Below are 55,994 nucleotides of genomic sequence, written 5' to 3'. Positions count from 1 at the left end.
ACTGGATCAAACGCAATTCCCTCCCCGTCAGTTCCCTGGAAGAGGCGGATGTCTTGCGGCGAGCGCTGGACGCACTGTGTCGCAAGCTAGATGGCAAGCCGGCTTCGGCGAAGACCGCGCGGCGTAAGCGGGCAGCATCCAACGAGGCTTTGAACACGGCAGTGGAGAAAGGGTATTTCGCGGACAATCCCCTGAACGGGATCAGGTGGAACACGCCGACCGTCAACGACGAGGTGGACCCGGTCGCCGTGCCCAACCCCCTCCAGGTAGCACGGTTGCTGTCCGCAGTTGGGCAGCAGCGCGGGCGCGGCCCTCACCTCGAGGCGTTCTTCGGCTGCATGTACTACGCCGCCATGCGGCCGGCGGAGGTGATCCACCTCCGCATCGAGCAATGCCACCTACCCAAGACGGGATGGGGGTTGCTCAACTTGTCCGGCGGTGTCGTCGCGGCGGGCAAGGACTGGACGGACGACGGCGAAGTGTACGAAGTGCACTCGCTCAAGCGTCGTGCCGCTACGGCGACGCGCCCTGTGCCCATCCCGCCCCACTTCGTGAGCATGCTTCGCGCGCACATTGACCGCTTCGGCGTCGCCCGGGACGGGCGGCTGTTCCGGAATCGGGCTGGCAACTGCGTAGAGGCCGGGGCGTATGGCATCACTTGGTCGAGGGCAAGGAAGTACGTGCTGACACGGACGGAAATTGCCATGGGTCTGGCCAAGCGGCCCTACGACCTCCGGCACGCCGGGATCTCGTTCTGGCTGCACTCCGGGGTTGACCCCGCGGGGTGTGTGCGGCAAGCCGGACACAGCATCCATGTCCTGTTCAAGCACTACGCCAAGTTCCTGGACGGGGTTCAGGAGCAGGCCAACCGTCTCATCGAGCAGTCGATGGAGGAGTGGAACCGCGTCAGTCAGGGCGCGGGACCTACGAGGTGAGCTCGGTTTGGTCCGTGACTGGTCCGGAAGCACTGGTCAGAAGCGGGATAGGGGTGGGAGAAACTGGGAGGAACAGAGTAGATCGAATCTCGCTTCGAGCGAGTCGCGCCGAAGGCGCCTGCCGGGCAAAAGCCCAGGTCAGGTGCCCTTTCTCGTGCCTCTAGAAGAAGCCGAGACGCTTCGGCGAGTACGACACCAGGAGGTTCTTCGTCTGCTGGGGTGGGATGGGAAGTTCTGGGAGTGATCGGGAGCGGGCGGCTATCGGACGGGGTCACCATGCCTCACATGAGCGGCGTGTGGCCGTCGGACGTGCCCCGGCCCAGCTGCTGTTTCAACGTCCAAGCAGGGGCATACTGGGCACTGATGGTCAGGTAGGAAGCGCAGCGACGAAGGCTGTGCCCTCGTCAGGCGGTTGCCCTGGTGCCAGTGGGTACGAGGGCAGCCGTCGGGGGTGCACGAAGCGGCGTCGGCCGCCCGAAGCATCCGCTGCGCCGCCACAGGCGAACCGGTCTAGCCATGGCAGCGGCTCTGGTGTGGACGATGGCCCTGACGATCCTCGGATCTCTGGGCTTGCTCGTGCTGCGGGAATATCGACACAGGGCCGGCCGAAGAGATCCCGCTCAGCTGGCTGCCGACCGGTCGCGCCATCACGGCCGTACCGGCGCCCGCTCTGCACCCCCGCCGTCCGCCGCCTGCCCTTTCCAGCCCGTGCGCTTGTGAACGCCCCCCGCGCTCTGGCCAACAGCCGTCGGCTTGTGGCCTGGCCGACAATTCCATCGCTTCCTACGGGATGCAGACCGGCTACGTCGGCGGACGGGAGATGGGCGGAGCTCATCTGCAGACCTCCGGCACGTGGCGCATGTGCACGAAGGGCTCCGTCCGGCTGGACGTCACCAACAACGGTGGAGGCTCGTGGACCAAGTACGGCCCGTTCACGCAGTGGTTCGGCGGCAAGAGAATCACGATGGCGGCCTCCCAACCAGTTCCTCTTCCAGAAGGTTGGACCGGCCCTGTGACCCGCAGTGGGACGAGCTGGATTCCGCCGAGGACCTCCCCCGTCCGCCGAGCGCGGCCACCGGGTTCAGGCGTCCGGGCGGCGGCGCTGGGCAGGCCATTGAGGAAGTCGGTCGCTTCGTAGCCTTTGGGGTCAACGAGTCGCAGCGGAACTGTTCGGACACTGCGGAAGCGGCAGCGAGGAGCGGGAGACGACGCAGCACTTCGCAGGGGAGGAGCGGCCAGGGTCACTAGGCGTTGCTCCACCCGGCTGTGCTGGAAAACGAGTCAAGCAGGTCCACCACGAAAACCAGGGTCGAGCCCGCCGGGATCAACGGTGAGGGTGACTGATTGCCGTAGCCGAGACGCGGGGGAACGATGATCTCGCGCCGCCCGCCGACCTTCATCCCCCTCACTCCCCGGTCCCAGCCCTTGATGACCTTGCCACTGCCCAGGGCGAACTTGAACGGCTGGCCCCGGTCCCAGGAGGCATCGAACTCCTTCCCGGACTCGAAGGTCACCCCGACATAGTGGACCCTGACCACCATGCCCGGCTTCACCTCAGCCCCGTCCCCGACCACCAGGTCCCGGATGGTCAGCTCGGTAGGAGCGTCACCCTCCGGAACATCGACTTCGGGCTTCGTCAGTTCACTCATTGCCGCCTCATCACTCTCCGTCGGAAGCCCTCGCACGGACCAGCCGGACACATGGACACTCCATGCAGCAGATGGTCACGCTACCGAGAATGCCGATCCCCGGAGCACACCCTGGCCACACGAGATGATCTTTCGCGTAGCCGATGAATGCGACCCTGCCCGCGCAGGTCACGCAGCAATCGCCCGAACGCGACGGGGCACAGACGGCTGCCGGCACACTGCGAGATATCTCGGCCGAACGTCGGACTTCGCAGGAAGTCATGAGGCCCTCCGCCCATCAGGCAGCCCCTCCGCCGACCCCATTACACGCGGCATCCGAGGGCCGTCTTTGGTCGTCGCCGGTTACCAACGATCACGATCAATCATCTATGCGGCGAGCCGCGTACCTTTCGGTAGCCCCCACCGAATGCGCCCCCTCGGCTCGTGAACGCCGATCTCGAACACGCCACCCACCCGGTGATCCGTAGTTCGTCATCAAGACCGGGAAGAACGCGGGCAAGCACCTGTCGGTCGCCTCGCTCCACAGGGCCCTTCAGAACACCGAGGACGTTCCGAATTCACTTGATTACTTTTGGTGATGTCCGTGTGGTACTGCTCGGTGGGCATCCGGGATCTCCCGTGTGCCACCCCACGGCACCGGAGGGTAACGATGACCACGCAGACCAACGCCGCCGCACGGATGGGCTTCAAACCCGGCCAAACCGTCGTGGAGATCGGCTGGGGCGAGGACAGCGACGAGGAACTGCGTACGGGCGTCGAGCAACTCACCGGCCAGGAAATGGCTGATGAGGACTCGGCCAGCGCCGTCGACGCCGTCATCCTGTGGTTCCGCGACGAGGACGGCGAACTCACCGACGCCTTCGTCGACGCCATCGGAGGGCTCAAGAGCGACGGCGCGATCTGGCTTCTTACCCCCAAGGTCGGCCACGACGGCTACATCAAGTCGAGCGACGTAGCCGAAGTCGCCCAGGCCGTCGGCCTCTCCTCGGCTGTGTCCCTCAGTGCCGGCCAGGACTGGGCCGCCACCCGACTCGTTCCCGCCGCTCGCCGGTAGCCACCACACCCCGGCTCCCGCACCCCGCCAGGAAGGGACGGGAGGCTGGCGCGCGGGGTGATGGATGGCCACTGGCTCGGAGTCGGAACGCTTCCCGTTCTGAACGGTTGTCATCGGCCCGTGCCATTCCCGCCGCTGCACCCATCCCAGCCCGGCCGCTGGCCGGGCATGGTGATCCGGGGACCGGCCAGGGCGCGGCTGTGTGCCGGCGGCCGGCTCATCATTCGACGCCGAGGTGCGGGCGGCGACGTCGGCGGCGTAGGCCATCCAGTCGCCGCAGCTGGCGTGCTGCCATTGGATGGCGACTGAGATGTGGATCCCGAGCGTCCTGGCGAGGATCGCCGCCGGGATCTCGGCGGCACTCCTTGAGACAGGAGGAGTGGAGGGCATGAACTGGGCTCGCGTGGAGCTGATGGGATGTCAGAAAAGTCAGCAAGCGGTCAGCATGAGTCCTGAAAGACCTGGGGAAAGCTGACCGAACATGCGAATCGTTGTAGGCTCCGGAGACCGCCCTTGACCTGCTCGAAGCAGGCAGGGAGCAGACATTTCGGGAGTTTCTTCATGTTTCGGACAATGTTCAAGTCCAAGATCCACCGGGCGACCGTCACGCAGGCCGACCTGCATTACGTCGGCTCCGTGACCATCGATGCCGACCTGCTCGATGCGGCGGATCTGCTGCCCGGGGAGCTCGTCCACATCGTGGACATCACCAACGGGGCGCGGCTGGAGACGTACGTCATCGAGGGCGAGCGCGGTTCCGGGGTCATCGGGATCAACGGCGCCGCTGCGCACCTCGTGCACCCCGGGGACCTCGTCATCCTCATCAGCTACGCGCAGGTCGAGGACGCCGAGGCGCGGGTGTTGAAGCCCCGCGTCGTGCACGTCGATGCGGACAATCGGATCGTCGAGCTGGGCGCGGACCCGTCCGCCCCGGTGCCGGGCACGGACCAGGAGCGCAGCCCCCACGCGGTGGCTGTCTGAGGGGAGTCGGGGACCATGACGCAGACCGGTGCGATCGAGTTCAAGGACGAGCGCAAGGCCGGACGGCTGCTCGCGGTCGAAGGCGGGGAGGTGGTCGGCCTCATCGCGTACTTCGTGCTGGACGAGCTGCCCCACGCCTTGGTGGCGGTGCACACCATCGTCGAGCCCGGTCACGAAGGCCGGGGGATCGCCGGGGACCTGGTGAAGGCCTTCTACGTGATCGCCGCTGCCGAAGGGGTGCCCGTGGTGCCGCTGTGCCCGTACGCGGCCAGCTGGGCCTCCCGGCACCCCGACCAGGCGCCCGAGGCGCCGGCCGAGGTCGTGGCGGCGGCGAAGGCGCAGCTCGACGCCAACCCCGACCTCTGGTGACGACCCTCACCCTGCTGCACACCTCGCCGGTCCACGTGCCGGCCTTCGACGCCCTGCGGGACCGGGACCACCCCGGCGCCGTGCTCCGGCACCTGGTGGTGCCGGAGCTGCTCGACCGGGCCCGTACGCAGGGTCCGGACTCGGTGGCTGCGGCCCTCCGAGGCCTGTTGAGCGGCTCCGGCGGCCCGGTCCTCGTCACCTGCTCGACGATCGGCGGCGTCGCGGAATCCCTGGGCGCGGAGCTGGGCGTGCCCGTCCTGCGCCTCGACCGCCCGATGGCGGCCGCGGCCGTCCGCACGGGCCCGCGCATCGCGGTCCTGGCCACCGTGGAGTCGACGCTCGCTCCGACCGTGGAGCTCCTGGCCGAGGAGGCCGGGGACCGGCCGGTGTCGGTGCGCACGCACGTGGTCGCCGGTGCGTGGGCCCGCTTCGAGGACGGTGACAGTGCCGGCTACCTCGACCTCGTGGCCGAGGCGGCCGACGCCGTCACCGACGCGGACGTCATCGTGCTGGCCCAGGCCTCGATGGCCGATGCGGCGTCCCTGACCGAGACTCGCATTCCGGTTCTCGACAGCCCGGCCCTCGGTCTCGCCGCCGCGCTCTGCAGCGCCCCGTGACCCGCAGCGATCGGTGACGCGAGCGCGGCGGGCCCGGCGGCGGCTCGATGCCCGGCGGCCCGACTCCCGGCCCCGGCCGCCCGACCTCCGGGCCGTCCCGCCTCCCCACCGCCCGATCGCCCGATCGCCTTCGGCGGGCGTACGCATTCGAATCCGGGGAAGGTGGGACACATGGTGCGAAACAACGAGCAGACGCAGCCCCCCGTCCCCGGACCGGATCCCGTCCCACCCACCCCCGAGCCGCATCCGTTCCCGGATCCCGAGCCCATTCCGCGGCCCGTGCCGCCCGTGCCCGCGCCGGTACCCGAGCCCGATCCGGTACCCGCGCCGCCGGGGCCCGCGCCGATTCCGCAGCCCGGGCCCCTCAGCTGACGACGCCGTCGCGGGTCAGTCCGTACGGACCTCGGAGCGGTCGCCGCTCCAGAGGGTGTGGAACGAGCCCTCGCGGTCGGTGCGCCGGTAGGTGTGCGCCCCGAAGAAGTCCCGCTGGCCCTGGGTGAGCGCCGCCGGGAGTCGCTCCGCGCGCAGCGCGTCGTAGTACGCCAGCGAGGCCGAGAACGCCGGTACCGGGATGCCGTGGCGCACCGCCGCCACCAGGACGGCCCGCCAGTCCTCCTGGGCCGAGCCGATCTCCTGCGCGAAGCCGTTGTCTGCCAGCAGGCTGGGCAGGTTCGGCCGGGTGTCGTACGCCGCGCGGATCCGGTCCAGGAACGCGGCCCGGATGATGCAGCCGCCCCGCCACAGCGAGGCGATCGCCCCCAGGTCCACCCCCCAGCCGTACTCCTCGCTGCCCGCCTGGATCTGGTGGAAGCCCTGTGTGTACGAGACGATCTTCGAGGCGTACAGGGCCTGCTCCACCTGGGCGGCGAACGCGTCTGCAGCCTCCGCCGACAGCGGCGCGGCCGACGGGCCGGCGAGCCCCCGAGCAGCCGTACGCAGGTCCGCGTGGCCCGAAACCGCACGGGCGAAGACGGCCTCCGCGATCCCCGAGACCGGAACGCCCAGGTCCAGGGCGATCTGCACGGTCCAGCGGCCGGTGCCCTTCTGCTCGGCCGCGTCGGCCACGACATCGATGTAGGGACGCCCCGTCTCGGCGTCCGTGTGGGCGAGCACCTCCGCCGTGATCTCAATCAGGTACGAGTCCAGCCGGCCCCGGTTCCATGCCCTGAAGGTCTCGGCGATCTTCGCGGGGGAGTACCCGGCGACCTCGCGCAGCAGGTGGTAGGCCTCGGCGATGAGCTGCATGTCGGCGTACTCGATGCCGTTGTGCACCATCTTCACGAAGTGCCCGGCCCCGTCGGGGCCCACGTGCGAGGTGCACGGCGTGCCGTCGGCGGCCTTCGCCGCGATCTTCTCCAGCAGCGGGCCGAGGGAGGCGTACGACTCCTGCGACCCGCCCGGCATGATGCTCGGCCCGAGCAGCGCGCCCTCCTCGCCGCCCGAGATGCCCACGCCCACGAAGTGGATGCCCTGCTCGCGCAGCTCCTTCTCGCGCCGCCGGGTGTCCTCGAAGTGCGCGTTGCCCCCGTCGATGATGACGTCGCCCGGCTCCAGCAGCGGGGCGAACTCGCGGATCACCGCGTCGGTCGGTTCCCCGGCCTTCACCATGATGATCAGGCGGCGGGGTCGTTCCAGCGCGTCCACGAACTCCTTCGCGGACTCGGCGGGGACGAACGTGCCCTCGTGCCCGAACTCCTCCACCAGGGCGGTGGTCTTCGCGGCGGTGCGGTTGTGGACGGCGACGGTGAAGCCGTTGCGGGCGAAGTTGCGGGCGAGATTGCTGCCCATTACCGCAAGCCCGGTGACGCCGATCTGGGCCGTGCTGCTCATGCGTGCGCTCCTGAGTGCTTCGATGTGCGGGTGGAAGCGACGCTACATCGGCGCCGATGCCCGTAGATCTCCCGCCATGCGAATCAGTGTCAACTTGCCAATTCGTGCGCCCTGTTGCGCCCCTTGTCACGCTCTGGTCGCGCCGTTAGGTTGTGCGGTTCCTGATGTCTTCAATGGGGGCTCCCATGGGTGTACGGGGTCGGCACCGCCGGTACCAGCCGAGCAGCATCAACCGCGCCTCGCTCGCCGTCACCGCCGGTGGCGCGGGGCTCGCGCTCCCGCTCATCGGCGCCGGAACCGCCCACGCCGCGTCGGTGGACACCTGGAACAAGGTCGCCGACTGCGAATCCACCAACAACTGGCACGTCAACAGCGGCAACGGCTACTACGGCGGACTCCAGTTCAGCCAGAGCACGTGGCGCGCCTTCGGCGGCACCGCGTACGCCGCCCGCGCCGACCTGGCCACCAAGGACCAGCAGATCGCGGTCGCCGAGAAGGTCCTCAAGGGGCAGGGACCGCAGGCCTGGCCGGCGTGCGGGAAGGGGGCCGGGCTCTCCCGCGGCGGCCCGGCGCCCGCCGTTGCCCCGCAAGGCCAGAGCCAGAGCCAGAGCCAGAGCCAGGGCCAAGGCGTGAAGGTCCAGGTCCGGGTCCAGCAGGCGGAGGGCGCCGCCCCGCAGAGCACCGTGCCCCGACCGACCGGGATGTCGGTGCTGCCCAACCCGTACGTCGTCGCACCCGGCGACTCCCTCTCGGCGATCGCCACGAGCCAGCACGTCGAGGGCGGTTGGCAGGCCCTGTACGAGACCAACCGGGCCACCGTGGGAAGCAACCCGAACCTGATCTTCCCGGGGCAGCGGCTCACCCTGCGTATCACCGCCGCACCGCCGGCACCGGCCGCGCCGCCCGCCCAGAACCCCGAGAAGCCGCCGCGCACGGCCGACCCCGTCAAGCCCGTGGAGCCGAACGCACAGAAGCCGGCCGAGAAGCCCGCCGCTAGACCGGCCGAGAAACCCGCCGCCAAGCCGGCCGAGAAGCCCGCCCCCGCACCGGCCTCAGCGCAGCAGAAGCCGGCGTCGGGCGGCTTCGGCGCCCCTGTCGACGCCTCCCTCGGCACCGCGTACCGCGTCGCGGGTTCCTCCTGGTCCAGCGGATACCACACGGGCGTCGACTTCCCGGTGGCCACCGGGACCTCCGTCCAGGCCGTCGGCCCCGGTGAGGTCGTCTCCGCCGGTTGGGCCGGTGCGTACGGCTACCAGGTCGTCATCCGGCACGCCGACGGCAGGTACTCCCAGTACGCGCACCTGTCGGCGCTCGGGGTCAAGGACGGGCAGCAGGTCTCGGGCGGCCAGCGGATCGGGCGTTCCGGCTCCACGGGCAACACGACCGGGCCCCACCTCCACTTCGAGATGCGCACGTCTCCCGGCTACGGATCCGACATCGACCCGTTGAAATACCTCCGCGGCCACGGAGTCGACATCTGACCCCCGCACGTGCGGCGGTACGACCGTGAGCAGGATCAGCCCCGTGGCCGCCACCGCGCCGCTCGCCAGTGCCACCACCGCGCCCGCGGTCCCGTACCGGAAGCCCTCGTCGAACAGGGAGATGCCGACCGCCGCCGCGACCACCGGGTTGACCACGGTCACCGTGGCCAGCGGCGCGGTCAGCCCCGCGCCCCGGTAGGCGGCCTGGGAGAGCAGCAGTCCGGCGGAGGCCAGGACGGCGATCGCCACCAGATCCGGCCACAGCGAGCCGAGCGCGCCCGGGCCGAAGTCCTCCGCCACCGCTTTGGTGAACACCGAGGACATGCCGAAGGCCGTACCGGCCGCGGCGGCCAGCAGCACGCTGCGCAGCACCGCCCGGTGCATCCGGTGCGCCGCTACGAACAGGGCGGCCACCCCGGCCCCGGTGACCACCAGGAGTAGGTTCCGCTCGCCGTCCGCGAGGGGCTGCTCCGTGTCGCCGCTCCCGCCCGTCAGGGCCAGCAGCCCGGCGAGGCCCACCGTGGCCAGCACCGCGCCGCGCCAGGCCGCGGCGCCGGCCCGGCGGTGGACGAACACCGCCGCCATCGGTAGTGCGAAGACGATGGTGAGCGCGCCGAGCGGCTGCACCAGACTCAGCGGCCCGTACGCGAGGGCCAGCACGTGCAGTAGGGCGCCCAGGCAGTTCAGCCCTACAGCGAACCACCAGCCGGCCCGGCGCAGCGGCGCGTACGGGCGGTCCGGGGTGCTCGCTGCGACCCGTTCCTGGATGATCGCGCCGCCCGCGTACGCGACGGCGGAAACCAGGCAGAGCAGGACCGACAGCGCTAGGGCACTCATGGAATCCACAATGCCGGACTCGGGCGGGCTATTCCTCCCTCTACAGGAGGTCGCGAGTCATACCCAGGGCATACTCCGGAAGGAGGACGGAGCCGCCGGGCCCTCCCCATGGTGACGGCCCCGTCGCGATGCGTGAGATGCGCGGGAACGGGTTTGGTTCCGGGCGTGTCGAATCCGTACAGTTGCCGTTTTGGGGAGTTCCGCAGCAGGCGGACGCGGACGAGTGATCAAGGAACGGCAGCGGCCATGACGGTGACCGAAGACAACCACGCATACGGGCCGGGCATCGACCCCGACCGGCTGGCGCTCTGCCTCAGCGTGCTCGACGAGCTGGACAAGCTCGACGTCGACCACCCCGACGCCGTCACCGTACGCCGCGCCACCGCGGGTCTCTACCGTACGGTCAAGCAGCGCCGGCGCCAGGAGCGCCGCGCCGCCAAGACCGCCAACGACAAGGCCGTCACCGAGGCGACCGCGACCGGCTCGGCCGAGCGCATCGACGACGAGACCCAGGGCAACGCTCTGACGGCTGCCACCAAGGGGCCGATCGCCGGCATACTCCAGCGCCCGCGTTCCTGCTACGTCTGCAAGACGCGCTACGTCGAGGTTGACGCTTTCTACCACCAGCTCTGCCAGGACTGCGCCGCCTTCAACCGCGCGCGCCGCGACGCCCGCACCGACCTCAGCGGTCGCCGCGCCCTGCTCACCGGTGGCCGCGCCAAGATCGGCATGTACATCGCGCTGCGCCTGCTGCGCGACGGTGCGCACACCACCATCACCACGCGCTTCCCGAACGACGCGATCCGCCGCTTCAAGGCGATGCCCGACAGCTCCGAGTGGCTGCACCGGCTGAAGATCGTCGGCATCGACCTGCGCGACCCGGCCCAGGTCGTCGCGCTCGCCGACTCGGTCGCCGCCGAGGGCCCGCTCGACATCCTGATCAACAACGCGGCCCAGACCGTACGCCGCTCCCCGGGCGCCTACAGCGAGCTCGTCACCGCCGAGAGCGCCCCGCTCCCGGCCGGCGAGCTGCCCTCCGCCGAGGTCATCGGCACCTTCGGCAGCGGCACCGTCGACCGCGTCGCAGCCCTGCCCACGGGCCACGGCGAGAAGCTCACCGCCCAGGACGTCACCGAGCTCGCGCTGGTCTCCGGCTCGGCCTCCCTGGAGCGGATCGCGGCCGGCACCGCCATCGACGCGGGCGGCCTGGTCCCGGACCTGCACGACACCAACAGCTGGATCCAGACGGTGTCCGAGGTGGATCCGATCGAGCTGCTCGAAGTGCAGCTGTGCAACTCCACCGCCCCGTTCATCCTGATCAGCAAGCTGCGCCCGGCGATGGCCGCGGCGGCGGCCGATCGCCGTTACGTGGTCAACGTGTCCGCGATGGAGGGCGTGTTCAGCCGCGGCTACAAGGGCGCCGGCCACCCGCACACCAACATGGCCAAGGCCGCCCTGAACATGCTGACGCGCACCAGCGCGCAGGAGATGTTCCAGAAGGATCAGATCCTGATGACCGCCGTGGACACCGGCTGGATCACCGACGAGCGCCCGCACCCGGACAAGATCCGCCTCGCCGAGGAGGGCTTCCACGCTCCGCTGGACCTGGTCGACGGCGCGGCACGGGTCTACGACCCGATCGTGCGCGGCGAGGCCGGCGAGGACCTGTACGGCGTCTTCCTCAAGGACTACGCGCCCGCCAACTGGTAGGCCGCCCGGTCGGGACCGCGCCGGGCTGCCCGCCCGGAGTCCGCTGCCCGCCCCCGCCGCCGGCCGTGCCCCGGTCCTCCCGCAGGGAGGACCGGGGCACGGCGGTTTCACGGCGTGCGCGCGTACGCCCCTGCCGCCACCAGTTCCAGGACCGAACGCCAGTCCTCCAGCGCGCCCGCGTCCAGCCCGGCGACCTTGCCCGCGTCATCCGCTTGGCGCAACGTCAGCGCCGCCTCAGCGTCCGGATGGGCCGCGAAGGCCCGGGCCTCCGCCCCGTCCATCGCGCCGCCCTGGGCCCGTAGTGTCCGTACGCTCTGTGGGGACAGCGTCCGCCCGGGCTCCACGGCCATCAGGTAGCGTTTGGCCGGCACATGGAGCCGGACCAGCCGGGCCACCCGTTCGCCCAACAGCGGACGGATCGCCTCCGCGGCGTGGTCGGCGTGGCCGGCGTCGTCCCCCGGGAAGAGCAGATGGCCCAGGTCGTGTACGAGTCCGGCGACCTGGAGCTCCTTGTCGAACGGATGCGAGCGGCGCAGCAGTGCCGCAGTCTGTAGTCCGTGATCGAACAGATCGACCGGGTCCCCGCTGTGGTCGGGCGTGTCCCACGCCCCCCGGCAGGCGAGCAGCAACTCCATCAGCTCGTCGACGCTGTCGACCGCCGGCACCCTCGGCGCCCCCGGCACTCCGGACCTCGCCACAGTCGCTCCCTCCATCGCCCCCGCTGCTGTCGTGCTACCGCCGGCGAGCAGATCACCCGTCACGGGTACACAGGCGTACGACGTTCTGAACATATGACGAAATCGTGCAGGCGAGTGGATTTTGCCAATCCATCGAGCGGGGGCGCGCTCAAATGTGTACTCTGAGTGGCACACGACGGCCTCATCCGGGCCACGCTCCACCATGGCGCCACCGCGTCCGGAAACCCTTTATCCCTTGTGCCCGGCACGGCGGCTCGCCCTCCGGGTACGCGACACAAAGGAGTGCGCGGTGACAGACACGACGACTACGTCCGACGCGACGCAGCCGGAGCGGACGGGGTGGCGACGTCGCCCCCAGGCCGAAGAACTCGGGAGCCTCGAAGTCTGGGCCCGGTCCGCCCCGATCCGGCTCGCGGGCTACGAGGACGACCTGGCGGAGTCCCACATCCTGCCCGGCATCGACTAGCACCACCCCGAAGCGCCCCCTAGCCGGCCGGCGACGCCGTCGGCGCGACGGGGGCGCTGCACCGCGTCCGCCCAGAACCGCCCACCGGCCCCACCGGCCCGAGCCAGTCAGACTCGGCCCGTACGCGGAAGTTCCCGCCGCGAGTACGCCGTCGGCGTCATCGCTGTGAGCGATCAAGGCTTCCGGCCGCTCCGCGACCCCGGCACGCTGGCCCGCATGAAGCTACTGATGCTGGGCGGTACCGAGTTCGCCGGACGCGCGATCACCGAAGACGCCCTGGACCGGGGCTGGGAGGTCACCGTCTTCCACCGCGGGCACCACGCGCCGTCGCCCGGAGTCCGTGCCGTGCACGGCGACCGCACCGAGCCGGGAGGCCTCGACGGCCTCGCCACGGGGGAGTGGGACCTCGTCGTCGACACCTGGGGCGGAGCCCCCACCGCCGTGCGCGACAGCGCACGCCTGCTGCGCGGTCGGGCCGGCCGTTACGCGTACGTCTCCAGCCGCTCGGTGTACGCGTTCCCCGCCCCGGCGGACCAGGCGGAGGACGGCCCGCTGGTGGAGGGCTCGCCCGACGCCGCCTCCGTCGCGTACGCCGAGGACAAGCGCGGCGGCGAACTCGCCGCCCTGGACGCATTCGGCGAGCACGCCCTGCTGGTCCGGGCCGGCCTGATCCTCGGACCGTACGAGAACGTCGGACGGCTGCCCTGGTGGCTGAACCGGACCGCCCGCGGCGGCCCCACCCTCGCCCCCGGTCCGCGTGAGATGCCGTTGCAGTACATCGACGTGCGCGACCTCGCGCAGTGGACCCTGGATGCGGCCGGGGCCGGGCGCGGCGGGCCGTACAACGTCGTCTCCCCGGTCGGGCACGCCACGATGGGCAGCCTCCTGGAGGCCTGCGCGGCCGTCACCGGTGGCGGCGCCGAACTCCGCTGGACCGACCCGGTCCGGATCGAGGAGGCCGGCGTGCAGCCCTGGACCGAACTGCCGATCTGGATCCCGGCGGGCGAGTCGCACGACTACATGTTCGGCGGCGACGTCGGCAAGGCGCTGGCCGCCGGTCTGAAGTGCCGCCCCGTCGAGGAGACCGTGGCCGACACCTGGGCCTGGCTCACCTCCCTCGGCGGAGTGCCCCCGCAGCGCCCCGACCGGCCGGCGCCGGGCATCGACGCCGAGCGCGAGGCCGCGCTACTCGCGCTCTGACGGCGTGGCGTCCGCGGCAGGGTCCGGGGCCGGGTCCGGGACGGCGTCCCGTCCCGGGACCGGCTCCGCGAGGCGCGTCGGCGGGAGGTACTCGCCCACCAGGCGGCGGTGCCACCAGGCCCCGGTCTCGCGCAGTTCCCGCCACGTGGTGAACCGGTAGCGGTACAGCCGGGCCCGGACGTAGCGGGGCGGGGCGTCCGGGAAGGGGTTGTGGCGGATCAGGCGCAGCGTGTCCCGGTCACCCGCCAGCAGCCGCTCCACGAACGGCCCGAACCAGTCCCGCGCATAGCCCGGGGAGAGCGCCGCGAACCACATCAGCCAGTCCAGCCGCAGGTGGTACGGGGCGAACTGGCGCGGCATCCTGCGTGGATCGCCCGGTTTGCCCTTGAAGCCGTACTCCCGCCACGCCCCGTCCTCCCGCGGTACCCGGTCCGCGGTGCCCTCCACCACCACCTCGTCCCGGATCCGGCCCACCGTGCCGAAGGCCCCGTAGGTGTTGACCAGGTGGAGGGAGTCGAACGAGCGGTTCATCACCTGGCGGCGCGAGACCATGTTGAGCACCGGGTGCCGGCTCAGCACCAGCACCAGGACGGTCACGGCGCCCACCAGGACCGCGTACCAGAGGGCCGGCGGGCGCGAGGCGGCGGCCGGCGGCGGTCCCGCAAGCCCGGTGAAGTCGATCGCCGACAGGGCCGGCGTGATCGTCAGCCAGTTCAGCCAGGCGAAATTGCCCGACAGCACCAGCCACAACTGCGTGGCCACGATGACCCCGGCCGCGTACGAGGCCACCGGCTGCGGAGTGAACAGCAGGACCGGCACGAACAGTTGGGTGACGTGGTTGGCCGCACACTCCACCCGGTGCAGCGGCTTCGGCAGATGGTGGAAGAACCAGCTCAGCGGGCCCGGCATCGGCTGCGTCTCGTGGTGGTAGTAGAGACAGGTGAGCCGGCGCCAGCAGGGGTCGCCGCGCATCTTGATCAGCCCTGCGCCGAACTCCACCCGGAAGACCACCCAGCGCAGCAGCCACAGCACCAGCACCGGCGGCCCGACCTGCGCATTGCCGAGGAAGACCGCGAGGAAACCGATCTCCAGCAGCAGCGATTCCCAGCCGAACGAGTACCAGGTCTGCCCCACATTCACGATCGACAGGTACAGCAGCCACAGCAGGGCCCACATCGCCATGGCCGCGCCCAGCGGAACGAGGTCTCCCACCCCCGCTGCGAGGGCGGCGGCGATCACCACCCCCGACCAGGCGCAGCAGGCGAAGAGCCGGTCCGAGTAGCGCAGTTGGAACAGGCTCGGGGCGCGTTTGAACGGCCCGTACCGCACGAGGTGCGGCACGGGCAGCATGCCGTGCGCGCCGATCAGTGCCCGGAACTGTAGGGCCGCCGCGAGGAAGGCGAAGAGGTAGACGCCGGCGAGGGCCCGCTGGAAGACCAGCCGGCCCAGCCAGTAACCGGGCGCCGTGAACCAGTCCATCTCCTTCAGTATCCGGCTGATCGGGCCGCGGTGGCCAGCTTTCGCAGGGTGTGGCCCAGCAGGCGGGCGTAGCTCCGCTGGAGGACCGGGACCACCGGCCCGGCGAGCCGGGTGTACCAGGCGGCCGGGCGGCTGAAGGCCGTGATCTCGAACCACACCGTGCCGTCCGCGTCCAGGTACACCACGAAGGACTCTTCCCCGCACTCCGGGTGGCCGGCCAGCGTCCCGTACGCGAAGCCGATGCGCGTGGGCTCGTACGCCGTCCAGACCACCTGGCACGGCGCGGTGATCCGCAGCGGTCCGAAGCCGATGCCGACCTCGACCCGGCTCCCGGGCCGGACGGCGCCGTAGTCGGTCCGGATCCGCATGCCCGAGGTCCGGTGGGCGTGGAAGGTGGTGACGGCGGCACCGGCGGTCTCGAAGACGGCCTGCCCGCGGCCGATCCGGGTGCGGTGGTGCAGGTGGTGGTATCCGGCGGGCAGCGGACGGCGGTCCGTCGCTCCCCGGTCGGGGTAGTTGAAGGTGGGCCGGTCGGCGTTGACGAGTCGGGTCATGGGGTGGTCTGCTCCCGTCGGGTGGTGGCGTCCCCTGCGAGCCGCTGCCAGGCCAGCAGCGAGCACAGGGCGAAGCCGAGGGCGTTGCCGAGACCGTGGGTCGCGGCCATCCAGGTCACGGTGGGGTGCACGATGCCGGTGGCCTCGCCGAGCGCCCACCACAGGGCGAGCAGCATGGTGGCCACCAGGACCGCGGCCGAGGTCGCGAACAGCGCGCCGGTGGTGCGGTCCCGGCTGCCGGGCCGGATCTCCCGCCAGGTCAGCAGGGCCACGGCCCACATCCCGGCGGCCAGCACCACGGCGCCCACCAGCTCCGCCCAGTCGTCCACGAAGTATCCGAGGAGGACCAGCAGCGTCCCGGCCGGGACGCTGTACGCCGCCCAGCGCGCCGGCGTAGCGCCGGGTCCGGTCCTCGCGGTCCGGCACACCAGCCCGGCGACCAGGGCCGCCGTGAACCCGGCGAAGTGGAAGTGCGGCACGGTCAGGGTCAGCACATCCAGGTCAAAGCCGAACAGCGGGTACCCGGCACGCTCGGCGACGAGCGCGGCCCCGGCGATCGACGGCGAGGCCAGCGCGGTGAGCACGGCGATCTCGGCCGGGGCGTGGCTGCGGTCGTGGCTGCGCTCGGGATCGCGGTCGCAGTCGCGGTCGCGCCCTGGCATCCGCCCGGACGAGGTCCGGCGAAGGATCCGCAGCAGCCGGGCCGGGGCCCGGGCGGCGAGCGCCACGGTGGCCGTGGCGTAGAGGGCGGCGAGCACGGTGGCGGTGGTGCCGCGCGGCAGCCACAGGCACAGTGCTCCGGGGGCCGCGAGCAGGGGCCAGATCCGGGCGGTCCCGCGCAGCCCGACCGGGTCGATCAGGCGCAGGCCGGTGGGGACGACGTAGAGCATGCCCAGGGTGACGATCAGATGCACCAGTACCGTCACCGTGGACTCCCCTCCGCACACCACGAACGCTTTGAACGCGTTCAATTCATGGTCGCGACCCTACGGGGTTCCTTGAACATGTTCAAGACGTGCCCCGGATGCGTTCCGGCGCTCCGGTTGCGACCCTCCGGCGAATGCGGCAGATAGGAGGGAGTAACCGGGCGAAAGGGAGAATCACGTGCACGCACCGACACCTCGTCAGGCGCCGCGTCGTCACGCGCCGGCCCGCGCCGCCCTCTTCACACTCCTCGGGCTACTCGCCGCGGCCTGCGGCGCCTCCGAGGAGACCGAGGCAGCGGCCGGCCCTGAGAGTCGGGACGTCCACCTCCAGCCCGTGACCACCGCCGGCCCCGACCCCTTCACCCCCTCCTCCGCCACCGGCGAGTCCGCCCCCGCGCAGCCCCCGCTCCCCAACCCGACCGGCCGGGGCATCCGGACCGTCAACGCGGCCACCCCGGGCCTGTACGGCGGAACCCAGCGGCTGGGCAGCTGCGACGTGGAACAGCAGCTGCGCACCCTCACGGCCGAGGACGCCAAGGCCCGGGCCTTCGCCCTGGTCACCCCCATCGAGCAGTCGAAGATCCCCGAGTTCCTGCGCGGCCTTACGCCCGTCGTGCTCCGCGCCGATACCCGGGTCACGAGCCACGGCTTCCGCGACGGTCGCGCGAACGGCTTCCAGTCCGTCCTCCAGGCCGGCACCGCCGTCCTCGTCGACGACCACGGCATGCCCCGGGTCCGGTGTGCCGGCGGCAACCCGCTCCTCGCGCCGCGCGCCCCGCGGGACGCCCCGGTACTCAAGGGGGAGCAGTGGAGCGGCTACCAGCCCCACCAGGTCATCGTCATCGAACCGACCCCCCAGAAGATCAGCAGTCTGGTCATCGTCAACATCACCGACAACACCTGGCTCGAACGCAAGATCGGGGACGCCGGGGCCCAGGATCGAACCCCGCCCGTGGTCCCGCCGTACGACCCGGCCCACGGCATCACCACCGGCCCCGCGACCCCGCCCGGGGCGATGGCCGAGCCGTGCACCCCGTCGGCCGGCAACGGCCCGGCCCGCACCGCACCCCCGGCGCCGCCGGTCGGTTCCAGCGGGCTCCCGGCCCCCGGGGTCACGCCCTGCCCGCCGGCGCGGGGCGAGGACGCCCCGGCCGCGCCGTCCGCCCCACCGCGCGCGCCGCAGCAGCGGCCGGCCCGACCGCCCGTCCAACCGCCCGCGCCTCCGCAGTCCGACGTACCCCCGAACCTGCCGGGCGAGGTCCTCCCCGACGCCCCCGCGGACCTTGCCCCCGGGCTTCCCCCGCAGGATCCGTTCGACGCGATCGACCCGCTCGCGCCGATCGACCCGGGGACCGCGCCGGAGCCCGACGGCTCGGTGCCGCTGCCGCCCGACACGGGCGATCCGTACGACCCCTTCGCCGCTGCGGGCCAGCAGCCTCCGCAAGGGGATCCCGCTCCCTTCTTGGGGAGCGCTTGACCCGTCCGTGTGTCATGGTGGATCGGTGCCGACCACCGTATCGCTGCCGGACGACTGGCCCGCACACCCGGACCGGTCGCTCTCGCTGAACCGCATGGGAAGTTTCGACTGGGACCTGGTCACCGGTCTCATGCACATGGACGCAGCGGCCCTGGACGTGTTCGACACACCCCCCGAGCAGTACGACGGGCGGCCCGAATCCCTCTCCCCCCGTGTCCCGCCCACCGAGGCCACCCGGCTCGACGCCGTCGTCTCCACCGCCCTCAAGAGCGGGGACGACAGCTACGGCGCCTACTTCCGCATCCGCTGCCACGACGGCCGGCTGCAGTGGACCCACACCCAGGGCCGGGTCATGCGCGACGCCGACGGCCGCCCGTACCGGATCATCGGCATCGTCCGGGACGCCACCGAGGAGCTCAGCCACTCGGCGGAACGTCTCGGCCTGGACGAGGAGCGGCGGCGCCAGACCTCGGTGGTCGAGAGCACCACCGCGGCGCTCGCCCACGCCCGGACCGTACGGGACGTCATCGACGTCATCGGCGACGCCCACGGCCTGGAGCGGCTCGGCTCGATGGGCATGGTGATGGGCCTGGTCGAGGCCGGGCGGATCCACCTCGTGGCCGAGGGGCCCGAGGGCAGCTTCGTCCCCGGTACCCGCTACACCCGCATCGACGAGCAGTACCCCATGAGCGAGGTCGTCCGCTCCCTCCAGCCGCGCTTCCTCGACTCCGCGCGCGAGTTCGCCGAGGGCTATCCGGGACTCTGGGCGAAGATCCGGGGCATGGACGTCTCGGCAGCCGCGTACCTGCCGCTGATCGCCCAGGCCCGTCCGATCGGTGCGATCGGACTGCTCTACCAGGACAAGGACGGATTCACCCAGGACGAGCGGAACCTGCTGGTCGCACTGGGCAGCAGCATCGCGCAGAGCCTCCAGCGCGCGATGCTGCTGGAACAGGAACACGACCTGGCGGAGGGCCTCCAGCAGGCGATGCTCCCGCGCCGGATCCCGTCCGTCCCGGGTGCGGAGATCGCCGTACGGTACCGCTCCGCCCGAATGGGCCAGGACATCGGCGGCGACTGGTACGACGTGATCCCGCTGCCGGGTGGCCGGGTCGGTGCGGTCATAGGCGACGTCCAGGGACACGACACGCACGCGGCGGCGGTCATGGGGCAACTGCGGATCGTCCTGCGTGCGTACGCCGCCGAAGGGCACTCGCCGGGCACGGTGATGGCCCGCGCCTCGGTCTTCCTGCACGAGCTGGACACCGACCGCTTCGCGACGTGCACTTATGTGGAGGCAGACCTCTCGACGGGCGTCCTCCAACTGGTCCGCGCCGGGCACATCGACCCGCTGCTGCGCACCCGGGAGGGGGACTGTCGGCGGCTGCCGGTGGAGGGCGGGATGCCGCTGGGGCTCTCGGCGGAGTTCGGCCGTCTGGAGTACGCGGTCACCACCGTCGAGCTGGACCCGGGGGAGACGATCGTGCTGTGCACGGACGGCCTCGTGGAACACCCCGGCGCCGACCTCGACGACGGCATCCAACTGCTCACCGCGCTGGTCCGGAGCGGACCGGCGGACCTCCAGCTCCTGGCGGACCGGCTGTGCGGGGTGATCGACGAGCGGGGCGGCGACGACGACATGGCGCTGCTCCTGCTGCGCCGCCAGGTGGAGGAGCCCCCGCAGGGTGGCGGTCGCCTCCAGCAGCACGTCGCCCCCGGGGACCCGGAGGCCCTGGTCGCCGCCCGCCACATGATCGGCGCGGCGGTGCGGTCGTGGGGCGCGCGGGAACGCTCCGATGAGATCGAACTCGTGGCGGACGAGCTCATCGTGAACGCCCTGATGCACACGGAGGGCCCGGCGATCGTGACCCTCCGGGTCCTGGCGGGCTCGCAGCGCAGGCTCCGGGTCGAGGTCGAGGACCGCTCCAGCGCACTGCCGCGCCGTCGCGAGGCCGGCGAAGCCGGCGTTTCCGGGCGTGGCCTGATGCTGGTGGACCGCTTGGCCGACGTCTGGGGCGTGGAATCGCGGGGCAGCGGCAAATGCGTGTGGTGCGAGTTCGTGATGTCCTGACCCCCCGCCACGGGCCGGGGCGCCCGCCGCTGGTTGCCGGGCAGGTGCTCGCGCCGTTCCCGGTTCGGGTCGCCGAGCCGACGTACGCACGGCAGGCTGGGGTCATGCCCGAACTGCCCGAGGTCGAGGCCCTGAGGGAGTACCTCGACGAGCACCTCGCCGGGCGGGTGGTGCAGCGCGTCATCCCGCTCGCCGTCAGCGTGCTCAAGACGTACGATCCGCCACTGACCGCCCTCGAAGGACAGCGGGCCGGATCCACTGCCCGCTACGGCAAGTTCCTCGCCCTACGGATCGGGGAGCTCCACCTCGTCATGCACCTGGCCCGGGCCGGCTGGTTGCGCTGGCAGGACTCCCTGCCGGACAGGCCGCCGCGCCCCGGCAAGGGGCCGCTCGCGCTGCGCGTCGTCCTGGAGGGCGGCGGCGGCTTCGACCTCACCGAGGCGGGCACCCAAAAGCGCCTCGCCGTGTACGTCGTCCGCGACCCCCAGGACGTGCCCGGCATCGCCCGCCTCGGCCCCGACCCGCTGGCCGACGGCTTCGACCGTGACGCCTTCGCCGCCCTCCTCGACGGGGAGCGGCGGCAGATCAAGGGCGTGCTCCGGGACCAGGGCGTCATCGCGGGGATCGGGAACGCCTACAGCGACGAGATCCTGCACGCGGCTGGGGTCTCGCCGTTCAAGCTGGCAGCCTCCTTCGACGAGGAGCAGGTCACCCAGCTGTACGAAGCCGTCCGGCAGACGCTGCACGAGGCCGTCGCCCGGGCGCACGGCGTGGCGGCCGGGAACCTCAAGGCCGAGAAGAAGAGCGGGTTGCGGGTGCACGGCCGTGAGGGGGAGCCGTGTCCGGTGTGCGGGGACACAGTCCGCTCGGTGTCGTTCGCAGACTCCTCTCTCCAGTACTGCCCCACCTGTCAGACCGGCGGCAAACCGCTCGCTGACCGAAGGCTCTCCCGCCTCCTCAAATGACGCTCCCCTGCGTAGAATCCGGCTCCATGGCCGAGGAGCAGCCGCCGTCGCCACCCCGGCGGGAGATCGTCACGGGCGTGCCGCGGGGCGTGAACCGCCGTCCGCCCGCGCACACCCCGGCCCGTTCGGAGATCTCCGAGCAGACCACCTTGGGCGCCACCTACGTCCGGGCCCTGATGCGCAGCCAACTCCGCGCCGGACTGGGGGCGCTCGGCGCCCTCGCGCTGCTCGTCGGGACGCTGCCCGTGGTGTTCTCGCTGCCGCGCTCCGCGTCGGGGCCGCTGGTCTGGGTGGCCATCGGCCTGGTGGTGTACCCGGTGATGTGGCTGATCGCCCGCTGGTACGTGACCCGGGCCGAGCGCAACGAGGCCGATTTCACCGGGCTGGTGATGGATCCGGCCGAGGCGCCGATCTCCCTCCACCGGCCCGGCTAGGGCCTGGTCGGCCCCGGCCCCGGCCCTGGTCGGCCCTGGCCCTGGTCGGCCCCGGCCCCGCATCCGGCAGGTTCAGAACAGGTGCATCGCCAAGTGGCCTAGTGGGAGGCCGAGTTGCCAGGCCGGGGTCCACACCCGCACGTTCTCGTCCAAGCCGAGCGGGGTGTCGGGCTGGCCGTGCCGGCCCGGGTCGAGGTTGGTGGCGAACAGCTCGGTGCGGTCCAGCCAGCGCCAGGCCGCCCGGGCCAGTTCGAGGTCCGGGTCCTCGCCGCCACCGCGTTCCCTGGCCTCCTCGCCCAGTGCGAGGAACCGGGTGTGCACCCAGTCGCGCCAGGGGTGCCCGTACGCCGTCAGCGACAACCACTCGTCGAGCTGGGAGACCACCCGGATCCCCGAGAGCTCGCCGGCCGCGTCGGAGAGGTAGATGGTCAGCGCGAGCGTGTCGCGCCCCGCACGGAACTCCAGGGTACTGACCGGGATCAGCCGTCCCGTGCGCAGCAGTTCGTCGGCGATGTACTCCGCGTAGAGCCATGCCATGGGCACCGCGAGCCCGCCGTCACTGGTGCCGTTCGTACCCTCGGGCTGCACCGTTCCACCTTCTCCCGCGCGTCGAGCTTCCCGTCGTCAGCCATGAGCCTTCACCGAGCGACTCGCGAAACGGGGGATGTTTACCCAATTTGAACGCTCTGAGGCTGATTTCGATGCGCTTCGTGTCCGGTCTGTGTTCATTCAGGTCGTTCGGTGAGTGGTTCTCCGTGTTTCTCAGGCGCCGAGACCGTATCCGTATCCTTGAAGGCCCTTTTTCAGGGCACGCAGGGCGTAATACGTGCGGGATTTGACCGTTCCTGTCGGAATGCCGAGCTCCGCGGCGGCCTCGGCCACCGAACGGTCCTGGAAGTAGACCTGCATCAGCACCTCGCGGTGCTCCTGGCCCAAGGAGCCCACCGCCCGCCGGACGTCGATCGCGGTCACCGACCCCGCCACCGCGTCCTCGGGCGCCGGGGCCTGCTCCAACCCCTCCGGGTCCACTTCCTGAGGCCGTGACAACCGCGCGCGCCGGGCGTCGATTGCGAGGCGCCGCGCCACCGTGAACAGCCAGGGCCGCATGGACTCGTGGGCGCTCTCCAGGGCCTCGGGGTGCTGCCAGGCGCGGACCAGGGTCTCTTGTACGAGGTCCTCGGCGCGCTGTGCGTCCCCGGCCGTGAGGCCGACCAGGAATCCGAACAGGGCCCGCCCGTGGTCGCGCTGGAGTTCGGCCAGCGCCTCGGGATCCGTGCGCAGGAGGGTGGGGGAGAGGGGCACGCGTGGCTCCTTCCAGGGTCCGTTCGGGTCCGACGGACTCACCCTCACCTGCACCGAGCGCCCCGGGAACCGTCCGGCCCGGGCGGTGCGCCCAAGCGCCCCGGTCATCCGGTGGGCGGCTGCACCCGGCGGTGAACGGTCGAACGGCGCGGCGAACGGCCGCTCGGGTGAGTCCGGGGCGGGCCTGCGGAGCTGTTGCTCGACGGGCGACACCTCCTCCTATGGAGTACAGATGAGCCGATAGTCCTATTAATGAGAGCTGGCTCAGATGATCAAGCGAGCCCGACAGGCCCTCGCGCTCCTGTCGGCCGTCCTCCTGTCGGCCGCCGCAGGCTGTTCCACCGGCAAGGCGTCCGCGCCGGCTCGGCTGGGAAACTCCCGCGCCCCGACGCCCTCCAGCGCCGGCGGCTCCACCTCCACCGTGGCCCCGACCGGCGCCGCCGCGAAGGGCTTCACCCTGGTCGCGAGCGGGGACGTGCTGCCCCACGACTCGATCATCAAGAGGGCGGCGACCGACGCGGACGGCGACGGCCACGACTTCAAGCCGATGTTCTCCTTGATCAAGCCGGTGGTTTCGGCGGCCGATCTGGCCCTCTGCCACATGGAGACCGTCTACGGCGAGGACGGCGGGCCCTTCACCGGCTACCCGGCCTTCCAGTCCCCGCCCGAGGTCGCCGACGGGCTCAAGGACGCCGGGTACGACGGCTGCTCCACGGCCTCGAACCACACCCTGGACGCCGGGGCCGAAGGGCTCGAACGCACCCTCGACCGGTTCGACAAGGTCGGGCTCAAACACGCCGGTTCGGCCCGTACGGCAGCCGAGGCGGCAACGCCGACCCTGTACACGGCCGGCTCCGCGAAGGTGGCCCACCTCGCGTACACGTACGACACGAACGGCTACCCGCTACCGGAGGGCCGGCCGTGGGCCGTCAACCTGATGGAGAAGGACAAGATCCTCGCGGACGCCCGGGCCGCCCGGAAGGCGGGCGCGGACGTGGTCCTGGTCAGCCTGCACTGGGGCACCGAATGGCAGACCGAACCGGACGAGACCCAGTTGTCCCTGGGCAGGGCGCTCACGGCCTCGCAGACCGGCGGTCGCCCCGACATCGACATGATCCTGGGCACGCACGCGCACATTCCACAGGCCTACGAGAAGGTCAACGGGACGTGGATCGTCTACGGCATGGGCGACCAGGTCGCCGGCGAGATGTTCGACTACTCGGGCGCGCGGGACATGCGCGGCAACTACGGTTCGATCGGCCGGTTCACCTTCGCCCCGCCGGCCGCCGCGGGGCAGCGCTGGCAGGTCACCAAGGCCGAGTTCATCCCGCAGATGATGGACCTCTCCACCGGCAGGGTCGTCAACATCCCCGCCGCCCTGGCCAAGGACCCCGACCACGAGGGCTACGGGGCAGCCCGGGAGGCCGTCGGCGAAGCCGTCCTCAGCCGCGGCGCCGCCAAGGACGGCCTGAAGATGTCCGAGTAGTCCGGGGCCCGCGCGTCACGCCCGCCCCGCCCCGGCCGCCCCGCCCTGCCCCTTCAGGCCCCGCCCGTCACGCCCGTCACGGCACCACCGTGACGGGCCAGCGCCCCGCCTTCACCAGGCGGACCGCCACCGAGCCGACGATGCGGTGGCCCGCCTGCTCGGAGGCACCGACCACCACCGCGTCCGCCATCAGCTCCGCCGCCGCGCTCACCAGGCCGGCATACGGGTCGCCGCGGAAGGTGTGGAACTGCCAGCGCACCTCGTAGATGCCCTTGAGCCGCTCCGCGGCCTCCCGGATCTCGGTCACCAGGCCCTGCGCGATCTCCTCGGTGGCGTCGGCCACCGGCGCGCCCAGCGAAGCCCCGGCCGGCACCACGGGCTGGACGTATACCAGCGCCAGGAGCGCGTTCTGCCGTCGGGCCAACCCCGCCGCGTACGCCGCCGCCCGTAGGGAGGACTCCGACCCGTCCACTCCGGCGAGGATGACCTTCGGGCCGTCCGTACCGCGTTCGAACCCCGTGTTCACGTGCTCAGTCACCCTCCCGAGGGTATGCGCTTCGGCGCGCGGACCCGAGCGGCCCTCCCTACAGTGCGAACCATGAGTGCCACCGTGGAGGAGACCCGGGGAACCCGGAACCGCTTCCTGAACCGGGTGCCCGACGCGTTCGCCGCGTTCTTCGCAGCGCTCGGGCTGCTGTGCGCCCTGCTGGCGCTCTCCCCGACGCTGCGGCACCTCCTGCGGCACGTCGTGCGGTTCCTCGATGAGATCGTCGTCCCGGTCAGCGCGAACCTCGCCTACGCCGTCTTCCTCTTCCTGCTCGCCGCAGCGCTCGGCATCCGCAAGAAGGTCGCCTGGTGGATCGTCGTCACCTATCTGGGCCTGCTCATCCTGGTCGACCTCCTGATCCTGGCCGACGAGTACTACTGGGTCGGTGGGCCTTCCATGGCCCTGGCCGTCGCCGCTCTCGGGATCCTGGTCGCCGCCCGCCAGGAGTTCTACGCAGCCTCCCGCCCCGGCGCCTTCTGGCGGGCCCTGCTCGTCCTCGGGCTCGGCCTGCTCGCCGGCGTGCTGTTGGGCTGGGGCCTGGTCGTCCTGTTCCCCGGCACCCTGCCCCCGGGGCAGCGGCTGGACTGGGCCGCCCGGCAGGTCTTCGGCGGCCTCGTCTCCCCCCGCCAGTTCGACGGCCATCCGCCCCGCCCGCTGTACTTCCTCCTCGGCCTCTTCGGCGCCCTCGCCCTGCTGAACGCCGCCTCGACCCTCTTCCGTTCCCAGCGGCTGACCGCTGCCCTGCACGGGGACGAGGAGGCCCGGATCCGCGCCCTGCTCCGCGCCTACGGCCGCAGCGACTCGCTCGGCTACTTCGCCACCCGCCGCGACAAGGCCGTCGTCTTCGCCCCCAACGGCAAGGCCGGCGTCACCTACCGGGTGGAGGCCGGGGTCTGCCTCGCCAGCGGCGACCCGGTCGGCGATCCCGCCGCCTGGACCCCGGCCATCAACGCCTGGCTCGCCGTGGCCCGTCGCTACGGCTGGCAGCCCGCCGTGATGGGCGCCTCCGAAGAGGGCGCCACCGCCTACGCCCGCTCCGGTCTCAGCGCCCTCCAACTCGGCGACGAGGCGATCCTGCACGTCGCCCACTTCGACCTCGACGGCCGCGACATGCGCGTCACCCGCCAGGCCGTCAACCGCGTCAAACGCACCGGAGCCACCACCGTCATCCGCCGCCACTCCACCCTCGCCGAGGAGGAGATGCAACGGATCATCGACCGCGCCGACACCTGGCGCGACACCGAGACCGAGCGCGGGTTCTCCATGGCACTGGACCGGCTCGGCGACCCCGCCGACGGGGACTGCCTGCTCGTCGAGGCCTTCGACGGGCAGAGCGAGCTGATCGCCCTGCTGTCCTTCGTCCCCTGGGGCAAGGACGGCATCTCGCTGGACCTGATGCGCCGCGACCGCACGGCCCCCAACGGCGTCATGGAGTTCATGGTCGCCCAGCTCTGCGCCGCAGCCCCCGGCCTGGGCGTACGCCGGATCTCCCTCAACTTCGCCGTCTTCCGCTCCACCTTCGAGGAGGGCGGCCGGATCGGTGCCGGGCCCGTCCTCAAGCTGTGGCGCCGACTGCTGCTGTTCTTCTCCCGCTGGTGGCAACTCGAAGCCCTGTACCGCTCCAACGTCAAGTACGGCCCCGAGTGGTACCCGCGGTTCCTCTGCTACCAGGACGCCGGCTCGCTCGCCCGGGTCAGCCTCGCCTCGGGCATCGCCGAGGGCTTCGTCTCCGTACCGAGCCTGCGCAAGCTGTGGGGAAACGGCCACCCCAAGGGCCTCACCGCCCCCGTCAGCACCGAGGGGCTGCCCTCCATCGACTCCCTCGGGCTGGAACGCGTGGGGAAAGAGGGCGAAGCGGCCCCGCGCCCGGAGCGGATGCCCGAACAGGTCCGCGTCCGCCACGACAAGCTGGAGCGGATCCGGGCCGCCGGAACCGACCCGTACCCGGTCGGCATCCGCCTGCGCACCCACACCGTGGCCGGGCTGAAGGCCGCTCACCCCGGCCACCCGCCCGGTACCCGCACCGGCGAGCAGGCCACCCTCGCCGGACGCGTGATGGTCGTGCGCGACTTCGGTGGTGTGGTCTTCGCCGTCCTGCGCGACTGGTCCGGGGACATCCAACTGATGTTCACCCGCGACGAGGCGGGGGCCGAGGTGCTCGACTCGTTCACCTCCCAGGTCGACTTCGGCGACCACGTGGTGGCGAGCGGCGAGGTGGGCGCCAGTCGCAGCGGGGAGCTGTCCCTCGTGGTCTCCTCCTGGCAGCTCACCGGCAAGTGCCTGCGACCGCTCCCCGACAAGCGCAAGGGGCTCGCCGACCCCGAGGCCCGCGTCCGGCGCCGCTACCTCGACCTGGTCGCGAGCCCCAAGGCGCGGGACGTCGTACGGGCCCGCTCCTCGGCCGTCCAGGCACTGCGCCAGGGGCTGCTGGACCGCGGGTACCTGGAAGTCGAGACCCCGATGCTCCAGCAGGTCCACGGCGGGGCCAACGCCCGCCCCTTCCGCACCCACATCAACGCCTACGACCTGGACCTGTACCTGCGCATCGCGCCCGAGCTGTACCTGAAGCGGCTGTGCGTCGGCGGCCTGGAGAAGGTCTTCGAGATGGGCCGCACCTTCCGCAACGAGGGCGTCTCGTACAAGCACAACCCGGAGTTCACGATGCTGGAGGCCTACCAGGCCTTCGCCGACTACGACGTGATGCTCGACCTGACGCGCGAGCTGATCCAGGCAGCCGCGACCGCCGCCTTCGGCTCGCCCGTCGCCCACAAGGCGGGCCCGGACGGGAAGCTGGCCGTCCACGACATCTCGGGGGACTGGCCGGTCAAGACGATGTACGGGGCGATCAGTGAGGAACTCGGCGAAGAGGTCGACGCCGACACCGCGGAGCACGTGCTGCGCAAGCTGTGCGACCGGGCCAAGGTGCCGCACACCCCCGAGAACACCCGAGGTGACGTGGTGCTGGAGATGTACGAGCGGCTGGTCGAGGAGAAGACGGAGCTGCCCACCTTCTACAAGGACTTCCCCACCGAGGTCTCCCCGCTCACCCGACAGCACCGCACGGACCCGCGGCTCGCCGAGCGCTGGGACCTGGTCGCCTTCGGAACCGAACTGGGCACTGCCTACTCGGAACTGACCGACCCGGTCGAGCAGCGACGCAGGCTCACCGCGCAGTCGCTGCTCGCGGCGGGCGGCGATCCTGAGGCGATGGAACTCGACGACGACTTCCTGGACGCGTTGGAGTACGCGATGCCGCCGACCGGCGGCCTGGGTATCGGCGTCGACCGGCTGATCATGTTCCTCACGGGCCTGACGATCCGCGAAACGCTGCCCTTCCCGCTGGTGCGACGGAGCTGATCGGGTGAGGGGCGGAAGGCGCGTTCGTGCCTCTCGACATCTGCGGGGATGTCGTTGATACGTAGTAATAATGAAAAATGACGAACCGACAGTAGGGCGGCGCGTGCTCCTGCGCACCGCCGTCTTCCTCGGGATCGCCGCTGCCTCCGGACTGCTCACCGGCGGCGAGGGCGCGACGCCCGGACAGAGCGCCGGGGGCGGCGCACCGGGCGCGGGCCTCGGCGCCGGTTCCGCGGCCGGGCAGCCGGGCCCCGGCGGAGCCGCCGGTCCGGGCGGAGTCCGCGCCCTGCGACCCCAGGCGCCGGGCCGGGCGGCGTACCGGCTGAGCCCCATGACGGCCGAGGCCCCGCTGCGGCCGGCCGCAGCGAAGCCCGCCGTACGGACCCGGCCCATCCTGGAACTGCCCCCCGACGGGCACACGGCGAGCGGCATGGTCCTCACCTTCGACGACGGGCCCGACCCCCGCTACACTCCCGCGATCCTCGACACCCTCGCCCGGTACGGCGTGCGCGCGATGTTCTTCGTCTGCGGGGAGATGGCCACGGAGAACCGGGACCTCCTGCGCCGGATGGCCGCCGAGGGCCATGTCGTCGGCAACCACACCTGGACCCATCCGCTCATCCCCAAGCTCACCCGGCCGGACCTGGCCTCCGAGATCGGCCGCACGAGCGAGGTCGTGCACCAGGCGGTGGGGGAGGCGCCGCTGTGGTTCAGGGCGCCGTACGGAGCGTGGAACCGGGCCGCGTTCGAGCTCGGCGCGGAACTGGGCATGGAGCCATTCGCCTGGACCGTGGACAGCCTGGACTGGACGGAACCGGGCACCACCACGATCGTCTCGCGCGTCCTCAAGGGCGCGGCGCCCGGTGTGATCGTGCTGTCCCACGACGCGGGCGGCGACCGCTCGCAGAGCGTCCAGGCGCTGGGCACCTACCTTCCCCAACTCCTTGCCCGGGGCTACCGGATGACACTGCCCACGCTGCCGCCGCGCTGAGGGCGCGCATCCCTCGACGGGGTGGGGTGGGGCGGGGCGGGGTGGGGCGGGAGTGGGGGGTGGGATCGGGGTCGGATCGGTGGGGGCGTGCCGCCGCTCAGTGGGCCTCCACCATCCGGGCGAAGACGACGACGTTGCCGTCGTAGCCCCGGCCCTTGGAGTAGCCGCCGCCGCAGGTGATCACCCGGAGTTCCGGGTGCCCGGTGTCCCCGTACACCCGGGCTCCGGGGAAGGTGTCCTTGGAGAAGACCTCCACTCCGTACACCTCGAACACCGCCGTGCGCCCGTCGTAGCGCTCCACCTCGATGTGGTTGCCCTTGCGCAGCGAACCCAAGCCGTAGAAGACCGCCGGACCTTGCGCGTTGTCGACGTGGCCCACGATCACCGCCGAGCCGCGCTGGCCCGGTGAGATGCCGTTGAGGTACCAGCCGGCCAGATTCGGGTCCTGCGGCGGCGGGGCTTCGATCCAGCCCTGCGTGTCCAGCCCGACCGTCATCACCGGCGCGTCCACCTTGATGTTGGGGATGCGGATGCGCTGCACCGACGAGTGCTCCAGCGCTTCCACCTCCGCGGGTGGCTCGGCCTGCTGCACGGGCTGTTCGCCCTGCCCGGCCGGATCCGAGGGCAGCTGATCGATCGCCACCCCGACCGCCGCCGCGGCGGTCGGCTGGGGCGGCCCGTCGCCGACGTCCACTCCGTTGCGCATCATGGCGAGGCCGCTGAGCATGACCATCGCGAGCACGCCCCAGGGGGAGCGTCTTCTCGGTGGTCGCTCGCTCTCGTCCTCGGTCATGGCTCTCCCTTCCCGACGCGGGGGTCCCGACCCGCGTTCCAGTCCCACCCCTGTACGCCCTTTCCCACGCACGCTAAGGCCGCTTGCGCAAGACGGCGATCGGTGAAGGGCGAACGGGTGGCGGGGCCGGAAGGGGTGCGGCCATCCAGGTATTCATCACATAAATGCCTGACGGGTCGTGACCTGCGGATCCGTCAGCCGAGTCGTGCGTGCCCCGGCGTGTCGCTCAACCTTGCGGCCCAAAGCCGGAAATGCGCTGGTTGCGAGCCGCCCCGAGGGTTCGACGTGGGAGGCGTTCTCGTCGATCTTCCCGGGCGACCGCTCCGGGGCGCTCCCGCTGGAGGTTTCACCATGCGTGTTCTCCGCGCTCTCACCGTGACCGCGGCGGCGTGCGTCGCCGTCGGGCTCAGTACTCCGTTCGCCTCCGCCTCCGCGAACCCGGCGGGCGGCCCGACGTCGGGCGGTGGCCACGGGCCGAGCAACGTCACGGTCAACCCCTACTCCGTGCATCAGGGGTCGACGATGCAGGTCAGCGCGGCCGGCTGTAACCACGGCGGCACGGTCTGGTCGCCCGGCAACTTTCCCCAGACGAACCTGTCGGCCGGTTCCATCGGATTCGCCACCGTACGGATCTTCAACCATGCCTCGCCCGGCAACCACACACTGTCGGTCAAGTGCCACGACAACAGCCTGGTCGCCTCCCATCGTTTCACCATCCTCCGCGGCAACGGTGCCCAGGGCGGTATCGGCGGCTCGTTCGGCCCGTCCACCGCCGAGACCGCCATCGGCGCGGGTCTCGTCGGCGCCGCGGCCCTGGGCGCGGGCATCCACGTGATGCGCCGCCGCCGTCCCGTGCACGGGCGGGGCTGACGAACGCCGGACCGGTCGCCGGACCTCCCCGGTCACAGCCCGGGAACCGCCGGTCGCCCCGAATCCTCAGCCAGGACTCGGGGCGACCGGCGGTAGGTGGTCTGTGGCGCGTCGCGGTGCGGTGGTGGCCCGTTCGCGACCGACCGCCCGGGCGTCAGTGGCCGCGGGTGGAACCGCGGCGGCGCAGCACGTACGCCGTACCGCCCGCGGACGCGAGGAAGAGTCCGGTGCCCGCGCCGAGTTCCCACGGGTCCATTCCGGCCACGCTGCCGCCCAGACCGCCGCGGACCCCGAGGGAAGCACCGCTGGTGGCCGTCGAGGTGGAAGTCGAACTGGTGGTGGGCGGGGTGGTGCCGCCGGCGATGGTGAGGTCGGTCGAACCGGTCTCCCCGTTGCAGGTGAAGGAGACGGAATAGACGGCTCCGCGCCGGGCGTCACGGTCCACGGTCACCTGCGCGGTCTGACCGCGCGCAATGCTCACGGTGTCGAAGACACCGGAGGAGACGCTGGTGTAGGCGGCGTTGCAGCCGCTGACGGAGAGCACCACCTGGCCGCCCGGGGCGATCGTCGAGGGGGTGATGGCGAAGCCGAAGGAAGTGATGGGCTGGGCCTCGGCCGCGGTCGCGGAGGGCGCGCCGAGGACGCCGAGGGCGAGTACGGCGCCCGCGGCGCCGGCGCTCAGCAGGGCTGTGGCATTGGTACGTATCGCACCCATGGTTGATTCTCCGGATCCCCGAGGAGCAGCCGCGGAACGGTTTCCGCACGTGGGGGGTCGTGCGCCTCGATGTCCGACACGCTAGGCGCGGGCGGGGTGACCCGCGATCAGGAACGGGCAAATGGGGCACGGTGCTGGGCCGAACCGGGGGCGGGGGGACCGGCCCCGGTTTGGGGGATCGATCGGACGGACGGCTGCACCGGCCCGGTGGGCCCGGTTCGCCTGGTTTGCTCGATTAGCTTGGTTGGTCTGGTTGGTTCGGTAGGTCCATCAGGTCGGGGTCCGCTGGGTTCGCGGGTTCCGGCAGGCGGGAGGTGCGGTACGCGGTCGCCTCAGTGGTCGAGCGAGAGGTGCGGGAACTGCGCGAGGAAGGGCTCGGCCGTGGCCGCGATGCCCCGCCCGAACGGCGCGTCGAAGTCCCAGATCAGGAAGAGCAGGAAGGCGATCAGCGCGCTGAACAGACCCGCCAGCAGCAGTTCCCGGAACGAGCGGCGGATCTGAAGTGTGAAGACCAGGCCCACCGTGACCACGGCTCCGGAGATCAGCCCGAACCACACCACCCCCGGCATCGTCGCGCCCGCGCTCTGCCCGCGTGCATTGCGCGCATCGTCCACCAGTGCGACCTGGTCCACCAACGGCTGGTACGCCTGCCCCTCGTGGTCCGTCTGTGGTTCGTAGTCCGTGACGTCCCGGCGGATGCGGTCCAGCAGTTCCCCGCTGTGGTCCGTGAGGTCGCCGTGGTCGGCCATCTCCTGCCACTCAGTGTCCACCACGTACGTCACGTACGCGTCGACGTCGGACCGGATCTTCTTGCGCACCTCGGCCGGGTAGACCTCGGAGCGGACGCTGATCTCGTGCAGGGCCTGTGCCTCTTGGCGCACGTACTCCTGGGCGGCGCCCCGGCCTTCCCAGACCCCGGCGATCGCCAGACCCAGCACGATCGCGTAGATCACGCCGATCATCATCGTCATGTACTCGATGACGTCCGGCGTCTCGTTGGGATCGTCGTCGTCGCCGATGCGCCGGTGGTTGAAGAAGGCGATGGACAGCACCACGGCGCAGGCCGCGGCCATCGCGAGGGACAGGACAAGCCATTCCGACAAGACGACTCCCAATCGGTCGCAAGCAGGGGGTGCGGGGCGGGTCTAGCGCGGGCGCAGCGCGACGATCGCGAGCACCGCGGGAGCCGCGGTCATCAGGGTGAAGGTCACCGGTGAGATGTGGTGCTCGATCCGCTTCGGGGCCGCCGTGCGGTAGGCCGGCCGGGCCACCGGCCTCTTCGGCAGCGGGGCCGGCGGCGTCACCACGGGAGGTGGCGCCTCCACCTCCGGTGGCGCGGCCGTCACCGGGTGCGGCGGGGCCGGCGCGGGTGGCTCGGGCTTCGGAGCGGGCGGCGGGGGTGGCGGCGTGGGCTTAGGGGCGGGCGGGGGTGCCGGCGCGGGGGGTGGGGTCGGCTTTGGTGTCGGCTTCGGGGAGGGAGGCGGCGCCGGGGTCGGAGGCGGGGTCGGCTTCGGCGGGCACGGCGGAGGCGGTGGCGGGGGACAGTGGTGTTCGCCGTGGCCGCGGCCGTGCCCGTTCCCCCGCCCGTCTCGGGGGCCGTCGCCGTGATGTCCGCCACCTCGTCCACCTCCGGCCCAGCCGCTCCCGGCGGCCACGACGAGCCTGACGGCGGCTGCGCCGTCGCCGTTGTCGATCGCCACGTAGGCGCAGCTATCAGCCACGGCCGGCGTCGTGGACCAGGCCGCCCACAGGAGGACCGGGACCACCAGCAGGCGTCGGGTACGGGCTCTGTTCACCCGGGGAGCATGGGCCCACGCGTGCCCGCGCACGCGGGGCTCGGTCGTGGTTCGCCTGAACGGATGGAGTGAAGACCAGAGAGGTTTGAGCCACGGAACGAAGCAGTCCGGTCACGTACCGGTCGATTCCCATAAGCGACTTATCGGTTTCGGTCATCCGTTGCGGCAGGGGTCATGGAGTCCTTTGGTGTGTGATGAAGAACGGATCACCAATTTCCGCTTTTGCTCGCCCCGTTGGGCAATGATCAGTACATTCGGCTCGGACAGGCGTCCGACTCCGGACGACCGCGCTGGACTACGGCTTGGAGACCCCGATGGAGCGCCCCGCCTGGGCCCCGCCAGGTATCGACATATCGGTGCCGAGCGTGTCCCGCATCTACGACTACTACCTGGGCGGCTCCCACAATTTCGAGGTCGACCGCCAGGCCGCCCGCCGCGCCATGGAATTCCTGCCGGGCCTCCCCAAGATCATGCAGGCCAACCGGGCCTTCATGCGCCGCGCCGTCCGGTACGCCGTCTCCCAAGGCATCACCCAGTTCCTCGACGTCGGCTCCGGCATCCCGACCTTCGGCAACGTCCACGAGATCGCCCAGAGCGCCAGCCCCGAGGCCCGGGTCGTGTACGTGGACCATGACCCGGTGGCCGTCGCGCACAGCCGGGCCGTCCTGAACGGCGACGAGCGCACCGGCGTCGTCGCCGCCGACCTGCGCAAGCCGCGGGAGATCCTCGACGCCCCCGAGGTCGCCAAACTGCTGGACCTCGAACGCCCGGTCGCCGTGCTGCTCGTCGCCGTACTGCACTTCCTGGAGGACGCGGACGACCCGTACGCGGCCGTCGCCGAGCTGAGCGACGCGCTGGCCCCCGGCAGCCTGCTGGTGCTCACGCACGCCTCCTACGAGGGCATCCCGCTGCCCCAGGAGGTCGCGGGCGGCGTCGTCGACGTCTACCGCGACATCCGCAACCCGCTCGTGATGCGCAGCAGGGAGGAGATCGTCCGCTTCTTCGACGGGTTCGAGCTGGTCGATCCCGGGGTCGTGTCGATGCCGATGTGGCAGGCCGAAGGATCCGAGGACCCGGCGGACGGCGAGGCGCCGGAGGACCCGTACGCGTTCTCCGGCTACAGCGGAGTGGGACGCAAGGCGTGAGATCCACGGCCGCGGTGCCCTCCGGCACACCGACCCCGGGGAACGCAGAGCCCGCGCCGGGAGCAGAGCCCCCGGCGACGCTCAACGACCCGTCGGCTCCTGCGAGCCCTGCCGCGCTGCGCAGCGGGCTGGAGGACCGGATCGGGCGCTTCGCGACCATTTGGGGGCGGGCGATCTTCCCCGTCACGGCGACCTCGTTGACCCGTGTCGAGTTCGAACAGCACCTCATCCCGCTCGCCCGGACCCTCGCCGAGGCCCTGCACGCCCGACCCTTCGACGCGGGCGTCGCACAGCGGGTCGGCGCCGAACTCGTCGCCGTGCACTGCACCGACCCAGAGGCGCTGGCCGGCACGCTCGGCGTGGTCGAGTCCTACCTCGTGCTCTACTGCGGTCCCGACGGCATCGGCGTGGAGGGCACCGAGGAGTACCGGTCCCGCTGCGCCCGGCTCCAGCACGGCATCGCGGCGGGATTCGCCCGGGCCCTGCGCGAGCGCACCCTCAAGGAGCAGGAAGCCATCGCCCGCTCCGCACTGACCGCCCGCATCGACGCCCAGCAGGCGCTGCACGCGAGCGAGGAACGCTTTCGGGCGGTCTTCGAGGGCGCGGCCATCGGCATCGGCATCGCTGATCTCCAGGGCAACGTGCTCGAAGTCAACGATGCGCTGTTGCAGATGTTCGGCGGCATGGGCGGACATGTGCGGGGCCGCAACGTCAGCGAGTGGGGCCATCCCGACGACGCACCCCACGTCTGGCGCATGTACGGCGAACTCGTGCGCGGCGAGCGCGAGAGCTACCGCGTGGAGAAGCCGTACTACCGTCACGACGGCACGGTGCTGTGGACCAACCTGACGGTGTCGCTGCTCCGGGACGCCGAGGGAGTGCCCCAGTACCAGCTGGCCCTGATGGAGGACACCACGGAGCGCCGGCTGCTGAACCTGCGGCTCCGTTACGAGGCCACGCATGACGCCCTGACGGGGCTGCCGAACCGGACGTTGTTCTTCGAGCGTCTGGAGAAGGCCTTGAGCGGGGCCGGCGGCAGCCGTTTCGGCCTGTGCTACCTGGACCTCGACGGTTTCAAGGCGGTCAACGACAGCCTCGGCCACTCGGCGGGAGACCGTCTCCTGGTGGAGGTCGCCGACCGGCTGCAGAGCTGCGCGACGGGCCCCGGCGAGGTAGTGGCGCGCCTCGGTGGGGACGAGTTCGTGGCGCTCACCACCGGCTCGGACACCGAGGAGAAGGTGACCGAACTCGCGGTCCGCATCCTGTCCGCGCTGTCGGTGCCCATCCGGATCGAGGGCCGCGAGCTGTCGGTCCGCGGCAGCATCGGCATCGTGGAGGGCCCGGCTCGCGAGCGCACCGCAGCTGAGGTGCTGCGCAGCGCCGACATCACCATGTACCGGGCCAAGGCGGCGGGCGGCAACCGCTTCGAGTTCGCCGACGCGGAGGCCGACGCCCGCGCCATCACTCGGCACGGCCTGACCAACGCCCTTCCAGCCGCGCTGGAACGCGGCGAGTTCTTCATCGAGTACCAGCCCCTGGTCCACATGCACGACGGCAGTGTCCACGGTGCCGAGGCGCTGGTGCGCTGGTCGCACCCGCAGTACGGGGTGCTCGGGCCGGACCGCTTCATCCCGCTCGCCGAACGGACCGGGCTGATCGTGCCGCTCGGCCGCTGGGTCCTGGAGGAGTCGGTCCGCCAGGCCCGTAACTGGCAGCGCCAGCACGGCGGCTCGGCCCTGCGGATCAACGTCAACCTCTCGCCGACCCAGCTGCATCACCCCGGCCTGGTCGCCGACACCGTCGCAGTACTCGAGAACTCGGGCCTCGCCCCGGGCGCCCTGTGCCTGGAGGTCACCGAATCGGCGCTCATCGGGGCCGACGACGAACTCCTGGAACCCTTGCGACGGCTGGCCGCCCTCGGCGTGGACATCGCGCTCGACGACTTCGGTACGGGCTACTCGAACCTGGCGAACCTGCGCCGCCTCCCCGTCAGCGTCCTGAAGCTGGACCGCTCCTTCACCAAGGGGATGCAGCAGCAGCCCGCCAACCCGGTCGACGTCAAGATCGTGGAGGGCATCGTCGCCCTGGCGCACAGCCTCGAACTCGCCGTCACGGTCGAGGGCGTGGAGACCGGCGCCCAGGCGGCCCAGCTGCGCGACCTCGGCTGTGACACGGCCCAAGGCTGGTACTACGCCCGGCCGGGCTCCCCGGACCGCATCCACGCCCTGTCCCTGTCGGACGCCGTGCCCACGCCTTCCTGACGCCCGTCCCCGCTCCGGAGCCGGGTCCGGACCCGGCTCCGGACCCCGTGCCGGACGGCCCTCGCGGCATTCAGCCCAGGCCCGCCTCCGTCCCGTGGCCGGGCGTGCGGACGGCCGCCAGGACCCGCTCGTACCGCCGGGTCGTGTCGGTCAGGACCTCGGCGGCCACCGGAAGCCGCTCCTTCTGGTACGCGTCGAGTACGTCCTGATCGGCCGACCCGGTGAGCGCGGCGGCGGCCAGCGTCCGGCCGAGGGCGGCAGCGTCCTGGATGCCGGTGTTCATGCCCAGACCGCCGGCTATGGGGTGGACGTGCGCCGCGTCCCCGGCGAGGAAGGCCCGCCCGTCGCGCATGCGAGGGACCATGCGGACGTTGACCTGCCAGGTGGACAGCCAGGTGGGGTCCGCGAGCCGGATCCCCGGCAGCCGGGCGTGCCGGTCGAAGATCCGCTGGAAGCTCTCCAGCGAAGGCGGTTGGGCTTCGCCCCGCTCGTCGGTCTCGGGAGCGGCCTGGAGCTGGAAGGTGTCCGTTCCCGGCATCGGGCACAGGAGTATCCCGCCGCCGTCCGAGCTGAACCACTGGTGCCAGAAGTCCCGGCTGAGCCCCGGTGCCCTGACGTCGCCGAGAACCATCGCGGGCTCCGCCTGCGAGTTCCCCTCAAACGGGATTCCGAGCAGCTTGCGGGTGGTGCTGTGCCCGCCGTCGCACCCTGCGAGGTAGCGGGCCGCCACCACGGTGCCGTCCGCGAGCTCCGCGCGCACCTCGGCCGCGTCCTGGGTGATTCCGACGAGCCGGGACTCGTACTCGACCCGCACGCCCAGTCCGGCGAGCCGCTCGCGCAGCGCCTCCTCGACCTGCCACTGCCCTATCAGTAGTGCGTCGCCGACGACGGTGTCGTTCACGTGCGCTCCGTCGAAGTACTTGCGCAGGACCACCTCCGTGTTGGCGGTGGCCGTCACGGACTCTGCCACGCCGAGCGACTCGAACACCTGGAGGCTGCTCGGTCGGAGCCCCTTGCCACGGGACTCGCGGTGCGGTGCGGGGCGCTGGTCAAGGATCCGCACGGCGGCACCCCGAAGGGCGAGGTCGCAGGCCAGGGTCAACCCCGTGGGGCCGGAGCCCGCAATCAGTACGTCGGTCATGGCATGTCCTCTCCTCGTCGTTGTCCCAAGGAAAGCAACTCCCGCCAGAAAAAGCAACCCGGTCACAAAATTTACTCGGTTACGTATGCGTGTTATGGTGTACGCATGGAGAACACGACGGGTCTGCGTGAGAACAAGAAGCTCCGTACGCGTCGCCAGTTGGCGGCCACGGCGCTGGAACTCTTCCTGGAGCGGGGCTTCGACGCGGTGTCCGTGGCGGATGTCGCCGCAGCGGCCGAGGTCTCCAAGCCCACCCTCTTCCGGTACTTCCCGAGCAAGGAGGACCTGGTGCTCGACCGGTTCGCCGACCATCAGGACGAGGCGGCGCGCATCGTGCGCGAACGGCCGGCCGGTCAGACAGCGGTGGCGGCGGTGCACACACACTTCCTGGCGGCCCTCGCCGAGCGGGACCCGATCACCGGGCTCTGCGATCACCCCGATGTGCTCGCCTTCCAGCGGCTGCTCTACAGCACTGCCAGTCTGGAGACCCGGCTCGTGCGTTACACCGACCGCGAGGTGGAGTTGCTCGCCGCCGTGCTCGAGGCGGAGTCGGTTCGGCCGCTCACCGCACGGCTCGCGGCGATCCACCTGGTGGTGGTCCGGCACGAACTGGGCCGGGAGAACTGGCGGCGCGTCGACTCGGGCCAGAGCGTCGACGAGGCCCATCCGGCCGCCGTGGCGGACGCCGACCGGGCCTTCGCCATGTTGGCCGACGGTCTCGACAAGGCCCTGCCCATACGTCAGGCCTGACGGCCACTGCGTACCGCGGCCGTCAGGCCCGGCAGGCGCGACAGACGCCTCCGGCGCCGAAGCGCCGGCGTGCCGCGGCGGGGAGGCGGGAGCGATCCTCTCGCCTCGGGCGGCGCGGGCCTCGCCTCCATGGTCGCGGTCCGGCGCGGGTGCGAGCCGGGTCAGCCCAACAGGATGCGTTTGAGTTCGCGAGCCGCGCGTGGGGGAGCGACGTCCGTGCGGTGTGCCAGGGCGATCGTGCGGCGCAGCGGCGAGCCCGCCAGGGCGGTGGTGCGCAGCCCCGGGCCGCCGTGGTCGACGACCATCGCCGGGACCACTGCTACGCCCAGCCCTGCGCGGACGAAACCCAGGACGGCGTCCATCTCCCCGCCCTCCACGGTGAACGCCGGTTCGAAGCCCTCGGCCCGACAGGCGGCCACCGTCAGGTCCCTCAGGTCGTAGCCGTGCCGGAACATCACCATCGGCTCGTTGCGCAGCGCGGACACCGTGAGCGGGCTCCCGCCCGCCGGAGGCGGCAGTTCTGCGGAGGAAACCACGACCAGGTCCTCCGTCAGCAGTTCCACCGTGGTCAGCGCCGGAGCCGAGGGAGGGAGGGGCAGCGCGATCAGGGCCAGGTCCAGGGCCCCACGCGCGAGTTCCCGTACGAGATCCAGCGAGCCGCTCTCCTCGATCAGCAGCTCGATCCCGGGATGTGCGGCGTGGAAGGCGTGCAGCACATCCGGCAGCAGGCCCGTGCACACGCTCGGCGTGGCCCCCAACCGGACCCGCCCTCGACGCAGTTGCGCCAGCTCCGCGACCTCCAGGCGCGCCGTGTCCGCGTCCGCAAGGATCCGCCGGGCCAGCGGCAGGAGCGCCTCGCCCGCGTCGGTGAGCGCGATGTTCCCCCGCGCCCGGCTGAACAGCTCCGCCCCCAGTTCCCGCTCCAGCGCCTTGATCTGCTGCGACAGCGACGGCTGGGCCACGTGCACCCGCTCCGCGGCGCGGGTGAAGTGCCGGGTCTCGGCGACCGACACGAAGTACAGGAGCTGCTGGAACTGCATCCTTCCAGGATAGCCCGTACATAGCTGGATCCTATTGGGATCAGCGTCATCATGTCTTGGACCTCTCGGGACTTTGGTCCTTACCGTCTGGGACATGGTTCTGGCAACGCGGACGGGTCGACGGCCGTCCACCACGCGCACGCTCTGGGATTCCACCGTCGGCAAGAAGGCCGTCATGGCGGTGTCCGGGCTGATCATGCTCGGCTACCTGGTCGTCCACATGATGGGTAACCTCAAGATCTTCTTCGGGGCGGCGGAGTTCAACGGCTACGCGCACTGGCTCCGTCACATGGGCGAGCCCTTCCTGCACAGCCACTGGGGCCTGTGGGCGGCCCGCGTCGCCCTGCTCGCAGCCGTCCTCGCGCACGGCGTGTCCGCGTTCCAGCTCAGCCGCCGCGACATCAAGGCACGCCCGGTCAAGTACGCCCACAAGCGCCGCCGCGCCAGCTACGCCACGCGCACCATGCGCTGGGGCGGCGTCATCCTCGCCCTGTTCATCGTCTGGCACCTGCTCGACCTCACCACGCTCACCGTCAACGAGCGCGCATGGGACGGCCACCCCTACGAGAACGTCCTCGCCACCTTCTCCACCTGGTACGGCAACACCGTCTACATCGTCGCGATGGCCGCCCTCGGGCTGCACGTCCGGCACGGCTTCTGGAGTGCCGCCCAGACCCTCGGCGCGGGCAACGCCCGGCGCGACCGGGGCCTGAAGGCCCTCGCCAACGCCCTGGCCCTCGTCCTCTTCGCGGGCTTCGTTTCCGTCCCCGTCGCCGTCATGACCGGAGTGGTGAGCTGACCATGAGCGAGTACGCCAACTACACCACCGGCGAGCCCGTCGCCGACACCAAGGCCCCGGACGGTCCGATCGCCGAACGCTGGGACCGCCGCCGCTTCGAGGCCAAGCTCGTCAACCCGGCCAACCGCCGCAAGCACACCGTCATCGTCGTCGGCACCGGCCTCGCCGGCGGGGCGGCCGGCGCCACCCTCGCCGAACAGGGCTACCGGGTCGTCCAGTTCTGCTTCTCCGACTCCCCGCGCCGTGCCCACTCCATCGCCGCGCAGGGCGGCATCAACGCAGCCAAGAACTACCGCAACGACGGCGACTCGGTGCACCGCCTCTTCTACGACACCGTCAAGGGCGGAGACTTCCGCGCCCGGGAGTCCAACGTCCACCGCCTCGCCCAGATCTCCGTCGAGATCATCGACCAGTGCGTGGCCCAAGGCGTCCCCTTCGCCCGCGAGTACGGCGGCCTCCTCGACACCCGCTCCTTCGGCGGCGTCCAGGTCTCCCGCACCTTCTACGCCCGCGGGCAGACGGGCCAGCAGCTCCTCCTCGGCGCCTACCAGGCGCTGTCGCGGCAGATCGCCGCCGGCAACGTGGAGATGCACGCCCGCACCGAGATGCTCGACCTGATCACGATCGACGGCGTGGCCCGCGGCATCGTCGCCCGCGACCTGATCACCGGAGAGATCTCCACGTACTACGCCGACGCGGTCGTCTTGGCGAGCGGCGGCTACGGCAACGTCTTCTACCTCTCCACCAACGCCATGAACTCCAACGCGACCGCCGTCTGGCGGGCGCACCGGCGCGGCGCGTACTTCGCCAATCCGTGCTTCACCCAGATCCACCCCACCTGCATCCCGCGCACCGGCGACCACCAGTCCAAGCTCACCCTGATGAGCGAGTCCCTGCGCAACGACGGCCGCATCTGGGTCCCCAAGGCCCAGGGCGACACCCGCCCGGCCGCCGAGATCCCCGAAGCGGAGCGCGACTACTACCTGGAGCGGATCTACCCCTCCTTCGGCAACCTGGTGCCCCGCGACATCGCCTCCCGCGCCGCCAAGAACGTCTGCGACGAGGGCCGCGGTGTCGGCCCCGGCGGCCAGGGCGTGTACCTCGACTTCGCCGACGCCATCCGCCGCATGGGCAGGGACAAGGTCGCCGAGAAGTACGGCAACCTCTTCGAGATGTACGAGCGGATCACCGCGGAGGACCCGTACGAGGTCCCGATGCGGATCTATCCCGCCGTGCACTACACGATGGGCGGCCTGTGGGTCGACTACGACCTGCAGACCACCGTCCCCGGCCTCTTCGCGATCGGCGAGGCCAACTTCTCGGACCACGGGGCGAACCGTCTCGGCGCCTCCGCCCTGATGCAGGGCCTCGGCGACGGCTACTTCGTCCTGCCCTCCACCATCAACGACTACCTGGCCCGCCGCCCCGGCGGGGCCGGCGCGGCCCCCGTCGACGACAGCCACCCCGAGGCCGCGGCCGCACTCCGCGAGACCCGCGACTGCCTCGCCAAACTGCTCGCCGTCGACGGAGACCGCACCCCCGACTCCTTCCACCGGGAGATCGGCGAGCTCATGTGGGAGTACTGCGGGATGTCCCGCACCGAGGAGGGCCTGCGCAAGGCGCTCGACCGGATCCCGCAGATCCGGGAGGAGTTCTGGCGCCGCATCAAGGTTCCGGGCCGTGGTGAGGAGTTCAACCAGTCCCTCGAAAAGGCCAACCGGATCGTCGACTACCTCGAACTCGCCGAGCTGATGTGCCTCGACGCCCTCCACCGGACCGAGTCCTGCGGAGGCCACTTCCGCGAGGAGTCCCAGACGGCGGACGGCGAGGCCGCCCGCCGCGACGAGGAATTCGGCTACGCCGCCGCCTGGCAGTACCAGGGAACCGGCGCGGCACCCGTCCTGCACAAGGAAGAACTCGTCTTCGAGTACGTCCATCCCACCCAGCGGAGCTACGCATGAGGCTCAACCTGCGCGTCTGGCGCCAGCAGAACCCCGACACCCCCGGCGCCATGGTCACGTACGAGGTCGACGGCATCTCCCGCGACATGTCCTTCCTGGAGATGCTCGACACCCTCAACGAGGACCTCATCCTGCGCGGCGAGGACCCGGTCGCCTTCGACCACGACTGCCGCGAGGGAATCTGCGGAGCGTGCAGCCTCGTGATCAACGGCGACGCCCACGGCCCCGAGCGCACCACCACCTGCCAACTGCACATGCGGTCCTTCACCGACGGCGACACCATCGACGTCGAGCCCTGGCGGGCCTCCGCCTTCCCCGTGGTCAAGGACCTCGTGGTGGACCGGAGCGCCTTCGACCGCATCATCCAGGCCGGCGGCTACATCACCGCTCCGACCGGTGCGGCCCCCGAGGCGCACGCCACCGCCGTGCCCAAGGCCGATGCCGACTCGGCCTTCGAGCACGCCGAGTGCATCGGCTGCGGGGCCTGCGTGGCGGCCTGCCCCAACGGCTCCGCCATGCTGTTCACCTCCGCCAAGGTCAACCATCTGGGCGCGCTGCCGCAGGGCTCGCCCGAACGGGAGACCCGGGTGCTGGACATGGTGGCCCGGATGGACGACGAGGGATTCGGCGGCTGCACCCTGACCGGAGAATGCGCCACTGCCTGCCCCAAGGGCATCCCGCTGCCCTCGATCGCCGCCATGAACCGCGAGTGGCTGCGCGCGGTCCGCAAGCAGGGGGCGTGAGGGCACGCGGCGCCCGGTGCGGAGAGACCTCCCGGTGCCTTCCCCGTACTCGCCTCGCCTCGGCCGGTCGCTGATCCGATCGGCTGATCCGATCCGCTGATCCGATCGGCCGACCGGGCGCTCGTGGCCGCGGTACGCCGCGCCGCGCCCCGGCAGCGACCGGCGGGTGGGGGACAGTGGGCCCCATGCCAGAAGCCCCCGTCGGGTCCGGACCGCGACGCCGCACCGTGCTGGCAGCCGCCCTCGCCCCGCTCGCGCCGGTCGGCTGTTCCGCCCGGGACGGCGACCGCACGCCGGCGCACGGCCCGAAGGCCGCGCCGAAGGACGCCCTGATCATGGTGATCCGGCACGCGGAGAAGCCGTACGCCGGAGATACCGGCGAGGACGCGGAGGGCAACGAGGACCCCGGATTCCTCGCCGGGCGCGGCCGGCGCCGCGCCGAGGAGCTGTACCGGCTCTTCCCGCCGGCCGCAAACCCCTCGCTGCCGCGCCCCGCGGTGGTCTTCGCGACCGGCGGTCCGGCGGGAGCCCCCGCCCGTTGTCGCCAGACGGTCGAGGGCCTGGCCACCGCTCTGCGCACCCCCTTGCGCAGCGAGTTCGCCGTCGGCGCCGAACCGGCCCTGGCCCGTGCGGCGCTGGCCGCTCCCATGCCCGTGCTCATCTGCTGGGAGCACACTGGCATCCCCCGCCTGATCCGGTCCCTCGGCGCCCACCGGGTGATCGGCGTCCCCGCCGCCTGGCCCGACCGGTACGACCTGGTGTGGGTGTTCACCCGCCGGGAGGGCCACTGGAGCTTCCGAGAGGCGCCCCAGCACCTCCTCCCGGGTGACGCCTGAGCGGCTACGTCTGCCGCGCCTCCCGTCCCGCCTCCCGTCCCGGCTCCTGCCCCAGCACCCGCGCGAGATAGCCGGCGGTACGACCCACCCCGGCGGCGGCGACCTCCGCCGGCGCGCCCGTCGCGACGATCCGACCGCCGTCCGCCCCGCCACCCGGACCCAGGTCGATCACCCAGTCCGCGCCGGCCACCACCTCCATGTCGTGCTCGACGACCACCACCGAATGCCCTGCGTCCACCAGCCCGTGCAACTGCCCCAGCAGCACCCGCACATCGGCCGGATGGAGCCCGGTCGTCGGCTCGTCCAACACGTACAGGGTGTGGTCGCGCCGCTGCCGCTGGAGTTCCGTCGCCAGCTTGATCCGCTGTGCCTCACCGCCCGACAGCTCCGTGGCCGGCTGCCCCAGCCGCAGGTACCCCAACCCGATGTCCTCCAAGGCCCGCAGACTGCGCGCCGCCGCCGGGACCTCCGCGAAGAAGGCGGTTGCGGACTCCACCGTCAGGGCCAGCACCTCGGCGATGTTCAGCCCCTCGTACCGCACGTCCAGGGTCTCGGTGTTGTACCGGGCGCCGCCGCACTCCGGGCACGGCGCGTACGTACGGGGCAGGAACAGCAGCTCCACCGAGACGAAGCCCTCGCCCTGGCAGGTCTCGCACCGGCCGCCCGGCACGTTGAAGGAGAACCGACCCGCCTTCCAGCCGCGCGCCCGCGCCTGCGGCGCCGCCGTGAACAGCTTGCGCACCACGTCGAACAGCCCCGTGTACGTGGCCAGGTTGGACCGCGGGGTCCGGCCGATCGGCTTCTGGTCCACCTCCACCAGCCGCCGCACCGGGAACTGCGGCTGCGCGAGCCGCTCGCCCACCTCCCGGGCGAGCACCTGGCCCACCAGCGTGGACTTGCCCGAACCCGACACCCCCGTCACCGCCGTGAACACCCCGAGCGGGAACTCCACCTCCACGCCCCGCAGGTTGTGCCGGTGCACACCGTCGAGCCGGACCCGACCGGTCGCCTCCCGCACCGCCCGCACCCGCCCGGGCCCGCGCGCGGCGAACAGGTGCCGCGCCGTCGCCGACTCCGCCACGCCGGCCAGCTCCTGAGGCGGCCCGCTGTACAGCACCCGCCCGCCGTGCTCCCCGGCGAGCGGACCCACGTCCACCAGCCAGTCCGCGTGCCGCACCACATCCAGGTGGTGTTCCACCACGAACACCGTGTTCCCCGCCGCCTTGAGCCGGTCCAGTACGCCGAGCAGCGCCTCGGTGTCGGCCGGGTGCAGGCCCGCCGACGGCTCGTCCAGCACGTACACCACCCCGAACAGCCCGGACCGCAGCTGCGTCGCCAGCCGCAACCGCTGGAGCTCGCCCGCCGACAGGGTCGGCGCGGTGCGGTCCAGGCTCAGGTAGCCCAGCCCGAGCTCCACGACGGGACCGATCCGGGACCGCAGGTCCTCGGCGAGCACCCGGGCCGCCTCGTTCCCCAGGGGGGCGGTCGCCGGGCCGTCGGCGAGCACGCTGTCCAGAGCGGTCAGCGGCAGCGCCGCCAGCTCCGCGATGGTGCGGCCCGCGAAGGTGACGGCCAGTGCCTCGGGCCGCAGCCGCCGCCCCTCGCACACCGGGCACGGGGAGTCGGTGAGGAACCGCTCGGCGCGGGCCCGCAGCGTGGCGCTCTTGCTGTCCGAGAAGGTCCGCATCACATAGTGCTGTGCACTCATGTACGTGCCCTGGTAGGGCCGTTGGATGCGGTCTGCGTCCCGCACCGGATGTACCGTGACCACCGGCTGTTCCTCAGTGAACAGGATCCACTCGCGGTCCTTCGCCGCCAGCGAGCGCCAGGGCGCGTCCACGTCGTAGCCCAGCACCTCCAGGATGTCGCGGAGGTTCTTGCCCTGCCAGGCGCCCGGCCAAGCGGCGACGGCACCCTGGCGGATCGACAGCTCGGGTTCGGGGACGAGGAGTTCTTCGCTGGTGCGGTGGATGCTGCCGAGTCCGTGACAGGACGGGCAGGCTCCGGCAGCGGTGTTGGGGGAGAAGGCGTCGGAGTCGAGCCGTCCGGCGCCCGGCGGGTAGGTGCCAGCGCGCGAGAACAGCATGCGCAGGGAGTTGGACAGCAAGGTCACCGTCCCCACGGAGGACCGCGAGCCGGGGGAGGAGCGCCGCTGCTCCAACGAGACGGCGGGCGGCAGTCCGGTGATCGAGTCCACCTTCGGGGCACCGATCTGGTGGATCAGGCGGCGGGCGTACGGGGCCACCGACTCGAAGTACCGGCGCTGGGCCTCAGCGTAGAGCGTGCCGAAGGCGAGCGAACTCTTCCCCGAACCGGAGACCCCGGTGAACACGGTCAGGGCGTCGCGCGGGATGTCCACGTCGACGCCGCGCAGGTTGTGCTCGCGGGCCCCCCTCACGCGTACGAAGGGATCGACGGCCGGAGCCTGGGCCGCAGGCTCGGTGGACTGGTGCATCCGCCCCATTTTACGGGCCGCGCCTTTTACGGGCCGCGCCGGATCACAGCCCGGCCACGCGGGCCAGCCGTTCGAAGGAGTCCAGCAGCGCCGTGCGGTCGTACGTGGAGGTGGTGACCAGCAGCTCGTCCGCGCCCGTCAGCTCGGCGACCCCGGCGAGCTCCTGCGCGACCTGCTCCTCGGTCCCGTGGACGTGCCCCACGAGCGCGCCCTCGTACAGGTCCCGCTCCTTCGGGGTCATGGCCAGCGCCTCGATCTCCTCCGCCGGGCGCAGGGGCGGGAAGCTGCCCCGGGTGCGGGAGAACGCGACGGACCACGCCTCCGGCACCAGGATGCGTCGGGCGGCCTGCGGGGTCTGCGCCACGGCCACCGTCCCGGAGACCACCACGTACGGCTCCGAGCCGCCGGGGGAGGGGCGGAACTCCTTGCGGTAGCGCTCGACGATCCCCGCGACCCGGTCCCGGGCCCGCAGGTCGCCCACCACCAGTGGCAGCCCGGCACGGGCCGCGATCCCGGCTCCCTCGCCGGTGGCCAGTACGTACGCCGGGATCCGCAGCCCCTCCGCCGGGCGGGCGTGTACCTCGGGGTGCGCCTGCTGGGTGCCGTCGAGCCAGCCCAGCAGCTCCGTCAACTGTTCCTCGAACCGGTCGGCGTCCTCGGTGTCCCGGCCCAGCGCCCGCCGGATCCCGCCGGTGAAGCCAACGGAGCGGCCGAGCCCCATGTCGATCCTGCCGGGGAAGAGGGACTCCAGGACGCCGAACTGCTCGGCGACGACGAGGGGTTGGTGGTTTGGCAGCATCACCCCGCCCGTCCCGACCCGGATGCGCCGGGTCGCGCCGGCGACGGCCGCGGCCAGTACGGCGGGTGCGGAGCCAGCGACTCCGGGGACGCTGTGGTGCTCGGACACCCAGAAACGGTGATAGCCCAGCCGTTCCGCCGTGCGGGCGAGTTCCACGGTGTCGCGCAGGGCCTGCCCGGGCGGGTGTCCCTCGCGGGTGCGGGACCGGTCGAGGATGGAGAGTTTCCGGATCACACCAGGACGTAACGCGCTCGCGCTGCCGGAATTCCCCGGCAGTGCCCAATGCGCCAACGCCCCGGATGCCAACGCCCCGGATGCCGACGGGTCGGGATGCCTAGGCTAGGCCGTATGAGTGACAGCAACGACCGCCGGCCGCTGGCCGTCTTCGACATCGACAACACCCTGGCCGACACCGATCACCGCCAGCACTTCCTTGAGCGTCGCCCGCGGGACTGGGACGGTTTCTTCGGTGCGGCCCCGGCGGACCCGCCGCTCGCGCGCGGCGTGGCGCTGGCGGTGGCGCGTGCAGCGGACTGCGAGGTCGTGTACCTGACCGGCCGCCCGGAGCGGTGCCGTGCGGACACGGTGGAGTGGCTGACCCGGCACGGGCTGCCCGAGGGACGCCTGTGGATGCGCGGGAACCAGGACCGCCGGCCGGCCCGGACCACCAAGCTGGAGGTGCTGAAGAGGATCGCCCGGGGGCGGGAGGTGCGGATGCTCGTGGACGACGACGAGCTGGTCTGCGCGGCCGCGCGCGCCGAGGGCTTCGCGGTGGTCCTGGCGGACTGGGCCGCGGACGCGCCGGAGCTGCAGGCCGCGCAGGAGAGTGAGGGGCGTACCTGACCCGGCGTCGGCGGACCCGTTCGGGCCCGGAGGGGGACCGAACGGGTCCTGAGGACCGAACGGCTCCGCCGACGGGCCTGAACGGCCCCGGCCCGAACGGGACCCACGGCCCGGGCGGGCCCGTCGGGTCTGCCCGGTGTGCCGAGCCCGCCCGGTCTGCCGAGCCTGCCGAGCCCGCCGGGTTTGCCGAGCCCGCTGGGCTCAGTCCTCGCCCTCCAGGCGGAACCCGACCTTGAGCCCCACCTGGTAGTGCGCCACAGCGCCGTTCTCGATGTGCCCGCGCACCTGTGTGACCTCGAACCAGTCCAGGTTGCGCAGTGTTTGGCCGGCCCGGGTGATTCCGTTGCGGATGGCCTGATCGATGCCCTCGGGGGAGGTGCCGACGATCTCGGTCACCCGGTAGGTGTGATTGGACATGGGGGTCTCCCGACGGTGGGGGCTTGTGCCTCGTTCTACGGTGCCCCAGTAAGTCCCTCTCCGCGAACTTTGTGTGAACAGTCCCGAGCGAAAGGCCCTTGACCCGCCCATTGGTCTATGCCAATTTCAAGCCATCCGGGATCGAACCCCAGAAGGTGACCTTCGTGAAGATGCGCTTCCTTGCCGTGTGCACCGCCCTCGCGGCCGCTACCGCCCTCACGGCATGCAGCCAGCTGGCCGGATCGGCCGGAGGGGCGCAGCGGGTGACCCTCTGGCTGATGAAGGGCAGCGCCTCGCAGGACTTCATCGCGAAGTTCACCGCCTCCTTCGAGAAGGAGCACCCCGGCGTCGACCTGGACGTCAAGATCCAGGAGTGGACCGGCATCGGCGACAAGGTCAACGCCGTGCTCGCAGGCAAGAGCAGCGAGAGCGCCGACGTCATCGAGGTCGGCAACACCCAGGTCGCCCAGTACGTCGAGACCGGCGGCCTCTCCGAACTCACCCTCGAAGGCCTGCGCGAATGGGGCAGCAGGGACTGGCTCAAGGGCCTGTCCGATCCGGGAAGCATCAACGGGGCCCAGTACGGCATCCCCTGGTACGCCGCCAACCGCGTGGTGATCTACAACAAGGACCTCTTCGCGAACGCCGGGATCAAGACCCCGCCCAAGAACCGCCAGGAGTGGATCCAGGCCACCCAGAAGCTCGACAAGGGCGAGCAGCAGGGCATCTACCTGGCGGGGCAGAACTGGTACGTCCTCTCCGGGTTCATCTGGGACGAGGGCGGCGACCTCGCCGTCGAGTCCGGCGGACAGTGGGTCGGCACCCTCGACGACGAGAAGGCGGTCGCCGGCATGGAGTTCTACAAGCAACTGCAAGGACTCGGTGACGGCCCCAAGGACGCCGACGAGGAGACGCCCCCGCAGTCCGAGGTCTTCGCCCGCGGCCAGGTCGCCCAGATCATCGCCCCGCCCGGCCAGGCCGCCGCGATCGAGGCCGCCAATCCCGCGCTCAAGGGCAAGCTCGGCTTCTTCCCGATCCCAGGCAAGACCTCCGACAAGCCCGGCGCCGTCTTCACCGGCGGCTCCGACCTGATCATCCCCGAGCGGACGAAGCAGCGGGCCCGTGCCGTCGACCTGATCACCGCCCTCGTGAGCGAGAAGTGGCAGACCGAACTCGCCCGCACCATGAGCTACGTACCGAACAAGACCACCCTCGCGCACGTGGTCGAGGGCAACGAGGGCGCCGCGAACATGGCGCCCGGAGCCGCGCAGGGCCGGGCCACCCCGAAGTCCGCCCGCTGGGCCGAGGTCGAGTCCAAGAATCCGATCAAGCCGTACATGACGGCCGTACTCACCGGACAGGACCCCGAGCAGGCTGCCAAGACCGCGTCGGAAACGATCAGCAAGGTCCTCAGCTCCGACCGCTGAGCCCGCCGAGTTCAGCGTCCGCACATGTGCGGGCCGCTGAGCGGTCATGTCGAATCCAGCCGGTCACGGAAGAAGTAAAGGAGCCAGGTCACCACACGTGCCGGCCCTGGCGCCCGTGCCCGGATCAGGAGTCGCCATGACCATCGCCCCCCTGTCCCCGTCCACCGTTCCCCCCGCTGCCGCCCCTCCCGCTCGTCCCGCCCGTCCCGCTGCCGTCCCCACCGGCGCCGCCGCCGCTCCTCCTGCCGCGCCCCACTACGCCGTACGCCTCGCCCGCAGCGAGGACGAGGTACGTGCCGCCCAGCGGCTGCGCCACGAGGTCTTCGCCGGTGAGTTCGGAGCCCGCCTCGACGGGCCCGAACCGGGCCTCGACTCCGACGCCTTCGACGCCTACTGCGACCACCTCCTCGTGGTCGAGGAGGAGACCGAGCAGGTCGTCGGCACCTACCGGTTGCTTCCGCCGGAGCGCGCCGCCGTCGCGGGCCGCCTCTACTCCGAGGGCGAGTTCGACCTCTCCGCCCTCGCCCCGATCCGCCCCGACCTCGTCGAGGTCGGTCGCTCCTGCGTCCATCCCGACCACCGGGGCGGCGCCGTCATCGCCCTCATCTGGGCCGGACTCGCCCGCTACATGGACCGCACCGGGCACAACTGGCTCGCCGGCTGCTGCTCGATACCGCTCGCCGACGGCGGGGTCCTGGCCGCCGCCGCCCGGGAGAACGTCCTGACCCGCAACCTGGCCCCCGAGGCGTACCGGGTCGCCCCCCACCTTCCCTGGAACCCCGAGGGCATCACCTTCCCGGCGCGCATGGAGCTGCCCCCGCTGCTGCGCGGCTACCTGCGCCTGGGCGCCTGGGTCTGCGGCGAGCCGGCCCTCGACGCCGAGTTCGGCTGCGCCGACCTGTACGTCCTGCTCTCCCTGCGGCGCACCAACCCGCGCTACCTGAAGCACTTCCGCTCGCTCGTCCCCACCTCATGAACGGCTGGCTGCCCACTTCGCCCTGCACCCCCGCGGCCTGCGCCGGCCACGACGGTGACAGCGCGAGCGCGGCCCGCGCGGTGCTCCGGCTCGCCGCCGCCGTCGTCCTGGTCGTGTTCGCGGTCCTGGGGGCCCCGCCGGTGCGGCTGCTCCCCGCCCGGCCCCGCGAAGCGCTGGTGCGGGCCTGGGCGACCGCCCTGGTCCGCTCCTTCGGCGTACGGATCGCCGTGCACGGAAGTCCCGGCCCGGACGGCGGTCGCCTGATCGTGGCCAACCACATCTCCTGGCTGGACGTCGTACTCGTCGCCGCCGTCCTGCCCTGCCGGATGCTGGCCAAGAGCGACATCCGTGGCTGGCCGGTGCTCGGACCGCTCTCCCGGCAGTCGGGAACCCTGTTCATCGAACGGGACCGGATCCGGGCCCTCCCCGCCACCGTCGGGGCCATCACGCGCGCCCTCCTGGCCGGCGACCGGGTCACCGTCTTCCCCGAAGGCAGCACCTGGTGCGGGCGCGCCCGGGGGACCTTCCGCAGGGCCGCCTTCCAGTCCGCCCTGGACGCGCGGGCGCCCGTACAGCCGGTACGGATCGCGTACCGGCTGCCGGACGGGAGCCCCGCCGGTGCGCCGGCCTTCGTCGGGGACGATCCGCTGACCGCCTCGCTGTGGCGGATCGCCCGGTCCCGCGGCGTACGGGCCGAGATCCGGCTGCTGCCGCGGATCCCGCCGGGCCGGTACGCGGACCGGCGGGACCTCGCGGCCGCGGCTCAGGCGGCCGTCGCCGTCGAATCCGTCCCGGTCTCCTCGCTCCTCGCCGGTGTGCCGGCCCAGCCGACCTCACCGTCGGCCACCGACAGGGACAACGCGAAGCGGCCATCGGCGTCCGTCCACCACTGGGTCAACCCCAGTCCGGCATCGGCCAGTTCCCTGCGCACGCCCTCCTGACGGAACTTCGCGGAGACCTCCGTCAGGATCTCCTCACCTGCCTTGAACGACACCACCAGATCGAGCGCCCGGACCTTCACCATCAGCTCCGACCGGGCCCGCAACCGCATCTCGATCCACTCCTGTTCCCGGTTCCACACTGCGACGTGGGCGAAGTCATCGGTGTGGAAGTCGGCGTCCAGCTCCCGGTTGATGACGGTCAGCACGTTCTTGTTGAACTCGGCCGTTACCCCCTGGGCATCGTCGTACGCGGCCACCAGAACGGCCTCGTCCTTCACCAGGTCCGTCCCCATCAGCAGCGCGTCTCCGGGCGAGAGCATCGCCCGTACGGAGGCCAGGAACAGCGCGCGCTCCGGCGGCAGCAGATTGCCGATCGTGCCGCCGAGGAACACCACCAACCGCGGCCCGGGGGATTCCGGCAGGTGCAGGGCCTTGGTGAAGTCGGCCACGAGCGCGTGCACCCGCAGCCCGGGGTGCTCCGCCAGCAGGACCCCGGCCGCGCCCTCCAGGGCGCTCTGGCTGACGTCCACCGGAACGTACGTGTCCAGTGCGGGCATCGCCTCGATCAGGTGGCGGGTCTTTTCCGAGGAGCCGGAGCCCAGTTCCACCAGGGTGCGCGCCCCACTCGCCGCGGCGATCTCCTGGGCGCGCGCCAGCAGGATCTCCCGCTCGGCGCGCGTCGGGTAGTACTCCGGCAGTCGGGTGATCTCCTCGAAGAGCTCGCTGCCCCGGGCGTCGTAGAACCATTTGGGCGGCAGCACCTTGGGCGACGCCGTCAGTCCGTGCTGCACGTCCGCGCGCAACGCCGTCTCGGCGGCGTGCTCGTCGAGGGTTCGGGTCAACTGGAAGTCACTCACTGGGGGGTCTCCTTGAGCGGGGTCAGGTCGACCCGGGTGCCATGGGCGGTCAACAGGGTCCGGTCGGCTACTTCGCACCAGCGGGGGTCTTCGTCGTACGGCTCGGACGCCACCACCGTGCGCTGCGCGTCCGGGTCGATCAGGTACCAGAGGGAATCGCCCCAGGCCGTCGCGGCGATGCCGGAGCCGTCGGTCAGCAGCAGGTTCAGCCGGGAGCCGGGCGAGGCCGCGGCAAGCTCCTGCACCGGCTCGGCGAGCGCCGTACCGAGGTCGTCCCCCTGCTGGAGCCGGTGCAGCACCAGTGCCCAGATCAGCGCCGAATCCGTGCAGGCGGTCAGGGAGAGCAACTCCTCGGTCGGCAGGGCGGCCGCGAGCGGCGCCGCCGCGGCCGGCCAGTCCCGTACCGCGCCGTTGTGGCTGAACAGCCACGGCCCGGACGCGAACGGGGACGCCGCGGCCTCCCCGTCCGCACCGGCCATCGTGGCGTCCCGTACGGCCGCCAGCGCGGCGCGCGTACGGACCACTCGGGCCAGGTCGGCGAAGGTCAGGTCGCCCCAGATCGGCCCCGCCCGCCGGTAGCGGGCGGGCACCGGATCGCCCTCCGCGTACCAGCCGACGCCGAAGCCGTCGGCGTTCACCGTGCCGGAGCGTTGCCGGCGAGGCTCCCAGGACTGCCGGACGAGCGAGTGCTCCGGCTCGCTCAGCAGCCTGCCCAGGGGAACTTCCGGGCCGACGAAAGCAAGGTGACGGCACATCAGGCGTCCCTCGCGGTCCGGAAACCGGAGAAGATCTGTCGGCGCACCGGCAGGTCCCAGTTGCGGAAGGTTCCCCGACAGGCCACCGGATCCACGGCGAAGGAGCCGCCGCGCAGCACCTTGTGCTCCGGGCCGAAGAACACCTCCGAGTACTCGCGGTACGGGAAGGCCCGGAACCCCGGATACGGCAGGAAGTCGGAGGAGGTCCACTCCCACACGTCGCCGATCAGCTGGCGCACCCCGAGCGGGGACGCCCCGGCCGGATAGCTGCCCGCCGCGGCCGGGCGCAGGTGCCGCTGCCCGAGGTTGGCGTGCGCGGGGGTCGGGTCCTCGTCGCCCCACGGGTAGCGGGTGGAGCGGCCGGTGAGCGGATCGTGCCGGGCGGCCTTCTCCCACTCCGCCTCGGTGGGCAGCCGGCGTCCCGCCCAGCGGGCGTACGCGTCCGCCTCGTACCAGCTGACGTGCAGCACGGGCTCGTCTTCGGGCACCGGCTCGGTCACTCCGAAGCGGCGGCGCAGCCACTGCCCCGCGTCCCGGTGCCAGAACAGCGGGGCCTCGATCCCGTGCCGGCGTATCTGATCCCAGCCCTCGGCCGCCCACCAGCGGTCCTCGCGGTAGCCGCCGTCCGCGATGAACGCCTGGTAGGCGGCATTGGTCACCGGCACCGTGTCGATCCAGAACGGCTCGGTGTCCCGGGCGTGCGCGGGGCGTTCGTTGTCCAGGGACCACGGTTCGGTGGAGGTGCCCATGGTGAACGGGCCTCCGGGGACCAGGACTTCGGCCGTGGCCGGTGGCGGCCCCTGTGGCGGGTCCGGATCCGGGGCTCTGAGCACCGGTCCGCCTCGGCGCAGCTGATGGGTAATCAGCATGGTTTCGTCGTGCTGCTGTTCGTGCTGGACGACCATCCCGAAGGCGAATCCGTCGTCCAGCAGGGCGGAGCCCTCCAGCGGGGTGCGTTCCAGCAGGTCGAAGACCCGGCCGCGGACCTCGGCCGTATACCGTCGGGCCTCCGCCGGTCCCAGCAGGGGCAGTTGTGGGCGTTCCGAGCGCGGGTGTTGGAAGGCGTCGTAGAGCGGATCGATCTCGGGGCGCAGGGAGTCTTGTCCGGCCACGTTGCGCAGCAGCCAGAGTTCCTCCTGGTTGCCGATGTGCGCCAGGTCCCACACCAGGGGTGACATCAGTGGGGAGTGTTGGGCGGTCAGGTCCCGGTCGGTCACCGCGTCGGTGAGCGAGGCCGTACGCGCACGGGCGGCGGTCAGGGCCGCGAAGGTCCGCTCTCGCAGGTCCGAGGGCGACCGGTCAGAGGAGGATGTGGTCACGAGCGTGCCCCCGTTCCGGTCAGGTGCCGTTGTGCGTCGTCGGCGGGACAGCGGCCGCGCAGTACGAAGCGTTCGGTGAAGGCGCCGACGGTGTCCTGGACGTGCCGGCTCGCGCCGAGCCGCGGCAGCGCCTCGGTCGCGGCCCGGAAGCAGGCGGCAGCGGCCGAGCGGAGCTCTGGATCGGCCAGGCCGTGCCGGGCCGCGGACTGCCACAGGGGATTGCCCGGCGCGGGCCGGGTCCCGTGCGTATCGGCGAGCGCCTTCGCCACGCGGTACGCCGTGTCAGCGGCCTCCGGGTCGTCGAACAGCGCGTGCACGACGCCCACCGGGACCAGCCAGCCGTCGTCGCCCGGCTGGGCGTCGATCATCCTGAACTCCAGGTGGCCGCGCGGGCGCACCGGAGGGAACAGCGTGGTCAAGTGGTACTCCAGGTCCTCGACGGTGGGTGGGCGCAGGGTGGGCGAGCCGTCCGGCCCCCCGCCGTCCGGACCCCGCGCGTCCGGACCCCCGGCGTCCGCCCCGCCGCCGCCCGCCCGCAACCAGTCGCGGAAGGTCAGCCCGCGCGGGACCGTCCACGGGCCACCGTCGGACGACTGCACGCACATCACCTCGGTGTCGAGCGCCTGCCGGGTCCACCCGGCTCGCGGTTCGGCGTCCAGGGGCGGGGCGAGCGTGCGCCGGCTGTCGAGATCGCTCCAGATCCCCTGGCGGGCGCACCGCCATCCGGCGTACGGGCCCTCGCGCGCGGGCGAGTTGGCGAAGGCCGCCACGAACACGGCGCCCAGCAGATGTGCCATGCGCCAGCGCCGGCCGTATCCCAGGGGGCCGGGTTCCTCGTACCCGGCGTCCACGCAGACCTGCACGGAGGCGGACGAGCGCATCATGGCGCGCCCGGCCGGGCCGGTGCGGTCGAAGTAGGACTCCATCGCGTCGTAGCGC

General features: G+C 71.7%; 49 protein-coding genes and 2 pseudogenes (2 of these 51 running past the window's edge). 28 read left to right on the top strand and 23 right to left on the bottom strand.

All coding sequences use genetic code 11. The features are described from left to right. On the top strand, positions 1-935 hold the 3' portion of the coding sequence (locus ABZZ20_RS08770) for an integrase (RefSeq protein ID WP_356868248.1). 82 nt of this gene lie to the left of the window's left edge; only the last 935 of its 1,017 coding nucleotides appear in the window; its start codon lies beyond the left edge, outside the window; it ends in the stop codon at positions 933-935. A gap of 1,244 nt (positions 936-2,179) precedes the next feature. On the opposite strand, the gene ABZZ20_RS08765 is transcribed toward ABZZ20_RS08770, so the two are convergent. After that, the gene (locus tag ABZZ20_RS08765; protein ID WP_356868246.1) at positions 2,180-2,584 is read right to left on the bottom strand and encodes an FKBP-type peptidyl-prolyl cis-trans isomerase; all 405 of its coding nucleotides are present in this window, start codon (positions 2,582-2,584) and stop codon (positions 2,180-2,182) included. Between the two features lie 649 nt (positions 2,585-3,233). Between ABZZ20_RS08765 and ABZZ20_RS08760 the strand changes: the two genes are divergently transcribed. From ABZZ20_RS08760 to ABZZ20_RS08745, 4 genes are all read left to right on the top strand, one after another. After that, positions 3,234-3,638: a DUF3052 domain-containing protein gene (locus tag ABZZ20_RS08760; protein ID WP_356868244.1), complete on the top strand. Its 405-nt coding sequence runs from the start codon at positions 3,234-3,236 to the stop codon at positions 3,636-3,638. 561 nt (positions 3,639-4,199) lie between these two features. Further along, positions 4,200-4,619, top strand: coding sequence for an aspartate 1-decarboxylase (panD, locus tag ABZZ20_RS08755; RefSeq protein WP_356868243.1), 420 nt, complete (start codon positions 4,200-4,202; stop codon positions 4,617-4,619). 15 nt (positions 4,620-4,634) lie between these two features. Next, entirely contained in the window at positions 4,635-4,988 is a 354-nt protein-coding gene (locus ABZZ20_RS08750; RefSeq protein WP_356868241.1) for a GNAT family N-acetyltransferase, read from the top strand. Beyond that, on the top strand, positions 4,982-5,605 hold the full coding sequence (locus ABZZ20_RS08745) for an aspartate/glutamate racemase family protein (RefSeq protein WP_356868603.1): 624 nt from the start codon (positions 4,982-4,984) through the stop codon (positions 5,603-5,605). Before ABZZ20_RS08750 ends, ABZZ20_RS08745 begins: the two co-directional genes overlap by 7 nt. A gap of 387 nt (positions 5,606-5,992) precedes the next feature. Here ABZZ20_RS08745 and gndA read toward each other — a convergent pair whose 3' ends face one another. After that, positions 5,993-7,435: an NADP-dependent phosphogluconate dehydrogenase gene (gene gndA, locus ABZZ20_RS08740; protein ID WP_356868239.1), complete on the bottom strand. Its 1,443-nt coding sequence runs from the start codon at positions 7,433-7,435 to the stop codon at positions 5,993-5,995. A 185-nt stretch (positions 7,436-7,620) separates the two neighbouring features. Here gndA and ABZZ20_RS08735 point away from each other — a divergent pair, with 185 nt between their 5' ends. Further along, a complete protein-coding gene (locus ABZZ20_RS08735; RefSeq protein WP_356868237.1) occupies positions 7,621-8,916 on the top strand; it encodes a transglycosylase family protein in 1,296 nt (431 codons plus the stop codon). A gap of 24 nt (positions 8,917-8,940) precedes the next feature. Here ABZZ20_RS08735 and ABZZ20_RS08730 read toward each other — a convergent pair. Further along, positions 8,941-9,753, bottom strand: a pseudogene (locus tag ABZZ20_RS08730) (DMT family transporter); the annotation flags it as partial. A gap of 246 nt (positions 9,754-9,999) precedes the next feature. Here ABZZ20_RS08730 and ABZZ20_RS08725 point away from each other — a divergent pair. Continuing rightward, the gene (locus tag ABZZ20_RS08725; protein WP_356868235.1) at positions 10,000-11,463 is read left to right on the top strand and encodes an SDR family NAD(P)-dependent oxidoreductase; all 1,464 of its coding nucleotides are present in this window, start codon (positions 10,000-10,002) and stop codon (positions 11,461-11,463) included. Between the two features lie 107 nt (positions 11,464-11,570). On the opposite strand, the gene ABZZ20_RS08720 is transcribed toward ABZZ20_RS08725, so the two are convergent. Next, positions 11,571-12,098 (bottom strand): HD domain-containing protein, encoded by a 528-nt coding sequence (locus ABZZ20_RS08720; protein ID WP_356868601.1) that lies wholly within the window; start codon positions 12,096-12,098, stop codon positions 11,571-11,573. Between the two features lie 352 nt (positions 12,099-12,450). Between ABZZ20_RS08720 and ABZZ20_RS08715 the strand changes: the two genes are divergently transcribed. Both ABZZ20_RS08715 and ABZZ20_RS08710 read left to right on the top strand, forming a co-directional pair. After that, positions 12,451-12,627, top strand: a complete 177-nt coding sequence (locus tag ABZZ20_RS08715; protein WP_356868233.1) for a hypothetical protein — start codon at positions 12,451-12,453, stop codon at positions 12,625-12,627. A gap of 216 nt (positions 12,628-12,843) precedes the next feature. Then, positions 12,844-13,827 carry an NAD-dependent epimerase/dehydratase family protein gene (locus ABZZ20_RS08710; protein WP_356868231.1) on the top strand — a complete coding sequence of 328 codons (984 nt, stop codon included), beginning with the start codon at positions 12,844-12,846 and terminating at the stop codon, positions 13,825-13,827. On the opposite strand, the gene ABZZ20_RS08705 is transcribed toward ABZZ20_RS08710, so the two are convergent. The 3 genes from ABZZ20_RS08705 to ABZZ20_RS08695 are packed head-to-tail and all read right to left on the bottom strand — an operon-like array spanning position 13,813 to position 16,786. Continuing rightward, a complete protein-coding gene (locus ABZZ20_RS08705) occupies positions 13,813-15,306 on the bottom strand; it encodes a lipase maturation factor family protein (RefSeq protein ID WP_356868229.1) in 1,494 nt (497 codons plus the stop codon). The genes ABZZ20_RS08710 and ABZZ20_RS08705 overlap by 15 nt on opposite strands. A 5-nt stretch (positions 15,307-15,311) precedes the next feature. Beyond that, a complete protein-coding gene (locus tag ABZZ20_RS08700; protein ID WP_356868227.1) occupies positions 15,312-15,860 on the bottom strand; it encodes a DUF1990 domain-containing protein in 549 nt (182 codons plus the stop codon). After that, complete coding sequence (locus ABZZ20_RS08695) at positions 15,857-16,786, bottom strand: YndJ family protein (RefSeq protein ID WP_356868225.1); 930 nt, start codon at positions 16,784-16,786, stop codon at positions 15,857-15,859. The genes ABZZ20_RS08700 and ABZZ20_RS08695 overlap by 4 nt, the downstream gene beginning before the upstream one ends. 178 nt (positions 16,787-16,964) lie before the next feature. Between ABZZ20_RS08695 and ABZZ20_RS08690 the strand changes: the two genes are divergently transcribed. The 4 genes from ABZZ20_RS08690 (at position 16,965) to ABZZ20_RS08675 (ending at position 21,733) form a co-directional block, all read left to right on the top strand. Then, positions 16,965-18,263, top strand: a complete 1,299-nt coding sequence (locus tag ABZZ20_RS08690) for a DUF6777 domain-containing protein (protein ID WP_356868223.1) — start codon at positions 16,965-16,967, stop codon at positions 18,261-18,263. 7 nt (positions 18,264-18,270) lie between these two features. After that, complete coding sequence (locus tag ABZZ20_RS08685; protein WP_356868221.1) at positions 18,271-20,334, top strand: SpoIIE family protein phosphatase; 2,064 nt, start codon at positions 18,271-18,273, stop codon at positions 20,332-20,334. Between the two features lie 104 nt (positions 20,335-20,438). Then, positions 20,439-21,299, top strand: a complete 861-nt coding sequence (locus ABZZ20_RS08680) for a DNA-formamidopyrimidine glycosylase family protein (RefSeq protein WP_356868219.1) — start codon at positions 20,439-20,441, stop codon at positions 21,297-21,299. A 26-nt stretch (positions 21,300-21,325) separates the two neighbouring features. Further along, positions 21,326-21,733, top strand: coding sequence for a hypothetical protein (locus tag ABZZ20_RS08675; RefSeq protein WP_356868217.1), 408 nt, complete (start codon positions 21,326-21,328; stop codon positions 21,731-21,733). A 72-nt stretch (positions 21,734-21,805) separates the two neighbouring features. Here the strand turns inward: ABZZ20_RS08675 and ABZZ20_RS08670 are convergent, their stop codons facing one another. Together ABZZ20_RS08670 and ABZZ20_RS08665 are read right to left on the bottom strand one after the other, a co-directional pair. Beyond that, positions 21,806-22,270 carry a hypothetical protein gene (locus tag ABZZ20_RS08670; RefSeq protein WP_356868599.1) on the bottom strand — a complete coding sequence of 155 codons (465 nt, stop codon included), beginning with the start codon at positions 22,268-22,270 and terminating at the stop codon, positions 21,806-21,808. Between the two features lie 225 nt (positions 22,271-22,495). After that, entirely contained in the window at positions 22,496-23,035 is a 540-nt protein-coding gene (locus tag ABZZ20_RS08665) for a sigma-70 family RNA polymerase sigma factor (RefSeq protein WP_356868215.1), read from the bottom strand. Between the two features lie 268 nt (positions 23,036-23,303). On the opposite strand from ABZZ20_RS08665, the gene ABZZ20_RS08660 reads away from it, so the two are divergent. Beyond that, complete coding sequence (locus tag ABZZ20_RS08660; protein ID WP_356868213.1) at positions 23,304-24,521, top strand: CapA family protein; 1,218 nt, start codon at positions 23,304-23,306, stop codon at positions 24,519-24,521. Positions 24,522-24,597: 76 nt separating this feature from the next. Here the strand turns inward: ABZZ20_RS08660 and ABZZ20_RS08655 are convergent, their stop codons facing one another. Continuing rightward, on the bottom strand, positions 24,598-25,059 hold the full coding sequence (locus ABZZ20_RS08655) for a universal stress protein (protein ID WP_356868212.1): 462 nt from the start codon (positions 25,057-25,059) through the stop codon (positions 24,598-24,600). A gap of 60 nt (positions 25,060-25,119) precedes the next feature. On the opposite strand from ABZZ20_RS08655, the gene lysX reads away from it, so the two are divergent. Continuing rightward, a complete protein-coding gene (lysX, locus tag ABZZ20_RS08650; protein WP_356868210.1) occupies positions 25,120-28,425 on the top strand; it encodes a bifunctional lysylphosphatidylglycerol synthetase/lysine--tRNA ligase LysX in 3,306 nt (1,101 codons plus the stop codon). 70 nt (positions 28,426-28,495) lie between these two features. Further along, positions 28,496-29,416 (top strand): polysaccharide deacetylase family protein, encoded by a 921-nt coding sequence (locus ABZZ20_RS08645; protein WP_356868208.1) that lies wholly within the window; start codon positions 28,496-28,498, stop codon positions 29,414-29,416. A gap of 97 nt (positions 29,417-29,513) precedes the next feature. On the opposite strand, the gene ABZZ20_RS08640 is transcribed toward ABZZ20_RS08645, so the two are convergent. Next, positions 29,514-30,209 carry a class F sortase gene (locus tag ABZZ20_RS08640; protein ID WP_356868206.1) on the bottom strand — a complete coding sequence of 232 codons (696 nt, stop codon included), beginning with the start codon at positions 30,207-30,209 and terminating at the stop codon, positions 29,514-29,516. A gap of 351 nt (positions 30,210-30,560) precedes the next feature. On the opposite strand from ABZZ20_RS08640, the gene ABZZ20_RS08635 reads away from it, so the two are divergent. Further along, positions 30,561-31,079 carry a hypothetical protein gene (locus ABZZ20_RS08635; RefSeq protein ID WP_356868204.1) on the top strand — a complete coding sequence of 173 codons (519 nt, stop codon included), beginning with the start codon at positions 30,561-30,563 and terminating at the stop codon, positions 31,077-31,079. A gap of 154 nt (positions 31,080-31,233) precedes the next feature. On the opposite strand, the gene ABZZ20_RS08630 is transcribed toward ABZZ20_RS08635, so the two are convergent. The 3 genes from ABZZ20_RS08630 to ABZZ20_RS08620 form a co-directional block, all read right to left on the bottom strand. Further along, positions 31,234-31,794: a hypothetical protein gene (locus ABZZ20_RS08630; RefSeq protein WP_356868202.1), complete on the bottom strand. Its 561-nt coding sequence runs from the start codon at positions 31,792-31,794 to the stop codon at positions 31,234-31,236. 332 nt (positions 31,795-32,126) lie between these two features. Beyond that, positions 32,127-32,897, bottom strand: coding sequence for a hypothetical protein (locus tag ABZZ20_RS08625; protein ID WP_356868200.1), 771 nt, complete (start codon positions 32,895-32,897; stop codon positions 32,127-32,129). 42 nt (positions 32,898-32,939) lie between these two features. Beyond that, positions 32,940-33,101: a hypothetical protein gene (locus tag ABZZ20_RS08620; protein ID WP_356868198.1), complete on the bottom strand. Its 162-nt coding sequence runs from the start codon at positions 33,099-33,101 to the stop codon at positions 32,940-32,942. Positions 33,102-33,904: 803 nt separating this feature from the next. Here ABZZ20_RS08620 and ABZZ20_RS08615 point away from each other — a divergent pair. Beyond that, the gene (locus ABZZ20_RS08615; RefSeq protein WP_356868196.1) at positions 33,905-34,735 is read left to right on the top strand and encodes an SAM-dependent methyltransferase; all 831 of its coding nucleotides are present in this window, start codon (positions 33,905-33,907) and stop codon (positions 34,733-34,735) included. A 116-nt stretch (positions 34,736-34,851) separates the two neighbouring features. Next, entirely contained in the window at positions 34,852-36,996 is a 2,145-nt protein-coding gene (locus ABZZ20_RS08610; RefSeq protein WP_356868597.1) for an EAL domain-containing protein, read from the top strand. Positions 36,997-37,066: 70 nt separating this feature from the next. Here the strand turns inward: ABZZ20_RS08610 and ABZZ20_RS08605 are convergent, their stop codons facing one another. Further along, the gene (locus ABZZ20_RS08605; RefSeq protein ID WP_356868194.1) at positions 37,067-38,137 is read right to left on the bottom strand and encodes an FAD-dependent monooxygenase; all 1,071 of its coding nucleotides are present in this window, start codon (positions 38,135-38,137) and stop codon (positions 37,067-37,069) included. 105 nt (positions 38,138-38,242) lie between these two features. Here ABZZ20_RS08605 and ABZZ20_RS08600 point away from each other — a divergent pair, with 105 nt between their 5' ends. Next, positions 38,243-38,887 (top strand): TetR family transcriptional regulator, encoded by a 645-nt coding sequence (locus ABZZ20_RS08600; RefSeq protein WP_356868192.1) that lies wholly within the window; start codon positions 38,243-38,245, stop codon positions 38,885-38,887. 161 nt (positions 38,888-39,048) lie between these two features. On the opposite strand, the gene ABZZ20_RS08595 is transcribed toward ABZZ20_RS08600, so the two are convergent. Beyond that, the gene (locus ABZZ20_RS08595) at positions 39,049-39,927 is read right to left on the bottom strand and encodes a LysR substrate-binding domain-containing protein (RefSeq protein WP_356868190.1); all 879 of its coding nucleotides are present in this window, start codon (positions 39,925-39,927) and stop codon (positions 39,049-39,051) included. 94 nt (positions 39,928-40,021) lie between these two features. Here ABZZ20_RS08595 and ABZZ20_RS08590 point away from each other — a divergent pair, with 94 nt between their 5' ends. From ABZZ20_RS08590 to ABZZ20_RS08575, 4 genes are all read left to right on the top strand, one after another. Next, positions 40,022-40,726: a succinate dehydrogenase cytochrome b subunit gene (locus ABZZ20_RS08590; RefSeq protein ID WP_356868188.1), complete on the top strand. Its 705-nt coding sequence runs from the start codon at positions 40,022-40,024 to the stop codon at positions 40,724-40,726. Between the two features lie 2 nt (positions 40,727-40,728). Further along, positions 40,729-42,687, top strand: a complete 1,959-nt coding sequence (locus ABZZ20_RS08585) for a fumarate reductase/succinate dehydrogenase flavoprotein subunit (protein ID WP_356868186.1) — start codon at positions 40,729-40,731, stop codon at positions 42,685-42,687. Further along, a complete protein-coding gene (locus tag ABZZ20_RS08580; protein ID WP_356868184.1) occupies positions 42,684-43,430 on the top strand; it encodes a succinate dehydrogenase/fumarate reductase iron-sulfur subunit in 747 nt (248 codons plus the stop codon). The genes ABZZ20_RS08585 and ABZZ20_RS08580 overlap by 4 nt, the downstream gene beginning before the upstream one ends. 185 nt (positions 43,431-43,615) lie before the next feature. Beyond that, positions 43,616-44,266 (top strand): hypothetical protein, encoded by a 651-nt coding sequence (locus ABZZ20_RS08575; protein WP_356868182.1) that lies wholly within the window; start codon positions 43,616-43,618, stop codon positions 44,264-44,266. A 4-nt stretch (positions 44,267-44,270) separates the two neighbouring features. Here ABZZ20_RS08575 and ABZZ20_RS08570 read toward each other — a convergent pair whose 3' ends face one another. Both ABZZ20_RS08570 and ABZZ20_RS08565 read right to left on the bottom strand, forming a co-directional pair. Beyond that, positions 44,271-46,721, bottom strand: a complete 2,451-nt coding sequence (locus tag ABZZ20_RS08570) for an excinuclease ABC subunit UvrA (protein WP_356868180.1) — start codon at positions 46,719-46,721, stop codon at positions 44,271-44,273. A gap of 43 nt (positions 46,722-46,764) precedes the next feature. Further along, positions 46,765-47,754 (bottom strand): LLM class flavin-dependent oxidoreductase, encoded by a 990-nt coding sequence (locus ABZZ20_RS08565; protein ID WP_356868178.1) that lies wholly within the window; start codon positions 47,752-47,754, stop codon positions 46,765-46,767. 114 nt (positions 47,755-47,868) lie between these two features. Between ABZZ20_RS08565 and ABZZ20_RS08560 the strand changes: the two genes are divergently transcribed. Then, the gene (locus ABZZ20_RS08560) at positions 47,869-48,363 is read left to right on the top strand and encodes an HAD family acid phosphatase (protein WP_356868176.1); all 495 of its coding nucleotides are present in this window, start codon (positions 47,869-47,871) and stop codon (positions 48,361-48,363) included. Positions 48,364-48,564: 201 nt separating this feature from the next. On the opposite strand, the gene ABZZ20_RS08555 is transcribed toward ABZZ20_RS08560, so the two are convergent. Then, positions 48,565-48,780: a dodecin gene (locus ABZZ20_RS08555; RefSeq protein WP_356868174.1), complete on the bottom strand. Its 216-nt coding sequence runs from the start codon at positions 48,778-48,780 to the stop codon at positions 48,565-48,567. A 170-nt stretch (positions 48,781-48,950) separates the two neighbouring features. Between ABZZ20_RS08555 and ABZZ20_RS08550 the strand changes: the two genes are divergently transcribed. The 3 genes and pseudogenes from ABZZ20_RS08550 to ABZZ20_RS08540 all read left to right on the top strand — a co-directional run. After that, positions 48,951-50,207 (top strand): extracellular solute-binding protein, encoded by a 1,257-nt coding sequence (locus tag ABZZ20_RS08550; RefSeq protein ID WP_356868595.1) that lies wholly within the window; start codon positions 48,951-48,953, stop codon positions 50,205-50,207. Positions 50,208-50,343: 136 nt separating this feature from the next. Further along, positions 50,344-51,183: a GNAT family N-acyltransferase gene (locus ABZZ20_RS08545; protein WP_356868172.1), complete on the top strand. Its 840-nt coding sequence runs from the start codon at positions 50,344-50,346 to the stop codon at positions 51,181-51,183. Next, positions 51,180-51,758: pseudogene (locus ABZZ20_RS08540) on the top strand (lysophospholipid acyltransferase family protein); the annotation flags it as partial. The gene ABZZ20_RS08545 and the pseudogene ABZZ20_RS08540, both read left to right, overlap by 4 nt. A gap of 188 nt (positions 51,759-51,946) precedes the next feature. Here ABZZ20_RS08540 and egtD read toward each other — a convergent pair. The 4 genes in view from egtD to ABZZ20_RS08520 are tightly spaced (each overlapping or abutting the next) and all read right to left on the bottom strand, a layout consistent with a single transcriptional unit that may run on beyond the window. Then, positions 51,947-52,981, bottom strand: coding sequence for an L-histidine N(alpha)-methyltransferase (gene egtD, locus ABZZ20_RS08535; RefSeq protein WP_356868170.1), 1,035 nt, complete (start codon positions 52,979-52,981; stop codon positions 51,947-51,949). Next, positions 52,978-53,736 carry an ergothioneine biosynthesis protein EgtC gene (gene egtC / locus ABZZ20_RS08530; RefSeq protein WP_356868168.1) on the bottom strand — a complete coding sequence of 253 codons (759 nt, stop codon included), beginning with the start codon at positions 53,734-53,736 and terminating at the stop codon, positions 52,978-52,980. Before egtC ends, egtD begins: the two co-directional genes overlap by 4 nt. Continuing rightward, positions 53,736-55,055, bottom strand: coding sequence for an ergothioneine biosynthesis protein EgtB (gene egtB / locus ABZZ20_RS08525; protein ID WP_356868166.1), 1,320 nt, complete (start codon positions 55,053-55,055; stop codon positions 53,736-53,738). The genes egtC and egtB overlap by 1 nt, the downstream gene beginning before the upstream one ends. Next, positions 55,052-55,994, bottom strand: partial view of a glutamate-cysteine ligase family protein gene (locus ABZZ20_RS08520; protein ID WP_356868164.1) — the 3' portion only. Its footprint extends 425 nt past the window's final position; the window shows 943 of its 1,368 coding nt (coding positions 426-1,368); its start codon lies beyond the right edge, outside the window; the stop codon is at positions 55,052-55,054. The genes egtB and ABZZ20_RS08520 overlap by 4 nt, the downstream gene beginning before the upstream one ends.

It is taken from the genome of Streptomyces sp. NPDC006430, from assembly GCF_040612395.1.
In the GTDB taxonomy this organism is placed as follows: domain Bacteria; phylum Actinomycetota; class Actinomycetes; order Streptomycetales; family Streptomycetaceae; genus Streptomyces.
This window is presented reverse-complemented; position numbering and strand designations above follow the sequence as displayed.

Coding starts and splice junctions, on each gene's coding strand:
- ABZZ20_RS08765 (WP_356868246.1), bottom strand. CDS start 2,584: ATGAGTGAACTGACGAAGCCCGAAGTCGATGTTCCGGAGGGTGACGCT.
- ABZZ20_RS08760 (WP_356868244.1), top strand. CDS start 3,234: ATGACCACGCAGACCAACGCCGCCGCACGGATGGGCTTCAAACCCGGC.
- panD (WP_356868243.1), top strand. CDS start 4,200: ATGTTTCGGACAATGTTCAAGTCCAAGATCCACCGGGCGACCGTCACG.
- ABZZ20_RS08750 (WP_356868241.1), top strand. CDS start 4,635: ATGACGCAGACCGGTGCGATCGAGTTCAAGGACGAGCGCAAGGCCGGA.
- gndA (WP_356868239.1), bottom strand. CDS start 7,435: ATGAGCAGCACGGCCCAGATCGGCGTCACCGGGCTTGCGGTAATGGGC.
- ABZZ20_RS08735 (WP_356868237.1), top strand. CDS start 7,621: ATGGGTGTACGGGGTCGGCACCGCCGGTACCAGCCGAGCAGCATCAAC.
- ABZZ20_RS08725 (WP_356868235.1), top strand. CDS start 10,000: ATGACGGTGACCGAAGACAACCACGCATACGGGCCGGGCATCGACCCC.
- ABZZ20_RS08720 (WP_356868601.1), bottom strand. CDS start 12,098: ATGGAGTTGCTGCTCGCCTGCCGGGGGGCGTGGGACACGCCCGACCAC.
- ABZZ20_RS08710 (WP_356868231.1), top strand. CDS start 12,844: ATGAAGCTACTGATGCTGGGCGGTACCGAGTTCGCCGGACGCGCGATC.
- ABZZ20_RS08705 (WP_356868229.1), bottom strand. CDS start 15,306: ATGGACTGGTTCACGGCGCCCGGTTACTGGCTGGGCCGGCTGGTCTTC.
- ABZZ20_RS08700 (WP_356868227.1), bottom strand. CDS start 15,860: ATGACCCGACTCGTCAACGCCGACCGGCCCACCTTCAACTACCCCGAC.
- ABZZ20_RS08680 (WP_356868219.1), top strand. CDS start 20,439: ATGCCCGAACTGCCCGAGGTCGAGGCCCTGAGGGAGTACCTCGACGAG.
- ABZZ20_RS08675 (WP_356868217.1), top strand. CDS start 21,326: ATGGCCGAGGAGCAGCCGCCGTCGCCACCCCGGCGGGAGATCGTCACG.
- ABZZ20_RS08670 (WP_356868599.1), bottom strand. CDS start 22,270: ATGGCATGGCTCTACGCGGAGTACATCGCCGACGAACTGCTGCGCACG.
- ABZZ20_RS08660 (WP_356868213.1), top strand. CDS start 23,304: ATGATCAAGCGAGCCCGACAGGCCCTCGCGCTCCTGTCGGCCGTCCTC.
- lysX (WP_356868210.1), top strand. CDS start 25,120: ATGAGTGCCACCGTGGAGGAGACCCGGGGAACCCGGAACCGCTTCCTG.
- ABZZ20_RS08645 (WP_356868208.1), top strand. CDS start 28,496: ATGAAAAATGACGAACCGACAGTAGGGCGGCGCGTGCTCCTGCGCACC.
- ABZZ20_RS08640 (WP_356868206.1), bottom strand. CDS start 30,209: ATGACCGAGGACGAGAGCGAGCGACCACCGAGAAGACGCTCCCCCTGG.
- ABZZ20_RS08635 (WP_356868204.1), top strand. CDS start 30,561: ATGCGTGTTCTCCGCGCTCTCACCGTGACCGCGGCGGCGTGCGTCGCC.
- ABZZ20_RS08630 (WP_356868202.1), bottom strand. CDS start 31,794: ATGGGTGCGATACGTACCAATGCCACAGCCCTGCTGAGCGCCGGCGCC.
- ABZZ20_RS08615 (WP_356868196.1), top strand. CDS start 33,905: ATGGAGCGCCCCGCCTGGGCCCCGCCAGGTATCGACATATCGGTGCCG.
- ABZZ20_RS08605 (WP_356868194.1), bottom strand. CDS start 38,137: ATGACCGACGTACTGATTGCGGGCTCCGGCCCCACGGGGTTGACCCTG.
- ABZZ20_RS08600 (WP_356868192.1), top strand. CDS start 38,243: ATGGAGAACACGACGGGTCTGCGTGAGAACAAGAAGCTCCGTACGCGT.
- ABZZ20_RS08595 (WP_356868190.1), bottom strand. CDS start 39,927: ATGCAGTTCCAGCAGCTCCTGTACTTCGTGTCGGTCGCCGAGACCCGG.
- ABZZ20_RS08590 (WP_356868188.1), top strand. CDS start 40,022: ATGGTTCTGGCAACGCGGACGGGTCGACGGCCGTCCACCACGCGCACG.
- ABZZ20_RS08585 (WP_356868186.1), top strand. CDS start 40,729: ATGAGCGAGTACGCCAACTACACCACCGGCGAGCCCGTCGCCGACACC.
- ABZZ20_RS08580 (WP_356868184.1), top strand. CDS start 42,684: ATGAGGCTCAACCTGCGCGTCTGGCGCCAGCAGAACCCCGACACCCCC.
- ABZZ20_RS08575 (WP_356868182.1), top strand. CDS start 43,616: ATGCCAGAAGCCCCCGTCGGGTCCGGACCGCGACGCCGCACCGTGCTG.
- ABZZ20_RS08570 (WP_356868180.1), bottom strand. CDS start 46,721: ATGCACCAGTCCACCGAGCCTGCGGCCCAGGCTCCGGCCGTCGATCCC.
- ABZZ20_RS08560 (WP_356868176.1), top strand. CDS start 47,869: ATGAGTGACAGCAACGACCGCCGGCCGCTGGCCGTCTTCGACATCGAC.
- ABZZ20_RS08555 (WP_356868174.1), bottom strand. CDS start 48,780: ATGTCCAATCACACCTACCGGGTGACCGAGATCGTCGGCACCTCCCCC.
- ABZZ20_RS08550 (WP_356868595.1), top strand. CDS start 48,951: ATGCGCTTCCTTGCCGTGTGCACCGCCCTCGCGGCCGCTACCGCCCTC.
- ABZZ20_RS08545 (WP_356868172.1), top strand. CDS start 50,344: ATGACCATCGCCCCCCTGTCCCCGTCCACCGTTCCCCCCGCTGCCGCC.
- egtC (WP_356868168.1), bottom strand. CDS start 53,736: ATGTGCCGTCACCTTGCTTTCGTCGGCCCGGAAGTTCCCCTGGGCAGG.